The sequence below is a fragment of the Actibacterium lipolyticum genome (assembly GCF_900184935.1).
Lineage (GTDB): Bacteria > Pseudomonadota > Alphaproteobacteria > Rhodobacterales > Rhodobacteraceae > Actibacterium_A > Actibacterium_A lipolyticum.
The window spans coordinates 222,683-280,353 of the sequence record NZ_FXYE01000001.1; the positions used below are offsets into that span (position 1 = coordinate 222,683).

51 protein-coding genes, 1 tRNA gene and 1 pseudogene (2 of these 53 running past the window's edge) are annotated in these 57,671 nt (G+C 57.6%); 19 read left to right on the plus strand and 34 right to left on the minus strand.

The annotated features are described in order from the left end of the window. Positions 1-160: the beginning of a MerR family transcriptional regulator gene (locus COL8621_RS01175; RefSeq protein ID WP_093965500.1), read on the minus strand. The gene continues 257 nt to the left of window position 1, outside the view; 160 of the gene's 417 nt are visible here — the first part of the coding sequence; its start codon is at positions 158-160; its stop codon lies off the left edge, out of view. A gap of 68 nt (positions 161-228) precedes the next feature. Between COL8621_RS01175 and COL8621_RS01180 the strand changes: the two genes are divergently transcribed. The 5 genes and pseudogenes from COL8621_RS01180 to iolB all read left to right on the plus strand — a co-directional run bounded on the left by COL8621_RS01180 (position 229) and on the right by iolB (position 2,581). Beyond that, on the plus strand, positions 229-999 hold the full coding sequence (locus COL8621_RS01180) for a transglutaminase-like domain-containing protein (RefSeq protein WP_093965503.1): 771 nt from the start codon (positions 229-231) through the stop codon (positions 997-999). Next, positions 999-1,268, plus strand: a pseudogene (locus tag COL8621_RS01185) (cation efflux transmembrane domain-containing protein); the annotation flags it as partial. The gene COL8621_RS01180 and the pseudogene COL8621_RS01185, both read left to right, overlap by 1 nt. 83 nt (positions 1,269-1,351) lie before the next feature. Continuing rightward, positions 1,352-1,573, plus strand: a complete 222-nt coding sequence (locus COL8621_RS01190; RefSeq protein ID WP_235823675.1) for an IolE/MocC family protein — start codon at positions 1,352-1,354, stop codon at positions 1,571-1,573. Positions 1,574-1,583: 10 nt separating this feature from the next. Next, on the plus strand, positions 1,584-1,784 hold the full coding sequence (locus COL8621_RS01195) for a hypothetical protein (protein ID WP_093965505.1): 201 nt from the start codon (positions 1,584-1,586) through the stop codon (positions 1,782-1,784). A gap of 2 nt (positions 1,785-1,786) precedes the next feature. Continuing rightward, entirely contained in the window at positions 1,787-2,581 is a 795-nt protein-coding gene (gene iolB, locus COL8621_RS01200) for a 5-deoxy-glucuronate isomerase (protein ID WP_093965507.1), read from the plus strand. Between the two features lie 52 nt (positions 2,582-2,633). On the opposite strand, the gene COL8621_RS01205 is transcribed toward iolB, so the two are convergent. After that, positions 2,634-3,086 carry a MarR family winged helix-turn-helix transcriptional regulator gene (locus COL8621_RS01205; protein WP_093965509.1) on the minus strand — a complete coding sequence of 151 codons (453 nt, stop codon included), beginning with the start codon at positions 3,084-3,086 and terminating at the stop codon, positions 2,634-2,636. 81 nt (positions 3,087-3,167) lie between these two features. Between COL8621_RS01205 and COL8621_RS01210 the strand changes: the two genes are divergently transcribed. From COL8621_RS01210 to COL8621_RS01225, 4 genes are read left to right on the plus strand one after another with little or no spacing between them, the layout of a single operon-like run. Further along, the gene (locus tag COL8621_RS01210; RefSeq protein WP_176438411.1) at positions 3,168-3,680 is read left to right on the plus strand and encodes a TRAP transporter small permease subunit; all 513 of its coding nucleotides are present in this window, start codon (positions 3,168-3,170) and stop codon (positions 3,678-3,680) included. Beyond that, on the plus strand, positions 3,677-4,987 hold the full coding sequence (locus tag COL8621_RS01215) for a TRAP transporter large permease (protein ID WP_235823677.1): 1,311 nt from the start codon (positions 3,677-3,679) through the stop codon (positions 4,985-4,987). Before COL8621_RS01210 ends, COL8621_RS01215 begins: the two co-directional genes overlap by 4 nt. Before the next feature lie 14 nt (positions 4,988-5,001). Further along, positions 5,002-6,021 (plus strand): TRAP transporter substrate-binding protein, encoded by a 1,020-nt coding sequence (locus tag COL8621_RS01220; protein WP_235823679.1) that lies wholly within the window; start codon positions 5,002-5,004, stop codon positions 6,019-6,021. 53 nt (positions 6,022-6,074) lie between these two features. Further along, entirely contained in the window at positions 6,075-6,971 is an 897-nt protein-coding gene (locus COL8621_RS01225) for an alpha/beta hydrolase family protein (protein WP_093965515.1), read from the plus strand. Between the two features lie 35 nt (positions 6,972-7,006). On the opposite strand, the gene COL8621_RS01230 is transcribed toward COL8621_RS01225, so the two are convergent. Both COL8621_RS01230 and COL8621_RS01235 read right to left on the minus strand, forming a co-directional pair. Continuing rightward, positions 7,007-8,344: an MATE family efflux transporter gene (locus COL8621_RS01230; RefSeq protein WP_093965517.1), complete on the minus strand. Its 1,338-nt coding sequence runs from the start codon at positions 8,342-8,344 to the stop codon at positions 7,007-7,009. Between the two features lie 203 nt (positions 8,345-8,547). After that, on the minus strand, positions 8,548-9,243 hold the full coding sequence (locus COL8621_RS01235) for a GntR family transcriptional regulator (RefSeq protein ID WP_093965520.1): 696 nt from the start codon (positions 9,241-9,243) through the stop codon (positions 8,548-8,550). Between the two features lie 223 nt (positions 9,244-9,466). Here COL8621_RS01235 and COL8621_RS01240 point away from each other — a divergent pair, with 223 nt between their 5' ends. The 6 genes from COL8621_RS01240 to COL8621_RS01265 all read left to right on the plus strand — a co-directional run bounded on the left by COL8621_RS01240 (position 9,467) and on the right by COL8621_RS01265 (position 17,231). Further along, positions 9,467-10,567, plus strand: coding sequence for an ABC transporter ATP-binding protein (locus COL8621_RS01240; RefSeq protein ID WP_093965522.1), 1,101 nt, complete (start codon positions 9,467-9,469; stop codon positions 10,565-10,567). A gap of 14 nt (positions 10,568-10,581) precedes the next feature. Continuing rightward, on the plus strand, positions 10,582-11,580 hold the full coding sequence (locus COL8621_RS01245) for an ABC transporter permease (RefSeq protein ID WP_235823680.1): 999 nt from the start codon (positions 10,582-10,584) through the stop codon (positions 11,578-11,580). Positions 11,581-11,590: 10 nt separating this feature from the next. Next, entirely contained in the window at positions 11,591-12,472 is an 882-nt protein-coding gene (locus COL8621_RS01250) for a carbohydrate ABC transporter permease (RefSeq protein WP_093965527.1), read from the plus strand. A 32-nt stretch (positions 12,473-12,504) separates the two neighbouring features. After that, positions 12,505-14,049 carry a type 2 periplasmic-binding domain-containing protein gene (locus COL8621_RS01255; RefSeq protein WP_235823681.1) on the plus strand — a complete coding sequence of 515 codons (1,545 nt, stop codon included), beginning with the start codon at positions 12,505-12,507 and terminating at the stop codon, positions 14,047-14,049. An 81-nt stretch (positions 14,050-14,130) separates the two neighbouring features. Then, a complete protein-coding gene (locus COL8621_RS01260; RefSeq protein ID WP_093965528.1) occupies positions 14,131-16,440 on the plus strand; it encodes a heparinase II/III domain-containing protein in 2,310 nt (769 codons plus the stop codon). A gap of 47 nt (positions 16,441-16,487) precedes the next feature. After that, a complete protein-coding gene (locus tag COL8621_RS01265; RefSeq protein ID WP_093965529.1) occupies positions 16,488-17,231 on the plus strand; it encodes an SDR family NAD(P)-dependent oxidoreductase in 744 nt (247 codons plus the stop codon). A gap of 75 nt (positions 17,232-17,306) precedes the next feature. Here the strand turns inward: COL8621_RS01265 and ilvD are convergent, their stop codons facing one another. Beyond that, a complete protein-coding gene (gene ilvD / locus COL8621_RS01270) occupies positions 17,307-19,139 on the minus strand; it encodes a dihydroxy-acid dehydratase (protein ID WP_093965530.1) in 1,833 nt (610 codons plus the stop codon). Between ilvD and COL8621_RS19345 the strand changes: the two genes are divergently transcribed. After that, positions 19,138-19,272, plus strand: a complete 135-nt coding sequence (locus COL8621_RS19345) for a hypothetical protein (RefSeq protein ID WP_268875504.1) — start codon at positions 19,138-19,140, stop codon at positions 19,270-19,272. The two genes, ilvD and COL8621_RS19345, sit on opposite strands and share 2 nt — an antisense overlap. Before the next feature lie 87 nt (positions 19,273-19,359). Here the strand turns inward: COL8621_RS19345 and COL8621_RS01275 are convergent, their stop codons facing one another. The 6 genes from COL8621_RS01275 to COL8621_RS01300 form a co-directional block, all read right to left on the minus strand. Then, on the minus strand, positions 19,360-19,764 hold the full coding sequence (locus tag COL8621_RS01275) for a RidA family protein (protein ID WP_093965531.1): 405 nt from the start codon (positions 19,762-19,764) through the stop codon (positions 19,360-19,362). Positions 19,765-19,858: 94 nt separating this feature from the next. Continuing rightward, positions 19,859-20,911: a D-TA family PLP-dependent enzyme gene (locus tag COL8621_RS01280; protein ID WP_093965532.1), complete on the minus strand. Its 1,053-nt coding sequence runs from the start codon at positions 20,909-20,911 to the stop codon at positions 19,859-19,861. Continuing rightward, the gene (locus COL8621_RS01285; RefSeq protein ID WP_093965533.1) at positions 20,911-22,377 is read right to left on the minus strand and encodes a M81 family metallopeptidase; all 1,467 of its coding nucleotides are present in this window, start codon (positions 22,375-22,377) and stop codon (positions 20,911-20,913) included. The genes COL8621_RS01280 and COL8621_RS01285 overlap by 1 nt, the downstream gene beginning before the upstream one ends. A gap of 87 nt (positions 22,378-22,464) precedes the next feature. Continuing rightward, positions 22,465-23,505: a TRAP transporter substrate-binding protein gene (locus COL8621_RS01290; RefSeq protein WP_093965534.1), complete on the minus strand. Its 1,041-nt coding sequence runs from the start codon at positions 23,503-23,505 to the stop codon at positions 22,465-22,467. A gap of 36 nt (positions 23,506-23,541) precedes the next feature. Continuing rightward, positions 23,542-24,825 carry a TRAP transporter large permease gene (locus COL8621_RS01295; protein WP_093965535.1) on the minus strand — a complete coding sequence of 428 codons (1,284 nt, stop codon included), beginning with the start codon at positions 24,823-24,825 and terminating at the stop codon, positions 23,542-23,544. Further along, on the minus strand, positions 24,822-25,343 hold the full coding sequence (locus COL8621_RS01300; RefSeq protein WP_093965536.1) for a TRAP transporter small permease: 522 nt from the start codon (positions 25,341-25,343) through the stop codon (positions 24,822-24,824). Before COL8621_RS01300 ends, COL8621_RS01295 begins: the two co-directional genes overlap by 4 nt. Before the next feature lie 184 nt (positions 25,344-25,527). On the opposite strand from COL8621_RS01300, the gene COL8621_RS01305 reads away from it, so the two are divergent. Then, positions 25,528-26,463, plus strand: a complete 936-nt coding sequence (locus COL8621_RS01305; RefSeq protein ID WP_093965537.1) for a MurR/RpiR family transcriptional regulator — start codon at positions 25,528-25,530, stop codon at positions 26,461-26,463. A gap of 200 nt (positions 26,464-26,663) precedes the next feature. Here the strand turns inward: COL8621_RS01305 and COL8621_RS01310 are convergent, their stop codons facing one another. The 22 genes from COL8621_RS01310 to COL8621_RS01415 all read right to left on the minus strand — a co-directional run bounded on the left by COL8621_RS01310 (position 26,664) and on the right by COL8621_RS01415 (position 55,243). Further along, entirely contained in the window at positions 26,664-26,909 is a 246-nt protein-coding gene (locus COL8621_RS01310; protein WP_093965538.1) for an acyl carrier protein, read from the minus strand. Beyond that, positions 26,906-28,078 carry a dihydrolipoamide acetyltransferase family protein gene (locus COL8621_RS01315; RefSeq protein WP_093965539.1) on the minus strand — a complete coding sequence of 391 codons (1,173 nt, stop codon included), beginning with the start codon at positions 28,076-28,078 and terminating at the stop codon, positions 26,906-26,908. Before COL8621_RS01315 ends, COL8621_RS01310 begins: the two co-directional genes overlap by 4 nt. A gap of 4 nt (positions 28,079-28,082) precedes the next feature. Continuing rightward, positions 28,083-30,083, minus strand: coding sequence for a pyruvate dehydrogenase (acetyl-transferring) E1 component subunit alpha (pdhA, locus tag COL8621_RS01320; protein WP_093965540.1), 2,001 nt, complete (start codon positions 30,081-30,083; stop codon positions 28,083-28,085). After that, complete coding sequence (gene acsA, locus COL8621_RS01325; RefSeq protein WP_093965541.1) at positions 30,080-31,822, minus strand: acetate--CoA ligase; 1,743 nt, start codon at positions 31,820-31,822, stop codon at positions 30,080-30,082. The genes pdhA and acsA overlap by 4 nt, the downstream gene beginning before the upstream one ends. A 129-nt stretch (positions 31,823-31,951) precedes the next feature. After that, entirely contained in the window at positions 31,952-32,857 is a 906-nt protein-coding gene (kdgD, locus tag COL8621_RS01330) for a 5-dehydro-4-deoxyglucarate dehydratase (protein ID WP_093965542.1), read from the minus strand. Positions 32,858-32,985: 128 nt separating this feature from the next. Beyond that, on the minus strand, positions 32,986-34,515 hold the full coding sequence (locus tag COL8621_RS01335; RefSeq protein ID WP_093965543.1) for a tripartite tricarboxylate transporter permease: 1,530 nt from the start codon (positions 34,513-34,515) through the stop codon (positions 32,986-32,988). Continuing rightward, on the minus strand, positions 34,515-35,000 hold the full coding sequence (locus COL8621_RS01340) for a tripartite tricarboxylate transporter TctB family protein (RefSeq protein ID WP_176438412.1): 486 nt from the start codon (positions 34,998-35,000) through the stop codon (positions 34,515-34,517). Before COL8621_RS01340 ends, COL8621_RS01335 begins: the two co-directional genes overlap by 1 nt. 53 nt (positions 35,001-35,053) lie before the next feature. Further along, positions 35,054-36,025 (minus strand): Bug family tripartite tricarboxylate transporter substrate binding protein, encoded by a 972-nt coding sequence (locus COL8621_RS01345; RefSeq protein WP_093965545.1) that lies wholly within the window; start codon positions 36,023-36,025, stop codon positions 35,054-35,056. Between the two features lie 222 nt (positions 36,026-36,247). Continuing rightward, positions 36,248-36,970, minus strand: coding sequence for a FadR/GntR family transcriptional regulator (locus tag COL8621_RS01350; protein WP_093965546.1), 723 nt, complete (start codon positions 36,968-36,970; stop codon positions 36,248-36,250). Between the two features lie 251 nt (positions 36,971-37,221). Further along, a complete protein-coding gene (locus COL8621_RS01355) occupies positions 37,222-38,613 on the minus strand; it encodes a phosphohexomutase domain-containing protein (protein WP_093966856.1) in 1,392 nt (463 codons plus the stop codon). A gap of 102 nt (positions 38,614-38,715) precedes the next feature. Next, a complete protein-coding gene (locus COL8621_RS01360; protein ID WP_141137797.1) occupies positions 38,716-39,495 on the minus strand; it encodes a hypothetical protein in 780 nt (259 codons plus the stop codon). A gap of 127 nt (positions 39,496-39,622) precedes the next feature. Then, positions 39,623-41,047, minus strand: coding sequence for a mannose-1-phosphate guanylyltransferase/mannose-6-phosphate isomerase (locus COL8621_RS01365; RefSeq protein ID WP_093965548.1), 1,425 nt, complete (start codon positions 41,045-41,047; stop codon positions 39,623-39,625). Positions 41,048-41,077: 30 nt separating this feature from the next. Further along, a complete protein-coding gene (locus COL8621_RS01370; protein WP_093965549.1) occupies positions 41,078-42,388 on the minus strand; it encodes an MATE family efflux transporter in 1,311 nt (436 codons plus the stop codon). A gap of 5 nt (positions 42,389-42,393) precedes the next feature. Next, on the minus strand, positions 42,394-43,275 hold the full coding sequence (locus COL8621_RS01375; RefSeq protein ID WP_093965550.1) for a glycosyltransferase: 882 nt from the start codon (positions 43,273-43,275) through the stop codon (positions 42,394-42,396). A 168-nt stretch (positions 43,276-43,443) separates the two neighbouring features. After that, positions 43,444-44,655 (minus strand): glycosyltransferase, encoded by a 1,212-nt coding sequence (locus COL8621_RS01380; RefSeq protein ID WP_176438413.1) that lies wholly within the window; start codon positions 44,653-44,655, stop codon positions 43,444-43,446. A gap of 155 nt (positions 44,656-44,810) precedes the next feature. Then, positions 44,811-46,307 (minus strand): glycoside hydrolase 5 family protein, encoded by a 1,497-nt coding sequence (locus COL8621_RS01385; RefSeq protein WP_093965552.1) that lies wholly within the window; start codon positions 46,305-46,307, stop codon positions 44,811-44,813. Then, positions 46,304-47,374, minus strand: coding sequence for a hypothetical protein (locus tag COL8621_RS01390; RefSeq protein ID WP_093965553.1), 1,071 nt, complete (start codon positions 47,372-47,374; stop codon positions 46,304-46,306). The genes COL8621_RS01385 and COL8621_RS01390 overlap by 4 nt, the downstream gene beginning before the upstream one ends. Positions 47,375-47,382: 8 nt before the next feature. After that, positions 47,383-50,487: a putative glycosyltransferase family protein gene (locus COL8621_RS01395; protein ID WP_093965554.1), complete on the minus strand. Its 3,105-nt coding sequence runs from the start codon at positions 50,485-50,487 to the stop codon at positions 47,383-47,385. A gap of 419 nt (positions 50,488-50,906) precedes the next feature. Then, positions 50,907-53,096: an NADP-dependent isocitrate dehydrogenase gene (locus tag COL8621_RS01400; RefSeq protein ID WP_093965555.1), complete on the minus strand. Its 2,190-nt coding sequence runs from the start codon at positions 53,094-53,096 to the stop codon at positions 50,907-50,909. A gap of 141 nt (positions 53,097-53,237) precedes the next feature. Next, entirely contained in the window at positions 53,238-54,488 is a 1,251-nt protein-coding gene (locus tag COL8621_RS01405; RefSeq protein WP_093965556.1) for an Hsp70 family protein, read from the minus strand. Positions 54,489-54,739: 251 nt separating this feature from the next. Beyond that, positions 54,740-54,815 (minus strand) — tRNA-Ala (locus tag COL8621_RS01410). An 89-nt stretch (positions 54,816-54,904) separates the two neighbouring features. Next, positions 54,905-55,243, minus strand: a complete 339-nt coding sequence (locus tag COL8621_RS01415; RefSeq protein WP_093965557.1) for a TIGR02300 family protein — start codon at positions 55,241-55,243, stop codon at positions 54,905-54,907. A 148-nt stretch (positions 55,244-55,391) separates the two neighbouring features. Here COL8621_RS01415 and COL8621_RS01420 point away from each other — a divergent pair, with 148 nt between their 5' ends. Both COL8621_RS01420 and COL8621_RS01425 read left to right on the plus strand, forming a co-directional pair. Next, positions 55,392-56,099, plus strand: coding sequence for a M48 family metallopeptidase (locus COL8621_RS01420; protein ID WP_093965558.1), 708 nt, complete (start codon positions 55,392-55,394; stop codon positions 56,097-56,099). A 30-nt stretch (positions 56,100-56,129) separates the two neighbouring features. Continuing rightward, positions 56,130-56,780: a GntR family transcriptional regulator gene (locus tag COL8621_RS01425; protein WP_093965559.1), complete on the plus strand. Its 651-nt coding sequence runs from the start codon at positions 56,130-56,132 to the stop codon at positions 56,778-56,780. Positions 56,781-56,969: 189 nt separating this feature from the next. On the opposite strand, the gene lpdA is transcribed toward COL8621_RS01425, so the two are convergent. Then, positions 56,970-57,671, minus strand: the 3' portion of a protein-coding gene (gene lpdA, locus COL8621_RS01430) for a dihydrolipoyl dehydrogenase (RefSeq protein WP_093965560.1). The gene runs 687 nt beyond the window's last position; only the last 702 of its 1,389 coding nucleotides appear in the window; its start codon lies off the right edge, out of view; its stop codon occupies positions 56,970-56,972.

Below are 57,671 nucleotides of genomic sequence, written 5' to 3' on the forward strand. Positions count from 1 at the left end.
CATGTCGAATGAAGCTCAAACGCTCCAGACCTGCAGTGTCGTATCGTCGCTGGTTTCCGGCTGTTCGTTCAGCCTCGGGCAACAGCCCCATTTCCTCATAGTAGCGGATCGTCGGGACTTTGACCTTTGTACGCTTTGAAAGCTCGCCGATGGAAAACATAAAAACCTCTTGAACCTCTAGCCACTAGAGATCGTATATCAGTTGGGACGCAGAAAGAAGAGCTCAAAATGTCCCACGATTATTTATCCGCTACGCCTCTCCTTGACTACCAGTCGGCGGGGATTCGGGCGCTTGTTGAACAACGCGGTTGGGCGGGCCTGCCCAGTATGGAACGCATCGGCGCAGCCTATGAATTCGTGCGCAACGAAATACTCTTTGGCTACAACACCGACGATGCGTTGCCTGCGTCGAAGGTGCTGGCCGACGGATACGGCCAATGCAATACCAAGGGCACCCTGCTCATGGCGCTGTTGCGGGCCTTGGACATTCCTTGCCGGTTTCACGGCTTTACCATCGACAAGGGCCTGCAACGGGGCGTCGTCCCCGAACTGGTCTACCCGCTCGCACCTCGTAACATCATCCACTCTTGGGTTGAGGTGCATCACGATGGCAAATGGCTCGACCTTGAAGGGTTCATCTTGGATCAAGAGGTGTTGAGCGCGCTTCAAGCCAAGTTCCCAGAACGCACTTCGCTTTGCGCATATGGGGCGGGAACGGATTGCTTGCAAAAGCCAAATGTCGCTTGGGCCGGTAAAAGCACCTATATCCAAAAGACAGGTATCAACCATGACTTCGGCACCTTTGATAACCCGGATGCGTTCTATGCCCAGCATCGGCAACTCTTAGGCCTGCGCGGATTGGCCTATCGGTTGTTCATTCGGCATTGGATGAACCGGCGGGTTGCCCAAATCCGCACGGGGCGCGTCCCTACTATTCCGGGCGGGGAAAGCAACCTTGTTCCTCCCGTATCCGTTTCGCAAATCAATGAGGTCGTTTGATGGCTGGCTGCTGCGGACATGATGCCAAGTTTGACGGCGTTTCAGATGACTACAAACGGCGGCTTTGGATCGTCATTGCGCTGAATGCGACGATGTTTTTCGTCGAGATGACGGCAGGCCATATGGCGAAGTCACAGGCGTTGCAGGCGGACGCGCTGGATTTTGCGGGTGATGCGCTGACCTATGGCATTTCGCTGGCGGTCATCGGAGCCTCGCTTCGCGCGCGCACAAACGCCGCGCTGTTTAAGGGGATAAGCCTGCTAATGATGACGTGGGCCGCGTGCGCCACTTCCACGCCAAAAACGTCCGCCCCGCTGTGCATGCCCTGATCGAAAGTGAGGGCTGGTCCTTCATGGATGGGGTGCGTGGATCGGTCTTTACGGTGCCGGGGGATCAGGAGGGCGGGGTGGATTTTGCGCCGCTTCTGCAAATCCTTGCCGACAACAGCTATGACGGCTGGATCGTGATCGAGGCCGAACAGGACCCCGATCTACGTAACCCGCTGTTGTATCAGACGTTGGGCCTGCATACGCTAAAGCGCATTGCCCGCGAGGTCGGGCTTATCCCCGGTTAAGGAACAACCCATGTTCAACTTCGATGATCCGTTTTACCGCCCGTTCTGGCTGCGCCTTCTGATCTGTGTGATCTGCTTGTGCTGGGGGATCGTCGAACTTGTCACGGGGTCGCCTGGTTTCGCGATCCTGTTTCTTGCGGTGGGTGGATACGCCGCCTACCGGTTCTTTGTGACATTCGACCCGGACGCGTCCGATACATCGGAGGATTAACTATGCCCGACCTTCTCAAAAGACCCTTCGGCACCCACGGCAAGGTGCATCAGATCACACCTGAAAGCGCGGGCTGGCGATATGTCGGTTTCGATCTGATCAAGCTGCGCCCCGGCGAAAGCTGGGCAGAGGCCACCGGGGCAAATGAGGTGATCCTTGTGATGGTCGAGGGCAAGGCCAAAATCGAGGCTGCCGGTCAGGACTGGGGTGAGTTGGGCCAGCGGATGAACGTGTTCGAAAAGACGCCGCCACATTGTCTGTATGTGCCGAACGACAGCCAATGGTCGTTACAGGCCACGACGGATGCAACGATTGCCGTGTGCAAAGCGCCGGGAAAATCCGGCCACAACGCACGCCGGATCGGGCCTGAGGGTATAGAACTGACGCAGCGCGGAGAGGGGAGCAATACCCGCTTTATCAACAACATCGCGATGGAAAATGAGGACTATTGCGACAGCCTGTTGGTGACCGAAGTGTTCACCCCGGCAGGGCACTGGTCGTCCTACCCCTCCCACCGCCATGACGAAGATGATTTCCCGCGTGTGACCTACCTTGAAGAAACCTATTATCACCGGCTCAACCCGGCCGATGGCTTTGGTATTCAGCGTGTCTATACCGACGATTTGCAATTGAACGAGACGATGGCCGTCTACGACGGTGATGTGGTCTGCGTGCCACGTGGCCACCACCCCTGCGGTGCTCCTCATGGGTTCGAGATGTATTACCTCAACGTCATGGCTGGCCCGCTGCGCAAATGGCGTTTCGTTGCGGCACCTGAAGTCGCGCATTTGATGTAAACGCGCAACCTACGGATTGCTGTCAGGTTCCAGTGCAACGGCCTTCGTGACACTATCGCCAGTCGTCGACGCTGCGTGCTATTTTGTCCAGTAAACCGGTAAGGGTCTCACGCTCTTCCGTGTTCAATGCACCCAACATCTTGGCTTCTGATGCTGCGAAATTGGCCATGATTTTGTCGTGCAAGTCTTGGCCCTTGGGCGTGATGTTAAGAACCTGTCGGCGGGTGTCGACGGTATCCTTTTGCCGCGTAAGGCACCCTTTGTTTTCCAGCGATGATACCGCGCGGCTGACCGTATTGGACGGCTGTTCCGTGACTTCACAAATGTCACGCGCGTAAAGATCGCGCCGAAAGCTTAGGCACATTAGAACGGTCAACTCTGGACGGATCAGGCCAGTGTCCCGCTCCATCTGCCGCAACTGCGGTTCGCGCCAGAAATTCGTCAGGAACGCAATCCGATATCCGATTGGGAAAGGCGTAGCATCAAGGATGTCGATCAGTTTCATGGGTTAAGCGTACCTTCAAAAAACAGATTGCTCCAGATGGAAATATATTGTTCCATGTGGAGCAATATTGGGAGAATGCCGATGAAACTAGGGGAACGCGTAATCGCGGGCTTGGCGCTCGCTTTGCTGGTGTTGATGTCGGCGATTGTGGTGCAGGTGGTCTGCAGCGCATTTGATGTTAACCCGATTGCCAGCTTCGCATCTGATTTGGCAGTGGTCGGTCAGGCGATTACGTTGAATTCCCTTCTGGATTTGCAGTGGCATTTGCTTGTGATCGCGGGGCTTTTGCCCGCGGGTATCGTGTGGTTGCAAGACAGTCATGTGCGGGTCGATTTCATCTATCAAGGCCGCGCTGATGTTACACGTGCGCGGATAAATCTGGCTGGAAACCTAATCTTTGCAGCTCCGTTTCTGGCGCTTGCGCTTCCTGCGTCTTGGGATTTCACGCAGCGTGCGTGGACATCGGATGAGGGATCCCGCCATGGCGGATTGAACGATCTATGGCTGATCAAAGCGGTCTTGCCGCTTGGGCTTGCGTTCTTGGCAGGGGCCATCGCGATAGAGACTTTCCGCCTGTTCAGAGCTGCCCGATGAGTGAGAGCGTCCTTCCCCTTGCAATGGCGGCGCTGACGTTGGCCGGTATTTTGGCGGGCTACCGTGTGGGTATGGTGCTGGCCGGATCGGCGGCCTTGTTCATACTGGTGTCGGACTTGCCGACCGCTTTTTTCAATCTGCTGGTCAGCCGGATTTACGCCAATGTGCTGTCCAACTGGCTGCTGGTCGCAATCCCCATGTTCATTCTGATGGGACTAATCCTAGAGATTTCGGGTGTCGCCGAACGCTCTTTACGGGCCGCGCAACGCGCCCTTGGAGGCAGTGCGGCGGGCATGGGGGTGTCTGTCTTGGTGATCGGTGTTTTGCTGGCCGCGTCTTCCGGGATTGTTGGCGCGTCTGTTGTTTTGCTGGCCCTTCTGGCGCTGCCCCGATTGGAGGAAGCGGGGTATGACAAACCAACCTCGGCCGGGTTGGTTGCGGCATCGGGTACGCTCGCCATTTTGATCCCGCCATCTGTCATGTTGATTGTGCTAGGGGACCAGTTACAGACGCCTGTCCCGGATATGTTCGCGGGCGCAATGGGCCCCGGCCTGATACTGGTCGTGATTTACGCACTATACGTCGCGTGGCGCGCACGTGGTTTGCCCGCGATGCCAAAGGTGGAACGTGCCTCGCCATGGGGGCTGCTGTTCGATCTGGGGCCGCTGCTGGCACTGGTTATCGCGGTGCTGGGTTCGATCATCGCGGGGATTGCGACCCCGACAGAGGCAAGCGGCCTAGGCGCGTTTGGCGCGGTGGCGATCACCGTTCTTTACGGTCGTTTCAGCATAGAGATGCTAATGGACGCGGCAAAGAAAACGGTCGTGACCACGGCAGTTGTGCTGTTTGTCATGATCGGGGCAACCTGCTTTTCGGCCGTTTTCAAAGGCGTTGGCGGCGATGATCTGGTCGAAGCGGGGATCATGGCCTTTGGCTCTGGTCCCTACACCGTGTTGGCCGTCGTTATGGCTGCAATCTTCTTGCTGGGCTTTGTGCTCGATTGGTTGGAAATCACGCTGATCCTGATGCCAATCTTTGCCCCCATTGTTGCAGGTCTGGATTTTGGAAACGGGCTTGCCGGTCATGATTTGCTGATCTGGTTCGGGGTCCTTGTGGCAGTCAATCTGCAAACTTCATTCCTGACGCCGCCATTCGGCTTTTCGTTGTTCTACCTGCGCGGCGCGGCCGGTGACCGGCTAACCACCCCGCAAATTTACCAAGGCGTTGCCCCCTTCATCGCGCTGCAAGTTGGGGTGCTGGTGCTGCTGATCTTATTCCCCTGGCTGATCACCGGGTTCACGTCATGAAAGGGAGGAACTTCATGAAAAAGACACTGATCGCCGCATCTGTCGCGGCCTTTACGGCAACCGGTGCATTGGCCGACAGCTTTACAATGCAAAGCGCCTTTCCCGGGCTGCCAGTGCTTGACCCAACCGCAAAACGTTTTGTGGAAAAGGTTTCCGTCCTAACGGGTGGTGAAGTTGAATTCGACTATCTGCTGGCCGGCGAACTGTCGCCCCCGACCGAGATTTTTGACAACGTCAGTGTCGGGGCGATTGATGCAGCATGGTCCTATGCGGGTCTTTCTGCCGGCAAAGAGCCTGCCGCGGCTTTGTTCGGTTCGGTCCCGTTTGGTGGCGATCCATTGTCCTATGTAAGCTGGCTGCACCACGGCGGGGGGCTTCAGCTTTGGCAGGAAATTTACGAGCCCTACAATTTGGTTCCAATGGCCTGTGGTGTGATCCTGTCCGAAGCGGGCGGCTGGTACACCAAAGAGATTAACACACCCGAAGATTTGCAGGGTCTCAACATTCGGATCGGGGGCTTGGGCGGAACAATCCTTGGCAAGCTTGGTGCGAACGCGACGGGCCTTCCTGTGGGAGAGATTTCGACGTCGCTTGAAACGGGGCGTCTGGACGCCACTGAACTTAGTTTCCCGCTTGTCGATAAGCTTCTGGGTTTCGACAAAGTGGCCAAAAACTACTACTTCCCCGGTTGGCACCAGCCTGCTGGGTTCATTGAGTTCTATATGAACAAAGACAAGTGGGACGCGCTGAGTGACGTACAACGTACCGCGATCGAAGTGTCCTGCTCTGATGCAAACCTTTATGCCATGGGCGTTGCGGCAGGCGCGCAAAGCGCCGTGCTGGATGAATTCCGCGCCAACGGCGTGAACGTTCAACGCTTTCCCGACAGTGTTCTGGATGCCCTGCGTGCGGCAACTGACGAAGTGTATGCAGAGAGCGCGGAAAGTGACCCAATGTTCAAGCGCGTGATCGAAAGCTACCGCGCATATGCCGCGGATTATAACGAGTATCAGGCCCTGTCTGATCTGAACTAAGCGAACGGGCACGCCCCGCAATTCATGGGGCGTGCCGATGCAGGGGCGTATGTATGAGCTATCGCTTAAAAGACTTCGGATCCTACACGGCGGGGGGGCGCATCCACGCGGTGACAAAGGGCACTCCGCAAACTGTGCAATTCACCCGAACGGCAAGCTATGAGGTTGATCCGCGCGGCCACTTCGCGGTGGAGCACGCTTACGTTCAGTATTTTATCCCAGAAAGCCGCAATACTAAGCCACCCGTGGTGCTTGTCCATGGTGGGGGAATGTCGGGGGCGTGTTGGGAAACCACACCCGATGGGCGCCCCGGCTGGCTGCATCTGTTGCTGGCCCGTGGTTACGAGGTTCATGTTATCGACAATGTCGAACGGGGCCGTGCCGGTTTTGCGCCCGGCCTTTGGGGTGGCGACCCGATCTTGCGCAGCATGGAAGAGGCTTGGGTGTTGTTCCGCTTTGGGCCCAAAGACGGCTTCGCCAGCCGCACCCCGTTTGCGGGCCAAAAATTTCCCGTTGCCCATTTCGATGCATTCGTGCGCAGCTTTACCCCACGCTGGCTGAACACCACGTCACTGCACACAGCGGCCCTGTTGGCTGTGCTGCGCAAGACAGGCCCGGCGACGGTAATCTGCCATAGCCAAGGCGGCGAAGTCACTTTTGATGCACAAGCCCAGATGCCCGAACTGTTCGCCAGTATCATCGCGTTGGAGCCTTCGGGCGTTCCGCAAAACATCACGTTGTTGGGCGGTATGAACGTCACCCTCGTTGCCGGGGATTTCTTGGATACGGCACGCCATTGGAAGCAACGTTCCGAAGGGTGGGCATCATTGGCCGCGCAGGCGGCAAACATCACGTTGGTGGACAAAGCCGTGCTGCCAGCGGGCCACAGCCACATGATGATGATGGACCAGAATAACCACACGATCCTTGAAATGCTGATTGGTGACTGATCCGGCGTTCTAAGGTCTGGGCGAGTGTTGTTTCGTTAGTCGGGCAAATCTTTTCGCCAGCGGCCTGAAACCAACCCCCGATGGAACGGCAGGAACTTGACGAATTCCTCTGCCAGAAGGATCGCTAGAACCCAAGAAACGGGTGCCTGAAACCATATCACCAGCACCGCGCTTGCTGGTACTTTGAATGCCCATTGCGACCAGAGGAAAATATGCATGACATACACGGTCCGCCCCGCCGCGCGGAGCGTGTTGCCACAGATCGCGTTAGAGTTCTTTGGCCATGGCAGCAAAATCAGCACCGGCCAAAACGTTGAAAGGGCGGCGCGGGTCTGTGCTTCGAGGCCGGGGTAAAGCCAGTCCGCCCGCAGGATCAGCACGAAATAGAAAACAGAAACGACGAATGCCGTAATCATCGCGCCGCGCCATGCCATTTTTAAGAACCGGTCCAAATCAACCCGCCCACCGCCTTGGCCCAAATGCTGCGCCACCGCGATGCCGGTTGCTTGCGCCCACGCCATGCCGAATGTCCCGACCACCTGTATCCAAGGCATGATCAGTGTCAGCGCGGCGAAGTTATGTACATCATAGGCGGCGTAGATCAAAAGGCAGACACTGTTCGAAGCCTGTGCGCTAAAGAATGTCGCGGCCACGGGTAAGGCAAAGGCCAAATGTTTGCGAAGTGCCCCCCCCAGTGGGCGTTTGGGTGCCGTGCGCCATTCCGCATCGTCAGCATGGATACAGGCCAAAAGGTAGGCCGCGCGCACAGCCGCGCCGACGACACTTCCAACGGCGGCACCCGCCAGCCCCAGTGCGGGCAGCACACCAGCCCCATGGATCAGCGCATAGGACAGCCCGACATTCACCGGAAGTGAGATGACATAGCTATAGAATGGCGCGCGAGTTTGGCCGCAGCCATTGAAGAAGGCCGACAAGCTTTGCCCAACGGCTTCGGCGATCACGACCCCGGCGAAGATGATCAAGTAAAGCCGCGCGTCGGCTTGGACGGCGGCGTCTTGCCCAGAGTTTCGTAATAGGGCGTCCGCGAAGACGGCTGCAATTATCAGGCCGATCGCGCAGACCAAAAGGTTCACGACCATACTGGTGCGATAGGTGCTGCGCAGTGCGGTGGCGTCTTTTGAACCGAAGGCCTGCGCCACAAGAATCTGCGCTGCGTTGGAAAATGCGATCTGTGCGCCCAGCAGCAGGCCGCCGATGGCGCTTGCCAACCCCATTGAGGCCAATGCGGCCTCGCCAAGGCTCGACACGAGCCATGCGTCAATCACCACGATCCCGAACAACATCAGCATCCGCAGGCCCATGGGCCATGCTAGTGAAAACAGTTGCGATGCATCGCGGGCGGCGGGGGTCATAGTGGCGGCAATAGGATGCGGCGCGCCGATTTGCGCATCATTTGAATTCCTTTCTGCCGGGTATCAGGGGCGACACTAGGAACGCAAAGCTACCCCAGCCCCACACTTATCTTAGTATTTTGTCTTGGATACAAGATTGACGTTTGGCGTGATTGGAATGTTGTTGCGGTCACCGGCAGCGCGCCAATTTTAGGGTTGTCTGATCAGCCGTCGTTTTCGTCGAAATACGCGGCGCTGCTGATCCGGATCGCAGCAATGGTTTCGTCAAGTCGCGACAGATGGCGCATCCCCGCAGCGACGGCTGCGTCGCCATCATGCGCTTTAATAGCGTTGGCGATGGCTTCGTGGTCGGCGATCAGCTCTGGCATGCGCTGTTCTTTGGACAGACCAAGCATACACAGCCGATCAACCTTGGCCTTTTCAACCTGGATCACTTCGAACGCGTAAGGCACCCGGCCTATGTCACAGATCGCTTCGTGAAATTCGTAGTCCAGCTTGGCAAAGCCGCGCGCGTCCATTTCCGCCAAGGCCTTGTGTTGCATCGCGATGCAGGCATCAAGTTGGTAACTTCCTGCTTTATCGCAGTATTTTGACGCTTCGCGCAGGGCTGAGGCTTCGACTGCGGCGCGCACGAAACGGCTTTTCTCAATAGCTCTTGCTGAGAATTTCTTTACTTCGGTCGCTTTCTTCGGCCTGACAAGGATCAGATCCATCGTTTCCAAACGGCGGAAAGCATCGCGCACCGGTTGCCGCGATACGCCGAAACGCTCTGCAACATCGGTCTCCGAGATGCGCGTTCCCGGAAGCAGGCGCAGCGATGTGATCTCACGATAGAGATAGTCGACGATATCGCCGACGCTGGTCCGCTTTTGCTTCGGAGGGCTTGCGATCTCGTTCATGCGAACTCCTTGTTCGGTCTCCGTCTTATAGTCGTGGGTGCGAAAAAACTCCAGCGTCACTGCGATCTCTCGCTGGGAGGGTCGGCTTGTTGGTTGGGCTTTCGGTTAGGTTACTTGGATACAAACTTGGATACAAGTATTGACTGGCGCTGAGAATCGCGCCAAGTTTCCCGCTGTGTGAGGAGGGGCCGTTCCGACTGGCCCGCAATTTAGGAGGAACCTGATGTCTGGAGTCCGTCTCGACGGGATCGTCAAGAAATATGGCGCTCTTCAGGTGGTTCACGGTGTCGACTTGGATGTTTCGCCCGGCGAGTTTGTGGTGCTTGTTGGGCCATCGGGCTGCGGCAAATCCACGACATTGCGAATGATTGCGGGCCTAGAGGAAATTTCTGGCGGCGCGGCAACTATCGATGGGCGGGTCGTGAATCGCGTCGCGCCGAAAGACCGTGATGTGGCAATGGTGTTCCAGAATTACGCGCTTTATCCGCACTTGAACGTGGCCGACAACATCGCCTTTGGTTTGCGCATCCGGAAGGAAAGCAAGGAGGCCATCGCCAAGTCTGTCGAGGAAGTGGCAGGTATTCTTGGCCTGACACCTTATCTCGATCGCCGTCCTGCCGACCTGTCTGGCGGCCAGCGCCAGCGCGTCGCCATGGGGCGGGCCATCGTGCGTCGGCCCAAGGTCTTCCTTTTTGACGAACCGCTTTCCAATCTCGACGCCAAGCTGCGGACCCAGATGCGCGCAGAGATCAAGCGCCTGCACAATCGTCTTGGCGCGACGTCCATTTACGTGACCCACGATCAGGTCGAAGCGATGACTTTGGCAGACCGTATCGTCGTCATGTCCGATGGGCGCATCGAACAGATCGGCACGCCAATGGATTTGTTCAACAACCCGGTGAACACCTTTGTCGCGGGCTTCATCGGCTCTCCGCCAATGAACCAGTTCGAGGCCATCGTCGAAAGTGATGGCGATGGTCCCACGGCACGGTTGGGCGAAACGGTCATTCGCCTGCCAAAGCTGAAAGAGCTTGAACAGGCCAACGGGCGCAAGGTTACCGTCGGCATTCGGCCCGAGCATGTGTTGCTGCACCCCGCAGACGGCACGACGCCGGTTCCAGTGGATGTTGACCTTGTAGAAACGCTTGGTTCAGAGGCGCTTTTGCATATGCACGTGGGCGAGATGCCGTTTGTGGTAAAGGCCGAAACCCAAGGCGACGTTTCCCATCTGCACGCGGTCCGCACGCTGCATTTCCAGGATGACCTGATCAAGGTCTTCGATGGCGACACCGGGCGGGCCTACGGCCTTCCAAGCGTGGCTTAGGGGAGAGCGCCGTTATGACCGTTCCGCACGACCCGATAATGACAGCCTCGCCCGAGGAACAGGTAGTCGAAGCGCGAGAGGCATTGCGCGACCGGATGAAACGTCGCGCGGTTTGGGTGGGGGAGCATTTCAGACGCGAATGGCAGTTATACGTGCTTCTGGCACCCACGATCATCTGGTTCATTCTGTTTCTTTATAAGCCGATGTATGGCCTGCAAATCGCGTTCAAGGATTATTCCGTTTTCCGGGGTATTCAGGGCAGTCCGTGGGTTGGTCTGGAGCACTTCCAGACACTTTTCGGAAGCGATCAGTTCCAGCGGGCGCTGTCGAACACGATCAAGCTGAGCGCGCTAAGCCTTTTGGTGGGTTTCCCCGCGCCGATCATCCTTGCGTTGATGTTCAACGAGATCCTGAACCAAACCTACAAGAAAACCGCGCAGACGATCGTTTATCTGCCGCACTTCATCTCGTCGGTCATTATCGCGGGCATCATCATCACGGCATTCTCTCCCTCTGCGGGGATCGTGAATACGGTGCTGGGATGGTTCGGGCTTGAACCGATCTATTTTCTTATCAAACCCGAATGGTTCCGTCCGATCTTCATCGGCTCTGGAATCTGGCAAGAGGCTGGGTTCAGTTCCATCGTCTTCCTTGCCGCGATCGCGGGTGTGAACCCCTCTCTCTATGAAAGTGCGGTCGTTGATGGGGCAAGCCGCTGGCAGATGATGTGGAAAATCACCATCCCATCCATCCTGCCGACGATTATCATCATGTTGATCATTCGCATCGGCAATCTGCTCGAAGTGAGCTTCGAGATGATCATCCTGCTCTATCAGCCCGCGACTTATTCAACGGCGGATGTGGTCAACACCTACATCTATCGCAATGGCCTTCAGGGTGGTCAGTACGACCTTGCCGCGGCGGCCGGGTTCTTCAACGCGGTGATGGCCTTCATCTTGGTGATGACCGCCAACACGATCTCAAAACGCTATTCCAGAACGTCGCTGTGGTGAGGGTCAAGCAATGGCAAACATGAATCTTTATTCCCGCGGCGACAAAACCTTTGTCCGTATCAACATGGTGCTGGTGGGGCTGTTTACGCTCTCGACGCTTTATCCCTTTCTGTACATCCTTGCGATGTCCTTTTCTTCGGGGTTTGCTGCACGGGCGGGGCTGGTGGTTTTATCTCCGGTCGATGCGACGCTGGGTGCCTATAGCCGGATTTTGTCTGAGCCAGCGTTCTGGAACTCTTACAAAAACACCTTCATCTACACGTTTGGTGGAACTTTCGTGAGCCTGCTGATCGTGATCCCCGGGGCGTATGCACTGTCGCGTCCTCAGCTTCTGGGGCGACGGTTTTGGAACCTGATGGTGGCGTTCACCATGTGGTTCAACGCTGGCATGATCCCCTTCTGGCTGAACATGCGCGATCTGGGGCTGCTGGATAGCTATTTCGGTATCATCATCGGTTTCGCCGTCAACGCCTTCAACATCATCCTCTTGCGCAATTTCTTTGAAAGCATCCCCAGCTCTTTTGAAGAAGCCGCGCGGATGGATGGCGCCAATGAATTCCAAGTCCTGTGGAAAGTCTTTGTGCCGCTGTCCAAACCCGCAATCGCCACGATCACGCTGTTTTGCATCGTGGCGCGTTGGAACGGGTTTTTCTGGGCCATGGTTCTGTTGACGGATGAGGGGAAAATCCCGCTTCAGGTCTATCTGCGCCACACCATTACGGCTTTGTCGGACGATGACGAATTCGCCGGTTCACTGCTGACCGCGACTTACTCGGTCGAGACTGTCACGGCCGCGATCATCGTCTGTTCGATCATCCCGGTTCTGCTGATTTACCCCTTCGTCCAGAAGTACTTCAACAAGGGCATCTTGTTGGGCGGGGTGAAGGAATGAAACCTAACGCACCTAAATCCAGGGAGGGAGAAATGCGTAAACTTACGATCGCGGCCTTTGCAATGGCAACAACGGGGCTGACAGCGCCAGCGTTTGCAGAGGGCCACAGCTCCAAGATCTCGGAAAAGCCGCTTGAGCTGACAATCCACCTGCACCACAAACGCTCCATCGGCTATGATGAAAACTGGCCGGTCGAAAAAGCGGCATGCGCGGCGACCAACATCTGCCTGACAGATGCGACCGTCGGTGCGAACTCTACCAATTCCGGCGAGGCAATGAACCTGTTGCTGGCGACTGGCAAAATCCCGGACATCGTGGGTTCTGCGCGCGTCAAGGAAACAACTGACGAGTATGGCCCGCAGGGGGCCTTCATGCCGCTGAACGATCTGATCGAAGAGCACGCGCCGAATATTCGCGCTGCTTTCGAAAAGGTTCCGGGCCTTAAGTCGGCAATCACGTCGGCGGATGGCAACATTTATTACCTGCCTTACACTCCCGACGGCAAATACGGTCGGGCCTTCTGGATCCGCACCGACTGGTTGGACAAGCTGGGTCTAGAAGTGCCGCAAACGGTTGAGGAATACGAAGCCGCCCTGCGCGCTTTCAAGACACAAGATCCCAACGGCAACGGCATGGCGGACGAAGTTCCCTATTTTGCGCGTCAGTGGGAAGAACTGATCCGTCTGGTTACTCTTTGGGGTGGCCGTTCGTCCGGGTCTGACACCTATCACGACTTCTATGTCGAAGACGGTGTGATCAAGCATCCTTATGCCGAAGTTGGCTATCGTGAAGGCATCAAAAACCTTGCGCGCTGGTACGAAGAAGGCCTGATCGACTTGGAAATTTTCACCCGCGGTTCGTCTTCGCGTGAATATCTGCTTTCGGAAAACCTTGGCGGGGCGACCCACGATTGGTTTGCATCAACCGGCGGCTACAACCGCTTGGCCGATACGATCGAAGGCTTTGAATTCAAAGCGATGGCACCACCGGCGAACGTCAACGGCGACCGCATCGAAGAGCATCGCCGCATTCCTGTAAAACCTGACGGTTGGGCCATGGGCGCTGGAAATCAGCATCCCGTCGAAACCATCAAGTATTTCGATTATTGGTTTGGCGGCGAAGGCCGTACGTTGGCCAACTTCGGTGTCGAAGGCGAACAGTACGACCTTGTTGATGGTAAGCCGACTTTCAAGAAAGAGTTCTTGGAGGCGGGGCCTGTTAACGCGCAGCTTTGGGCCATTGGTGGCCAGCTTCAAGCGCGTGGCTATTACATGGACTATGAGTACGAAAAGCAGTGGACTAACGAGTTCGCGCTGGAAGGCATCGCGCTTTATGACGCGGGTGACTACCTGATCGACCAGTTCTTGGGTGTTGCGCTGAACGAAGCCGAACAGAAAGTCATCGACAAGCATTTCGTACAGATGCGTACCTATATGCTTGAACGTCAGCAGGCTTGGATCCTCGGCAATGGCGACGTTGAGGCAGAGTGGGACGACTATATCGCTCAGCTGGAAAAAATGGGCCTGAACGACGTGCTGGAAGTGATGAACGCGGCCTATCAGCGCCAGTACAACTAACCCCTTTTGAAAAAAAACTTGCGGGGCGCGCGAAGGACTGCGCGCCCCCACATTCCTTTCATCCGATCCGAAAGACGCCCTATGACCGGCACCGCCATTCCCACGCTCGACGAGCCCCAAGCGGGTCGCCTGACCATCCAGTACTCGCCCACGGCAGAGCAGGAAATCACAGAGAACCCGCCGCGGTTCACGTGGCTTCCAGTACTGGAAGACGAAGCGCTTTATGCTTTGCGCATCACGCCTGCCGACGGGGGCGAGGAACTGCAATTTGGTCCGATCCGTTGGAACATGTTTACCCCCGACGCACCTTTGCCCGCAGGTGAATATAGCTGGTCTTATGCGGTGTGCGACGACGCGGGGAAACCGCTGACGACATGGTCAACTACCCGTGCTTTCACGATCGCAGAGGGCCTGCCGGAATCGCCACTTCCCCCGCGCGAAGCACGTTTCGCCAAGTCCGTTACAACCCACCCGCGCCTCTGGCTTGACAGTGCGCGGCTGGCTGCGTTCCGTGATGCCGTGGCAAAGGATCCGACCCACTGTGCATGGGACGTATTCTATGAAAAATCTGTACTGCCTTGGGTTAAGCGCGACGTAATGAAAGAGCCTGCTGGCTATCCCAACCATCAGCGCATCGCGTCTGTCTGGCGGCAGACCTACATCGACCTGCAAGAGGTTTGGTACGCGATCCGCCACCTTGCGATCGGTGGTGCCGTAACAGGCAACGAAGAGATGACCGCGCGGGCCAAGGAATGGCTGCTAGAGGTTGCCTCTTGGGATCCGATGGGGGTGACATCCCGTGCCTACACTGACGAATGGGCCTATCGTGTGAACAACGCGCTTGCGTGGGGCTATGACTGGCTGCACGACGATTTGACCGAAGACGAGCGCGCCACCGTCCGCACAGCACTTTTGGCACGTACGCGCGACATCGCGGAACACGCCATCAATAATGCGAAGATCCACCTCTTTCCGTATGACAGTCACGCGGTCCGATCCGTCTCTTTGACGTTGATCCCGGCCTGTATTGCCCTGCTGGGAGAGGACGAGAACGACGAGGCGCGCGACTGGCTGAATTATTGCATCGAATTCCTGTCCACCGTCTATTCGCCTTGGGGCGACGCCGAAGGCGGCTGGGCCGAGGGAACGAATTACTGGATGATGGGGGTGGGCTATCTTATCGATGCCGCCAACCGTCTGAAATCGTTCACCGGGATTGATCTTTATAACCGTCCCTTCCTGCGCAACACCGGGGATTTCCCGCTGTTCTGCAAGGCACCGAATACGCGCCGTGCCACCTTTGGCGATGACAGCACGCAGGGCGATCTGCCTTGCATCAAGACCGGGTTGAACCTTCGCCAACTTGGCGGCGTCACTGGCAACGGTGCTTATCAATGGTATTGCGAAGAAAACCTGCGCCTTAACCCGGGCACGGAAGGGGCATTTTACAACTGGGGTTGGTGGGACACCAATTTTGACGAGATGGCCTTTCGCACCGATTACCCCGAGGTCGCGGCCACAGCGCCCGAAGGCGGCATGCGACATTTCAGAGGGATCGGTTGGGTCGGCGTTCAGCATGAGATGGCCAACCCGGATGAACACATCCAGTTCGTATTTAAGTCCTCACCCTTTGGATCAATCAGCCACAGCCATGGCGATCAGAACGCCTTTTGTCTTGCCGCATATGGTGAAGATCTGGCCATCCAGTCGGGTTATTATGTTGCCTTCAACTCGACCATGCACAGACAATGGCGGCGGCAGACGCGTTCAAAAAACGCGATCCTGATCAACGGCAAAGGACAGTACGCTGAAAAGGATAAGGCCAAGGCGATGGCCGCCACGGGCCGCATCCTTGCCGCGGAGGAGCGCGAAGACCACATCTTTATCCACGGGGATGCCACCGCTGCCTATCAAAGCCTGTCGCCCGAAGTGACGATGGCCGAACGCGAAATCTATTTCGTGCGTAACAGCTATTTCGTGATCGTAGATAAGGTCGACGCTGAAACGCCTGTGACCGTCGACTGGCTGCTTCACGCGAACAACCCCTACGAACTGGGCAAAACCTCTTTCCGTAATACGGGCAAGCGTGCTGGCTTTTACGGGCAGGTAGTTTGGTCTGAGGCTGGCAAGCCGGACATCACGCAAACGACGGATTTCCCCGATGTAGACCCAAGCGATTACGAAGGGTTGCCCGTCAGCACCTTTCTGACCGCGCGCTATCCTGCAGCCACACGCCACCGTATCGCGACACTGCTGGTGCCCTATAAGCTCGACAAGCCCAAGCGGATCTTCAACTTCATGGATGACCAAGGCTACGATGCGGATCTTTATTTTACCGACGCGGACGAGAATACCTTCAAGGTAGTCATGAAAAAGCTCGCAAACACTTGAACCACACCGCCGCGAACCGGTGTCACTATCCATAGGAAGGAAAACTCATGCGTTTCAAAGGACAAACCGCCATCGTCACGGGGGGTGGCCGCGACATTGGTGCTGCCTGCGCGATCAAGCTTGCTTCTGAGGGCGCGAATGTCGCGATCAACTATTTCTCCTCCGCTGCCGGGGCAGAAAAGGTGGTTGCGCATATTAAGGGGCAAGGCGGTAATGCCATCGCCGTTCAGGGCGACCTGAACGACCCTGAACAGGTAACGAACCTAGTTCAGACCACCGTCGACACCTTTGGCGGGCTGCATGTTCTGGTCAACAACTCCGGCGGGCTCGTCGCGCGGAAATCTGTGCGCGAGATGGACCTGGAACATTGGCAAAAGGTGATGGACCTTAACCTTACCAGCGTCTTCTTGATGGTGAAGGCGGCTTTGGCGCATATGGAAACAGGCGCGATCGTCAATCTTGCAAGCCAAGCAGGGCGTGACGGTGGTGGCCCCGGTGCGGCGGCCTATGCCACGTCTAAGGGTGCTGTGATGACGTTCACGCGGGGCTTGGCCAAAGAGCTTGGCCCAGACATTCGCGTGAACGCGCTTTGCCCCGGCATGGTGGACACGGATTTCCACAACATCTTTACGCCTGATCAAGCGCGCCGCGGTTTCGAGGCCGCCGCCCCAGTGAAACGTCAGGGCACGCCAGAGGACATCGCAAACGCGGTCGCCTTCCTTGCCTCTGACGACAGCGGGTTCATGACTGGCGTGAATGTCGACATCAACGGCGGCATGCTTTTCAGCTAAACGCCAGATCCCAACCTTCCGTCAATCGATCTTAGCGGTTGGCGGAAGGTTGGGGCACCAGTCAAGTGTTGGGCATCACAGGATGCGAACAGCCCCTTTGGCGGCACTGCTGGTCATCGACGCATAGGCCTTAAGCGCCGTAGACACGGCCCGCTTGCGCGGCTCTGCCGGTTTCCAGCCTTCGGCGTCCTTTTTAGCACGGCGCGCGGCCAGTGTTTCATCATCTACGGCAAGGTGGATGATACGGTTCGGAATGTCGATTTCGATCAAGTCGCCAGATTCAACAACGCCGATCAAGCCGCCCTCGGCCGCTTCGGGGGAAACGTGCCCGATGGAGAGGCCCGACGAACCGCCGGAAAACCGGCCATCTGTGACCAAGGCGCATGATTTGCCCAGGCCCTTAGATTTCAGATAGCTGGTCGGATACAGCATTTCCTGCATACCTGGCCCACCGCGTGGCCCCTCATAGCGGATCAGCACGATCTCACCGGGGACAACCTTGCCGGTCAGAATGCCGGAAACAGCGTCATCTTGGCTTTCAAAAATCTTGGCAGGGCCAGAGAATTTGAGGATCGATTCATCCACGCCTGCGGTTTTGACGATACAGCCATCTTCGGCCAGATTGCCAAACAGAACAGCCAGACCGCCATCTTGGGAAAACGCATGTTCGGCGTCGCGGATCACACCCTTTTGGCGATCTGCATCTACCTCTTTATAACGACGCGACTGCGAAAACGCGGTTTGCGTTGGTACGCCGCCGGGGGCCGCACGGTAGAAGTTCAGCACATCTTCGTCAGTAGTTTGCGTGATATCCCACTTCTGGATAGCATCGCCCAATGATGCCTCGTGGATCGACCCGCACGATGTGTCGATCAGCCCGGCGCGGGCAAGCTCTCCGAGAATGGCGAAGATGCCACCGGCGCGATGCACGTCTTCCATATGCACGTCGCTTTTGGCGGGGGCCACTTTGCAAAGCACGGGCACGTTGCGTGACAGCCGATCAATATCCGCCATCGTGAAATCAACGCCGCCTTCATGCGCCATTGCCAACAGGTGCAATACCGTGTTGGTCGAACCACCCATAGAAATATCCAGCGTCATCGCATTTTCAAACGCTGCGAAATTGGCGATGGAGCGTGGCAGAACGCTGGCGTCATCGTCTTCGTAATACCGCTTGGCCAAGCCAACGATCCGCTGGCCAGCCTCTAGGAACAAACGTTCACGGTCGGAGTGTGTGGCAAGGGTCGATCCGTTGCCGGGCAGGGACAGGCCCAACGCTTCGGTAAGGCAGTTCATCGAATTGGCGGTGAACATGCCAGAGCATGACCCACACGTTGGACAGGCCGCCTGTTCAATCGCGGTGACCTGCGCTTCGCTTATGGCGTCATCCGCGGCGGCAACCATTGCGTCCACCAGATCAAGCGCTTTGACGGTGCCGTCTTCCAGCGTGACCTTGCCTGCCTCCATCGGGCCGCCGGACACAAAGATCACGGGGATGTTCAACCGCATCGCGGCCATCAACATGCCCGGCGTGATCTTGTCGCAATTCGAGATACACACCATCGCATCCGCGCAATGGGCGTTGACCATGTATTCTACCGAATCCGCGATCAGTTCGCGCGAAGGGAGGGAGTACAGCATCCCGTCGTGGCCCATCGCGATACCGTCATCGACAGCGATCGTGTTGAACTCTTTCGCGATGCCGCCGGACTTTTCAATCTCGCGGGCGACGAGCTGACCCAGATCTTTCAGATGCACGTGGCCGGGCACGAACTGTGTGAATGAATTCACGACAGCAATGATCGGCTTGCCGAAATCTGAATCGGCAACGCCGGTGGCACGCCACAAGCCACGGGCCCCAGCCATATTGCGACCATGTGTGGTTGTTCTTGAACGATAGCGGGGCATGAAATCTCTCTCTCTGGCTGTCTTCTACGAAGCGTCTTTGCGCGATCAGCACTATATGGCGCAAATCCATGCCAAAGGACAAATGGGAATGAGCATTATTTCCAAAGAGGCGGCCCAGTTGCGCCACGTATGAGAGAGAGGCCGCGCCGACTTTTGCTAAGCGTTTGCGCGGATGATGGTTAAGGCCGTCATCCGCGCAACTGTTGGTGGGCTGGCCAGATCAGCTTTGGTCAAGCGGTTTGTAGACAACGGCATCAATCTCGACCTTGGCATCGACCATGATCTGTGACCGCACTGTAGAGCGAGCAGGGCCGCCATTTGGGAAATAGCTCGCGTAGATGCGGTTGAAGGTCCAGAAATCGCGTGGGTCATCAAGCCAGACGCCGACTTTGGCAATGTCGTCTAGCGTGCAATCGGCCAGTGCCAGCGCGTTAATCAGGTTTTCCATCGTCTTACGGGTTTGGCTTTCGATGCCGCCGGCTTCGATTTCGCCGTTTTCCTTCATTGCGACTTGGCCAGAGATGAAGACGAAGTCGCCAGCCCGGACAGCAGGGGCAAACGGAAGGGGTTGCCCACCCGCGCCAGTCCGATCATCGCCGAGACGTTCAATTTTCTTGCTGCTCATATCTAAGCTTCCTTTGATGTTTGGATTGAGGATTTAAAGGGCGCGGATCAACGTCTGGCGGATATGGTCGCCGGTTTAGCCGGGCCTTGGGCTTTCACCAGACCTTGCCACGCGCCGCGACCAGTTGAGGGCCAAGTGCGGAGCCTCCGCGTATCAATTGGACATGGTCCATCATGTTGCTGACCACACAGGCATGGTTGGGAACGATCCGCAGGCGGTCGCCAACTTTCAGGTTGATCGCCGGGGCCGTAAGCACGCCGTGTTCCTCAGACAAGCTGGCGACCTTGATATCGGGTCTGCCCAAAACGTGGCCGTGCCCATCAAGCCCCAGCAGATCTGATGTCAAAACCTTGCTTCCGGCATCGACAACCGCACGAGTGTTGTCGGGAACCGAGACGATAGTGACAAGCACGCTAAGCGCGCAATCGTCCCATGTGCAGACGCCCCGGCTCTGTAAGGAGCGATCATTATAGACATACGTTCCGATGCGGTATTCCGTGGCAACGGGGACGTCTTGCGCCTGCCACATGTCGGGCGAGCCGCCGCTGGAAATGACAGGTACGTCCAGCCCCAATGCCTCTATTCGGGTCTTTGCGTCGGTCAGCCATTTCTGCACTGCGGGTGCCTTCCCGGTCGGCGGATATGTCATTAACCCACCAAACGAGAGCCCCGGCTTTTCAGCGATATATGCTGCGAGTTCGGCGGCCGCCTGTGGTGTCATCACACCGCAGCGTGCCGCGCCGGTATCGCATTCGACCAAAACGGTCAGCGGTCTGTCCGCATCCGCGAAAGCCGACGACAGGCCGTCGATTGTCGCGGTGTTATCTGCAACAACGCTCAGCCGTACTTTGTCGGCTAGGGCGCGTAACCGGCGCAGCTTTTCATCGCCGATTATGTTGAACGTGATCAGAACGTCTTCGACGCCGCCGTCGGCAATCATCGCCTCGGCTTCGCTTATCTTTTGGCACGTAATCCCAATTGCCCCGGCCGCTATCTGGCGTTTTGCCAGCATCGGCAGTTTATGGGTTTTGATATGCGGGCGAAGCTTCAGCATGTGCTGATCGCAATGTGCCTGAAATCGGTCGATGTTCGCCTCGGCGATATCAAGGTCAATCAGCACCGCTGGCGTATCAGTTTCTGGAAACATCAGGTCAGCTCCTTCTGATGAGGATCATCGACAATGGGCCAGATCGCGCGGGCTAGTCGTTTGTATGGCGTCGTTGTCGGGTCATTCGGGTAAGGCCCGTCGACAGCGGCATAGATGATATCGGCCGCCACGCTGGCAAACGCGCCGTGAAAGTGGTTGGTCGACTTCACAACCAAAACCTTCTTGTCGGCAATGTTTATACCCAGATTGGTGAACAGGTCCGGTGAAAAGGCCTGACTGCGATTGGAATTAAGCACCACGTCAATCCCGCCAATCTGAACGACAGAACAATCACCAAGCGGGACAACGGATGTGCCAAAGCTTTGCACAGCATCGCGTTGGTTTCTGATGACTGTGACCTGCGCATCGACAGGGGCGCCCGCATGGGCCGAGGTTTTCCCGCCAAGGCGCAAGTCAAGCGTGGCACCTTCGCCCGCGGCATGGCACAGGCGTACCGCCATTGGATCCCAAATTGTTCCGAAGGCCGCGGATTGCAAGTTCTGCGCCATAGCCTCGCGAAGCATCAAGGTGGAATCGCCGGCAACACCGCCGCCCGGATTGTCCCACACATCGGCAATAACAACAGGCCCCTGCGGTGCTTGGGCTGCCATTTGCAATGCAGCGGATGCTGTCATGAAATCGGGTTTGGTCTGACCACGAAAAGAGAAAAGCTCCATCCCCAACTCGGCTGCTATCCGGTCGCCTTTGGCCGTGTCGTTGTCTGTTACCACAATGATCTTCGCACCCAGATCGGGGGAATCGCCAGCCATGAACCCGTGAATGGTTGAAACGGAAAGAACCTCGCCGGATTGCTCCAACGACTTAAGCTTGTCGACGAAGCCGCGCATAGGGTCGCGGCTGGTGGGCAACACGTCCATCATTCGAACGTCAAACACGGACAGTGTCGGCTTAATCTCGCCCCGGATGGCCCTAAGCGTCAGGTCAACGCAGGCCTCGCCTGCTTCGACAAAGTCCGTGTGCGGGAATTCTTTGAAGACGGTGATGATGTCTGCGTTATCAACGCGCTTTTGGCTAAGATGGCTGTGCGGATCAAAGCTGACCCCGATGATCGCCGTATCGCCAACAATTGCACGCACAGCTTCGATCAGGACGCCTTCGCAATCGACGCATCCTTCGGCAATCATCGCGCCGTGCAGGCCAAGCACAACGCCGTCCAGCGGCATAGCGGCCCGAACTTGGTCCAAGACCTCATCGCGAAGGCGCTGCCAGGTTTTGGCGTTCAGCAATCCGCCGGGTTCGGCCCAAGTTGCCGTTCCTTCGATCAGGTCAAACGCGCCGGTTTTTGCCTGTTTCCTAAGCGCGGGAAACACAGCGCTGCAAAGGGTTGGCGTTTCAGGGTGCGCACCGGGTGCTGCATAAAAGCTCTGCTCGAAGTCGGAAAAATCCATGCGCAGTGGAGAGAACGTATTCGTCTCGGTCGCGAGTGATGCACAAAATATCCGCAAGGGTTTTCCAGTATGTTTGAGGCGTCGGGGGCATCATGACTCCCCCGACCTTTGAAGCCCGCCGAGTTGCCTCGGCGGACGGGAGGATCAGTTCAGGTAGGTGGAGGCGTTTGCCTCAGCCACGGCGGCCTTAAACATGCCAAGTAGTTCGCCCGCGCGTTCGTCCATGTTTTCAGCGACATGTGCTTCAAATGCGGGCTGTGCGGCGCCAGCCATTGCTGAACGCTGTTCGTCCGTCAGGGCGGTGACTTCGATGTCGTCCATCAGCCCGGCCAGCCCACGATCAGAAGCTTCGATGATACGTGACAGGCCCCTGCTGGCGGTGACGCAGTTTTCGGCGGCGGTGCGAATGGTCGCTTGCTCGCTGTCCGACAGACCCTCAAAGAAGGCGCGGTTGATCATCATCGTATAGGGCGAAAACAGGTGATTGGTCAGCGTCATATACTTCTGAACTTCGGCGAAGTTCGCGAACGAGATGATCGGAACCGGGTTCATTTGCCCGTCGATGACACCGGTTTGCAGGCCGGAATACACCTCGCCCCATGCCAGAGGATAGGCTTCTGCGCCAAGCGATTGCATGATTGTCTGGTGCGACGGCAGGGTCATCGTGCGGATGCGAATACCTTCGAAGTCTTTCAGATCTGCAATTTGATGCTTGGAGTTTGTAACGGCGAAGAACCCGCCGGTGTCGGGAAAGCCAAGGACAACAACGTCGCCCAGTTCGGCCTCAATGTCTGCGGCAAGGGCATCACCGAAGTCGCCATCAAAAACCGCGTATGTGGATGCATTGCCGTTGAATGCGAAAGGCAGGTTCAAAACGTCGATGCGCGGGTAATAGCTGGCCAGTGCGCCAGTCGAAGTCAGGGTCGCCTGAATGATGCCGTCACGAACCTGCTGAACGTGTTCCGCCGCAGAGCCAAGCTGGTTTGAGCCGAATACTTCGACGTTGACGCTTCCGTTCGTGCCGGACGTTACGAGGTTTGAAAATACCGCCGTGCAGGCGTGGGCCGGGTTTTCAAACGGATCGGTCTTGTTGTCGTGGCCGAACCGGATGGTGCCACCGTCTGCGAATGCGCTTCCGGCGAATAGGGTCGCAGCGATGGCCGCGCCTGTCAGGGTCGTTTTCATAGGGTTTCTCCTTTTAAGTTGGTTTTGAAAATTTGGTTACTGAGCAAAACCCAGCAATCTGGGGAGCCACAGAGCCGCGTCCTCCCAGAAGGCAAAGGCAAACAGGATGGCAATTTCGGCGATCAAGAACGGAAACAATTTGATTGAGATACGTTCAAGTCGCTCGCCAGTTACGGATGAAAGAACGAAAAGGCAGGCCCCCACCGGCGGTGTCATCAACGAGATGTTCAGCGCCAGAACAAAGATGATGCCAGCATGTATCGGCTCTAGCCCGACCTGTTCGGTCAGCGGCACCAGAACGGGTGCCAGAATTATCAAGATTGCGGTGATATCCATCACCATGCCGACGACCAGCAATAGGCCAATGATGATCGCGATGACGGCATAGCGGTTATCGGAAAGACCAAGGACAGTTTCGGCAATCAGTTGTGGGATGCGTTCAAAGCTCATCCACCAGCCCAGGATGCCAGCAAAGGCGATGATGACAAAAATGACCCCCGTGATCCGGGCGGTGCGCACCAGCATCGCGTAAAAACCTTTGAAGGTCAGCGTGCGATAGACAAAGACCCCAATGAACACCGCATAGGCCACCGCGATTGATGCGGCCTCGGTTGGCGTAACGATGCCGCCCAGAATGCCGCCCAAGATAATCACCGGCATGGCAAGTGCGGTCAGCGAAGATACAAACGTGTCCCAGATTTCACGCGGGGTTGCGCCACGTGCGGCCTTGGGTAGGTTTTCACGCTTGCCGCCGATGGCGATGACCGCCATGCAAACCAAGCAGATAACCAGACCGGGAAGAATGCCAGCGGCAAACAGCCCCGCAATCGACACCCCCATAAGCGAGCCGTAAACAACCATCAGCCCTGATGGCGGAATGGTCGGCCCGATGATGGAGCCAGCGGCCGTGACTGCACAGGCATAGTCGCGCTTGTAACCCTCTTTCACCATTGCCGGGACCAGCGTCCGGCCAAAGGCAGCAGCGTCGGCGGTGGCCGATCCGGTCAATCCGGCGAAGAACACCGAAGCCAGCATATTGGTGTGGGCCAGGCCACCCCGGAAACGACCCACAAGAACCTGCGCCAGCTTCACCAGTCGGCTGGTGATGCCAATGTCGTTCATGATTTCGCCAGCAAGGATAAAGAAGGGCATGGCGAGGAACGGGAAGATGTTCAGGCCATTGAAAATCTTGCTGGGACCGATGGCTAGGAACTGGGTGCCGCCCATGTCGATCAGGCCGATGACGCCCGCAAGCCCGATCGCAAAGCCAATCGGCATGCCAAATAGGATAAGGACAACGAATGCGATGGCGACAATCATGAAATCTTCTCCGCCATGTGGTCGTTAAACGGAGGCTGATCAACATGCCCGCCCATATCCCGAAGTAGGACAAGGACGAGTTGGACAGCGGATAAGGTCGCGGCAACGGGAACGGCGGCGTAGAATGGCGCAAGGCTCGCCCCAAAGATCATGGCTTGGCGCGGTGCGCCGCTTTGCGCAAAGGCGATGCCGAACCAAGCGACATAGATGAAAAGGGCAAGGGCGAGGATATCAATCAGGATCAACACTGCCCGACGCATTTGATACGGCAGGACCATAATAAACGCTGTTAGGCCGATATGATCCCGCCGCGCCACGCCAGAGGACACAGCCAGCAGCGCGGCCCAGATCATCAGATAACGCGCCAGAACCTCGGGCCAGGGTAGTTGCCAGTGAAAATAGTATCGATCTGCGACGCCAAGCCAGACATCAAGCACCAAGGCTGCCATCAACATCGCAACAATGGCTTCCACCGCCGTGTTGATCCGAGCACTTGCCCTTTCCGACCAGTTTCGCATCTTCGACCCCCTTGCGATTCTGTAACTTAGGTACACGATACCCTTGGATTTCCCGGAAACAAGGAAAAAGTGTTACTGAGTTACATATTGTTGGAGAAATTGACGTATTTTGAGCTTTGGGTTGCCGATTATTTCAGCTTCACGTAACTTAGGTACACAAGCGGCGCCAAGTAGGAATAATCCTGTGACCAAGACTGACAGCAACCCGGCTCCTAACCAATTGCCCCCAAATAAGGGGAAACCCGGTGTCACCGATGTGATCTCTGCGTTGTCTCATCATGACGGGCATTTCGCCGCGCAAGAGCAAAAAGTAGCTGACTATGTCAAAGGGCATCTCGAAGAGATTAGTTCAATGACAATCGGCGATCTCGCAAAGAATTGTGGTGTCAGTAAACCCACGGTCATTCGGTTCTGCCGCACGCTGGGCTGCGATGGGTTTCGCGAGTTCAAGCTTCGCCTTGCGCAGAATCTGGCCGTCAGCATCCAATACCTTTCCGCAAATCCTGAACAGTCGGTACTGGGCAGTGACACAGCGTTGGACCAAGTTCTGGGCGCTTTGTTCGCGACTGCCAATGCCATGCGTCAACAGATCGATACCGACGCGCTTGATGAGGCTAAGACTGCAATACTGAATACGCGGCATCTTCTTTTCGCTGGGATTGGCGGCGGATCATCAACTGTCGCCCACGAGGCATCCAACCGGTTCTTTCGGCTTGGCATTCCTTCGTTTGCGGCAAGCGATAGCTATATCCTGCAAATGCGCGCCGCGACCCTAGGGCCCGGAGATGTCCTTTTCCTGATTTCCGCCAGCGGCGAAGCCGATGCAATTGTCGGCGCGGCAGAGATAGCGGCCGGTTATGGCGCGACAACGATCTGCATAACCAAGCCCAACACCCGTTTGGCCAACGTCGCAAAAATCCCGATCGTTGTGGATATCCCGGAAGACAGCGATATCTACAAGCCCACAGCCTCGAGGTACGCGCATCTTACCTTGATCGACGCTTTGGCGATGTCGGTTGCACAGGACATGTCCAAAGAAACCGTAGAGAACCTACGCCGCATTCGCGCATCCTTGACCGCATACCACGGCCGGACGGGGCCACAGCCGTTGGGCGACTAACGCTTCGGGTTTGAATGCAGGTTCAACGGAAGGTGGCGATGCGGATGTTGTTTGTGCTGCCGATATGTCCGAACGGCACGCCCGACAGGACCACGATCATATCGCCCTAAACTGTGCTATCGGTGCTGAGGTCAGACAGTGGCACGCTGGCGATGATTGCGGCAAGCGTCATTGCGCTGGGCGATCCGCGACCATGCACGTCAGCTGATTCGCCCTTTCAAATACACGACCGCAAGCGCCAGAGTCGCGATTTTCGGATACTCGCTTTCTGGAATGTCGACGCCGAGCCGTTGGTGAAGCGCCGTGACAAGGTTCAGGAAATCCATCGAGTCGAGTTCAAGATCGTCTTGCAGGTGATCATCATCGCCGACGTCGTCCGGTTCGATGTCCGGGGCGACTTGGGTCAGTTCTTCCAGAAATGCTTTGCGGATGTCGGCGTCGGTCATAGGGCCTCCGGGGTTTGTAGTGCCGCGTCGAGTGCGGCCAGAAATTTGGCACCGCGGCGGCCATCGCTGACACGGTGATCGGCCGACAGGGTGACGGTGACGGTCATGCGCTGGGCGATCGTGTCACCAATGATCCATGGCCGGGTAACGGGCGCGCCAAAGCCGACAATGGCAACCTGTGGCGGGTAGATCACGGCAGCCATGGCATCCGCGCCGGTGTCGCCCATCGCCGAGACGGTGATGGTGCCATCGGTCATTTCCGAAGAGCGCAGCCGCCCGCTGCGCGCGCGGGCGACCAGATCCCGCATCTGTGTCATAAGGGTATTCAGCGGCAGGGTTTCGGCATCATGCAGCGCGGGTGCCACAAGCCCGCCACCACGCAGCGCAACCGCAACACCGGCATGAACACTTTTGGCTGGGTGAAAGCCTTCGCCGTTGTAGTGGCCATTCATCTGTGGAACTTGCGAAGCAGCCAAAGCCGTGGCCTTGACGAACAGTGCCCCCATCAAAAGGCGCGTATCGGGCGTGCGCGTTGCGTTGGTTGCGGCCAGCCAGTCGGTGGCGGCCTGCAAATCGATGGTTTGGCTTAGATAGTAATGCGGGATTTCGCGTTTTGATCGGGCCATGGCGTTGGCGATGGCAGTGCGCATAGCGGCCATATCAAGCCCGGGCTTGGCGCTGCTTTTTACGGGGGCTTTCTCAAACGGGGCGCTTTCGACATCCGCCAAAAGAACCGCGCCGCCCGGGCCGGTGCCTGTAAGCGCGGCAAGGTCGATGCCCCGTTCTGCGGCAAGAACCCGTGCGGCAGGGGACGCGAGCGGTGTTTCGCCAGCCTGCGGCACAACGGTTGGCGCGGGCGCGGTCGGTACTGGGGCAGGGGCCGTCGGCGGGGGAACGTCCGGTTTGGGTTCTGCTGTGGGTGCAACCTTTTCGCCGGGCGCGCGGATGGTGGCCAAGGGTGCCCCCACTGCAAGTGTGTCCCCGATTTCGGCGTTAAGCGTTTCGACGATCCCTTCCTCAAAACACTCGATCTCAATTGCGCCCTTCTGGGTTTCGACGACCGCGACGACATCGCCGCGGGCGACGGTGTCACCCGGATTAATCATCCACTCAACCAAGGTGCCCGCTTCCATATCAGCACCAAGCGACGGCATGGCAAAAACAGCCATCGGATTACCCCTTGCCCATCGCGGCACGCGCGGCGGCAACGATGGCCGACACCTGCGGGATCGCCGCCTGTTCCAGATGCGCCGCATAGGGGATCGGAACTTCGGCCGAACAGACCCGCCCGATGGGGGCATCCAGCCGCCAGAACGCGCCTTCGATGATCCGGGCCGATACCTCTGCCGCCAGCGATCCGGTGCGCCACCCTTCGTCCACCACCACGGCGCGACGGGTGCGCGCGACCGAGGCAAGTATGGTTTCATCATCAAGCGGGCGAAGGCTGCGCAGATCTATCACCTCTGCCTCAATCCCTTCTTTGGCCAGTTCCTCAGCCGCTTCCATCGTTTTGAACAGCGAACCCCCATAGGTGATCAGGGACACATCCGTGCCCGGCCTTCGGATCGCTGCCTTGTCGATATCGACGGCTCCGGCGTTCGCTGCGATCTTGCCGGCCATGTTGTAAAGCATGACGTTTTCAAAGATCAGAACCGGGTCGGGATCTTCGAGGGCGGTCAGCAGCATGCCGCGCGCATCCTCAAGCGTTGCGGGGGCCAGAACGCGAAGCCCCGGTATATGCGCGTACCACCCTTCGAGCGAATGAGAGTGCTGCGCCGCAAGCTGTTTGCCCGCGCCAGTTGCCATGCGGATCACCACGGGGCAGCCAAATTGACCGCCTGACATGTGGCGGATCGTGGCGGCGGTGTTCAGAATCTGATCCAGCGCGAGCATGGAAAAATTAACTGTCATAAGCTCTACGATGGGCCGCAAACCCGCCGCCGCCGCACCGATGCCTGCACCGGTAAACCCGGATTCCGACAGGGGCGTATCGCGGATGCGGTCTTCGCCAAATTCGGCCATCAAACCTTTGGAAACCGCATAGCATCCACCGTATGCGCCGACGTCCTCGCCCATCAGAAATACGCGGTCGTCTTCTAACATGGCTTCGCGGATCGCCTGTTTGACGGCCTCGCGGTAGGTGGTTTCGATCATCTCACCCGCTGGTTCGGGCGCGACCGGCGTTGTTGCGCGATCCTCGGCCATGACGTGCTTTGTCAGGGTTTCGACCGGCTCCCATTCACCTGCTTCGGCAAAGGCGACGGCTTCGGCTATCTCGGCGTCGATCTGGGCAGTCATTTCGGCGATTTCGGCCTCGTGGATCAGCCCGTTTTCCAGAAGCCATCCCTGAAACCGGACGATCGGCCCTTTTTCGCGCCACTCGGCTATTTCGGCTTTGTCGCGATAAAGCTGTGCGTCAAACATCGAATGCGGACGAAAACGATAGGTGCGCGCCTCAATCAGATAGGGGCGCCCGGTTTCCCTGATCTTTGCCACAGCGCGGCGGGTGGCGGATTCGACAGCGACCACATCCATGCCATCGACCACTTCGCTTTCGATACCATAGGCGGCCGCCTTGGCGTGGATGTCGGTCCGCGATTCCGTGCGGGCCAGCGCGGAGCCCATCGCATAGCCGTTGTTTTCGCAAACCCAAAGCACGGGCAGATCCCAAAGCTCGGCCAGGTTCATTGACTCGTGAAATTCGCCTTCCGCCACAGCGCCTTCGCCGAAGAAACAGGCGGTGACGTTCTTTTCGCCGGTCATCCGATCCGCCAAACCCAGACCAGCAGCCAGCGGCAGGCCGCCACCGACAATCGCATTGCCACCATAGAAATTACTGCCCGCATCAAACAGATGCATGGAGCCGCCGCGCCCGCCGGAACATCCGTTGGCCTTGCCGTACATCTCGGCCATGATCGGGCCCATGGGGATGCCGCGCGCTAAGGCGTGGCCGTGTTCGCGATAGGTGGCGACGACACGGTCATCCGGCCCAAGAACCGGGATTACGCCCATCGCCACGGCCTCTTCGCCATCATAAAGATGCAGAAAGCCGCGGATATTTTCGCGCGTGTAAAGTTCGGCGCACTTATCTTCAAAACGGCGGATACGGATCATGCCGCGCAGCAAATCATGCACGTGGGTCCGGCTTAGGTGGGGTTTGGTGTCGGCTGTCATTTTTCGTCCGCCTCTAGCGTGGAAATATCACCTTCGGGCAGGCCAAGTTCCCGGGCCTTCAGAAGGCGGCGCATGATTTTACCCGAACGGGTTTTGGGGAGCTGCTTGCGAAAGATGATTTCGCGCGGTGCAACGGCTGCGCCAAGCCGTTTGCGTGCCAAGCCCCGGATATCCCGTTCCAGCGCTTCGGACGGTTCGAAACCGGGGTTTAGGGCAACATAGGCTGTCACCACCTCGCCAGCGGTTTCATCCGGAAGGCCGATAACAGCGGCTTCGGCAATCGCGTCATGTTCAATAAGCGCGCTTTCCACCTCGAACGGGCCGATAAGATGGCCCGAGGATTTGATCAGGTCGTCGGCGCGCCCAACGAACCAAAAATACCCGTCCTTGTCCCGCATTGCGAGGTCGCCGGACAGGTACCAGCCGCCGACAAAGCATTTGTCATATCGGGCCTGTTCGTTGAGATAGGCACGCATCATTGAGGGCCATCCGGGGCGCAGCGCGAGTTCGCCGATTTCGCCCGGCTTACATTCGCGCACCGCACCGTTTTCCGTGTTCACGATGCCAGCTTCGATGCCGGGCAATGGCTTTCCCATCGAACCCGGCTGGATGTCCATTTCAGGGGTGTTGGCGATCATGATGCCGCCTGTTTCGGTCTGCCACCAATTGTCGTGGAACGGCTTGCCGAATACGTCCCTGCTCCAGACCACGCCTTCGGGGTTCAGGGGCTCTCCTACGCTGGCAAGAAATCGCAGGTTGCTGAAATCATAGGGCTTTGCAGCGTCCTTGCCCGCCCGCATCAGCATGCGGATGGCGGTGGGTGCCGTGTACCAGACCTGCACGGCTTCGTCTTGCAAGATGCCATACCACCGGTCGAGGTCGAACTCCGCCTCGTCGACGATCATGGTTACCCGGTTCACCAAGGGCGCAATGATGCCATAGGATGTGCCCGTGACCCAGCCGGGATCAGCGGTACACCAGTAGATATCCCCCGGTTTAAGGTCGAGCGCAAAGCGCCCCGTCGCAGCATGCGCCACAACCGCCCCATGGACATGAACCGCGCCCTTTGGCTTGCCCGTCGTGCCCGAGGTGAAGTGGATCAGCGCAATGTCATCGTCCTTCGTCTGTGCTGTTTCGAACCTGTCTTCGGCGGCATCCATGGCTGGGCGCAAGGCAACGCAGTTTTCAGGCATCGGGCCATCGCTTAGGATCAGCACCAGCTTTAACGAGCCAATATCGTTGCGCCACCCCGCGACCTTCTTGCGGTACAGGGACTCTGTGGTGACAAGAACGTTGCCTTCGCCAATTTCCATCCGCGACTTGATCGGTTCGGGGCCGAACGCGGCAAACAGCGGGGTGAAAGTCATGCCTGCCTTCAGCGTACCAAGGGCAGCGGCGTAAAGCTCTGGCACCCGCCCAAGCAACGAATAGACGCGCGCGCCGGGTTTCAGGCCATGTTCGGAAAGCACGTTTGCGAAACGGGCGGCGTCGGCGCAAAGCCCAGCATAGGTGAGGTCCTGCCGATCACCGTCTTTGCTGATCCAGCGGATCGCGACCTGATCGCCATGGCCCGCCGTGACGTGGCGATCAAGTGCTTCGTGCGCGATGTTAAGCCCGCCGTTCGGCAACCCATCCAGCATGTCGCGCGCATCTTCCCAGTTGAACTGAGCGCGGACCGCATCTGTCAGATTGGCTGCGCTGCGTGTTGCGTTGTCCTTGGGTATCGTTGGCCAGGTCATGATTGCTCCCCCTGTGGTTAGGGTATGCATCCATGGCGCAGGCCACTATGACGTAGGTCAAGAATGCCCGGGGCAGGGCGTCACATGACGACTTCCCCCCGACCCGCCGGGGCCGAGGGGCAGTCTTAGTCAGCGTTTGTAGGGCGCGATCAGTTTTTCCATCATTGCCATCTCGGCGTCATTCAGGTCGGTTATGGGGGCGCGTACCGGCCCCGCGTCGAACCCTTGCAGCCGGACACCGGCCTTAATCGCTGATACGGCATACCCCTTCGATCGGTTGCGGATCGTCATGAACGGATAGAAGAAGTCGTTCAGGATGCGTTCACAGGTTGCCGCTTCACCCGCACGCAGTGCCTTATAGAAATCAACAGCAAGCCCGGGGACAAAGTTGAATACGGCGGACGAATAGGTTGTGAACCCGGCACCTAAATATGCTTCTGCGAAAAGCTCGGCTGTGGGCATGCCACCTAGATAGGTCAGCCGATCGCCCATTTTCGCGGTGATCTGACGGACAAGGCCAATGTCGCCCGTGCCGTCTTTGAAACCGATCAAATTCGGGCACGCATCACAAAGACGCGCCAGTGTGTCAGGCTCTAGTACGGCGTTGTCGCGGTTATAGACCATGACACCGATGTCAACGCTGTCGCAGACCTGTTTAACATGCTGAAACAGCCCTTCTTGGGGGGCGTCGATCAGGTAATGGGGCAGCAGCAAAATGCCGTCGGCACCGGCGGCTTGCGCGGCTTTTGCGATGCTGGTGGCCATTTCAGTGCCGTAACCACAACCCGATACAATCGCCGTCTGTCCCGCGCTTTCCTTGGCGCTTTTTACGATCGCCGGGATTTCGTCGGGCGACAGTGAAAAGAACTCTCCGGTGCCGCCAGCGGCGAACAGAACCGGCGCGTCATATCCTGACAGCCATTCCACGTGCGCCATATAGCTGTCCGGCGCGAAACGCCCATCTGCGCCAAAGTGGGTGACCGGAAAAGACAAAAGCCCCGATCCAAGTGTTTGCTTCAAAAGCTGCGGTTTCATTGGTGTCGTCCTTCGTTTTCAACTGATAATCGGCGCGCACTGTCCCAGCCTTTGCCAAAGCGCGGCAGAGGGGCAGCCAGTGCGGTGACGTTATTGGGAAGGCGCCGGCGCGCGGCGCCTTGGTGGTGTTATGTCTGTGCCAAGCTCTTTTTCTTTTTCAGCCACGGCAAAATTCCCATCAGGTAGATAAAGATGCCGCTTAGAATGATGAAAAACAGGCTGTCCATGTTGGTCAGGAATATCGTCGGATCCCCATCGCTAAGCGAAAGGCTTCGCCTTAGGTAAAGCTCAAGGTCCGGCCCTAGAATGAATCCAAGAAGAAGAGAGACAACCGGGTACCCTTGGCGGCGCAGGAAATATGCGAAAAGGCCAAAGATCGCGGCAAGCGCCATTTGGAACACCGAAATCGTCGCGACGTAGCTTCCCATAAGCGCCATGACCGCGATCCCGGCGTAAAGGATGCCACGCGGGATCGACACGATCCGGATAAACAGCGGGCCCAGCAGATAAAGCGTTAGCGGAATCAGGAACATCGCGCTGAACAACAGCGATATGAACATCGGCGCGATCATATCAGCCTGTGTTTCAACCAGCTTTGCGCCCGGCTGAATCCCGTTGATGACCAACACGCCAAGAACGATGGCTGTTGTCGGATCACCAGGAATGCCGAACATCAGCATCGGTACAAACGCGCCGCCGCACATGCCGTTGTTCGCGGCCTCGGATACGGCGACACCGCGCCTGCTGCCTTCGCCCAGAATATCATCGGGGCGTTCGCTGCGCTTTGCGTCGGCATAGGCAACGAAGGCGGCCATTGATCCGCCAACACCGGGCAAAAGGCCAATCCCGTACCCCGTCAGTGACGCCTTTAGGTAACCCCACAGTCCGATCTGGCGGACCTCTGCCAGTTTGGGGACAAGATCGCGCCGTTTCATGCTGCGCGCGGCGCGGCGCATCTCTTCGCCCGAGGGGCCATCGCCGCCGGTTCGCATCTGAACCATCAATTCAGCCAAAGCGAAAACACCGATAATAACGGGCATCATGTCGATGCCCTCAACCAAGGTGCCGGTGCCATAGTGGAACCGCGGAACGGGCTGCATCACGTCGATTCCGATGGTGGCGATCATCATGCCCAAGACGGTTGTTAGAACAGCCTTTGGAACGTCTTCACGCTGCACCAGAACGATGACGATCAGGGCAAACATAACCAGCGCGAATTTCCCGGTGGTGCGGATTAACAGCGTCAATTCGGCCGCCATAGGCATCAGCGCGATAAGCAGCAACGCCCCAATCGTTCCGCCGATCATCGATCCCAAGGCGGCATGTCCAAGTGCATTCGCGCCGTGGCCCTTTCGCATCAATTTGTTCCCATCCAGCGCGGTCATCATCGAAGACGGTGCGCCGGGAATATTGATCGTGACGGCGGTGATCGACCCCGAATACATGCCCGCCATAAAGATGGAGGCGCACATGATCAGCGCCGGCACCACGTCGATTGAATAGGTCATCGGCAAAAGAAGAGCGACGGCCAGAACGGATGTCAGGCCGGGCACCGATCCAAAGAAGGTGCCGATCAGAAACCCGCCAATTAAGAAGGCAAGGTTATAGGGTTCCAGCACCTGAAAGACGCCGACGATAAGGTGGTTTGCAAAGTCCATCAAAATGCCTCCGGCCCAAGTGGAATATGGGCGCCGAATGCTAAGGCGAACAGGGCATAACCAGCCGCTGAAACGGCGACGGCCACTGCTGCCCGAAGGGCGGGTTGGCCGACGCCGAAGCTGAACAGCCAAAGTACGACCCAGGAAAATGCTGTTGTCGATGCCGCGTAGCCAAGTGGTTTGAACGTCGCGATGAAGGCGACGATGGCCACGAAAAGGCCCGCAGTTCTAAGTTGCAGCGCGCGGGTGTCTGCGTCGGCCTGTTGGGCCGGTTCAGATGATGTGTCCAGCTTGCGGATATCGCGAAGGGCAATCACCGCACACATGGCCAATGACAATAAGACCAGAACGGTCGGCAGGAACTGCGGCCCAACTAAGCCTTCGTCGAACTGGGACCGGATGTTTAGGACGCCGAAGGCATAGACAACCGTCAATAATGCGATGGCCAGCGGCAGACCGATGGCCTTCAGTCTTTGAACTTGCACTAGGTATTCCTCCCTGCAAGAAAATGGCCGCAACCGAAGTCGCGGCCAAAAGTTCACTTTGAAATCACGCCATCTTCGACCAGCTTATCCAGATCGCGATAAATCGCTTCGGCGGTCGCGTTGGTCCAATCGGTCACTTCAGCCGTGCCAAGCCAGTTTGGAGTCACCCCAATCTTAGACACCCAGCTTTGAAACTCGTCGCTTTCCAGCGCCGTTTGGAACGCGCCTTCGACTTTCTGAGCAACGTCTTCGGGAACACCGGCAGGGGCGGCAACAACGATAAAGCTGCCCATACGCAGATCCAGCCCCTTGGCAGCAGCCGTTGGAACAGACGTGTAGGTCAGGTTCTGTGCGTCGGTGAATTCAACCACGCCCATCGCCTTGTCGTCGTCCAGCAGCGAAGAGAAATCACCAAGGCTGGTCGAAACGATTTGGACTTCGCCGTTTAGCATCGCTTCTTTTTGCGCAGCGGCACCGCCAGGATAGGCGATCAGTTTGAATTCGGTCCCAGTTTCTTCTTGAAGCTGAAGGGCCGCAAGGTGAAGCCGAGAGCCGATGTTCTGAATGCCGATGATGACTTTGCCGGGGCGTTCCTTGGCGTCGGCAAGCACATCTTCGATGGTTTTGTAATCCGAGTCCGTGGAAACGATCAAAGCGTCAGGTTCGCTGGTTACCCGCGCGATCAGGTTCAGCCGATCAAGGCTGTAGTCGGGCACCAGATTTTGCCACGGCACAGTGACGACGCTGTCGTATGTCAGTACGCCAATCGTGTACCCGTCGGGTTCAGCGCCCATCAGTTGTGAAACACCGGTTGCGGAAATGCCGCCTTCGATATTTTCAACATACATCGACGCGCCGATTTCCTGCTCTGCGATGGTCGCAAGTTTGCGCACGATCCCATCGGTGCCGCCACCGGCGCCCCAAGGCACGATAATGCGGATGTCTTTTTCAGGGTATTCGGCATAGGCCGCCGTCGCGCCCAGCGTCAGGCCAATTCCCAGCGCAACTGTTTTGAAAATAGTCATAGCTCCTCCTGTCGATCACATTGCCAGGCCCAAGAACCGCGCCGCCCTGCGGTGGCGAAGCAGATGACTAACCTTGGACTGGCCTCTCGTTCAGCGACACGCGTTGATGCGCGCCGCGGGGCCGCAAGCATGGCCCGAGCAGGGGAGTGTTCGCCCCGAATCCCGGCCAATGGCGCCGTGACGAAGCTAGTATGACGATTTCAGTAATCGGTCAATGTTGTATTACAACTTGTGTTTAATTTGTCGTGCAAGTTCGCGATACCGCGCAAGTGACCCGCGCAGGTGGGTGCCCATGGCGTCGGCTGCGCCTTCGACGTCGCGCGCCTCTATCGCTTCGGCAATGGCGCGATGCTCCAGCTTAAGTTGTGACATATATTGCTGGTATTGTTCGGTGCGATGCGTGGGGCTTAGGTTCGCGCGCGGAATTGTGCGCCGCCCAAGGTGCCGCATGAATTCAACGAAAGAGCTGTTGTTCGTGGCCTGCGCGATGGCTTCGTGAAATGCTTGGTCTTCTGCATCAAGGGGTTCTTCATCGCTTAGCTTTTCTTCGAACTCTCGCTGGCGCATGTGAATTGTCAGGATTTGCGCCTGTGATGCGCGCTGGGCTGCAAGGCGTGCGGCCTCTATTTCAACGGCGGCGCGCAGTTCCAGCGCATCAATAACTTCGGGAACCTTGCCCGAAGGGACGTCCACAAATATGCCATCCGCTTTTCCTGAAAACGCGCCCTCTGGCGCAACAAAGACCCCACTCCCGCGCCGTGAATTTACGATCCCCGACGCACGTAGGCCTGCAATCGCCTCTCGGACGACTGTTCGGCTGACGCCATATTGTGTGCCAAGCGCGCTTTCTGTCGGAAGCTTAGCGCCGGGGCTGTATGTCCCATCGGCGATTGCCTCGCGCAGGTCGCGTTCAATTTCTTCTGCAAGATACCCGTATTTTGTCACGTCGCTTTACCCTGTCGCCACCTTAGCTGCGTACTTGTGGATTAGGCTAACATGACCCGGTTGAGGAATTGAACTTATTAAATTTCAGAAGTTGTATTATAAGTCTGGCTGCGGCGGCTATCCGGACCGATTTTTGCCGCCCAGAAGATGGAGAGGCCGCGTTTATCTTCGGAATTCGGGCTTCGGCCGCAGAAAAAACGACCGCATCGGGGTAACGATGCGGTCGAAATGTTTCTCATTAGCACTGTCAGTTACCCGAAATCCAAAAGCATTTTGGATATCTGGTCGGTCTTAGCCTTAAGTAGCTGGGCATCGCCGCGAACCTCTACGTTAAGGCGGACAACCGGTTCCGTCGCAGAGGAACGGAGGTTGAAACGCCAGTCGGGGAACGACATGCTGAGCCCGTCCAAGGTTTCGGTCTTCGATGCACAATCTTCGTATTTTGCCCTGATTTTGGCGATGGCGCCTTGCGGGTCAGTGATGCGGAAATTCTGCTCTCCGGAGGAGGGGAACCGGGCGATCATGCTGGCGACCATGTCGGCCAACGATTGGCCCGAACGGCCCATCAGTTCCAGCAGCTTTAGCCATGGGATCATGCCACTGTCACAGCACATGAAGTCGCGGAAATAGTGATGCGCGGACATCTCACCGCCATAGATCGCGCCGCTGTCTCGCATCGCCTGTTTGATATGTGCGTGGCCCGTGCGGGCGACGACGGGGGTGCCGCCGTTGCGGGTGACCTGATCGATGGTGTTCCAAACAACGCGGGGGTCATGGACAATGGACTCGCCGGGGGAAACGGCCAGAAAAGCGTTGGCAAGCAGGCCGACAAGGTATTCCCCGTCAACGAAAGCGCCCGTGTGATCAAAGAAGAAACAGCGGTCAAAGTCGCCGTCCCAAGCGATGCCAAGGTCGGCCCCTTCGCGGCGCACGATGTCTCCGGTCGCGGGGCGGTTTTCCGGCAATAGGGGGTTTGGAATGCCATTGGGAAAGCTTCCATCCGCTGTGTGATTGACGCGGACGATATCCAAAACGGCCCCTTCTTCTGTCAGGCGTTCCAGAATGGCATCAAGGGCAGGCCCGGCGACGCCGTTTCCGGCATTCGCCACGATCTTTAGTCGAGGAAGGTTCGCCGGATCGACCATATCGACCAAGTGCCCCGCATAAGCGGGCCGTGCATCGACCTGCTTATAGGTGCCGCGCTCTGGGGCGGGCTCGCGCATATCGTTGCGCGATGCCTCGCCGATTTGTTTGAATTCATCGGCCGTTAACGGACGGCTGCCGCGACCGACGAATTTCATCCCGTTGTAGTCGATGGGATTGTGCGAGGCGGTTATTTCGATGCCGCCATCCGCATTAAGATGGGTCGTGGCAAAGTAGACTTCTTCTGTACCCGCTTGGCCGATGTCGAAAACATCAACACCCTGTTCCAGCAAACCCCGCGCCACGGCGGCATGAAACGCGGGGCTGCTTTCGCGACAGTCATGCCCCACAACAACCCGTTTGGCACCCAGAACTTCGGCAAAGGATGCGCCAATCCGATAGGCGATTTCTTCATCGATATCGACACCGATACGGCCCCGAACGTCATAGGCTTTGAAACACGCCGGGCTGGTTGCTGTAACCGCGATTTTCTTAAACATTGTCATCGTTTTCCTCACAGGGGTAAGCCCCATTTCAAGCCCAAGGTATTGAAAAAACTACCAAACAGTTTTGGGCGACGATTGAGAGAGTTTGGGCAAAGATCAGAAGCCTTTGTACCAGCCAATATGAATCCCGGGTTTCACGTCGGTGGTGCCGGCCTTCCATCGGTAATCCGCCTGAGCACGCAGGCTTACAAAGATTTCGCCCTTTTCGATTGGACGACGGATCTTTGCACCCACGCCGGGGATGATCTTGTTGTTGTAGTTGTTGCCGTCACGATCCCACGCGAAGTCGACGTCGATGAATGGGCTCAGCAGCCATTTGCTTTCGCCAAGTTGCAGGTCGGTTGAGTATTCACCGCCAAGGGTCAGAACCAGGTTGTCGTCGTTCTCTTCCAAAGAGCCGGGGTAGGCAAGTGTGCCGTAGCTTTTGAAAATCCAAGCGTTGCGGGACAGGCCGAACATCTTGTCGTCGGGTTCTGCGGCCCAATAACGGTAATAGTAGTACGTCATTTCGTACTTCATTGCAGAGCGGCGGACATCCGTCGTGCGTTCCTGAAACCAGTCATGTCTGGCGCTGAAGCTGATGTTGAGTGCATCGCTGACCTGATAGGAATAGCTAAGCCCAACACCCAGTTTCGCGGTGTTGTTATAGGCAAAGGGTTTTGTGTCAGCGACGACATTGCCCAGCGTGTAAAACGACAAGTTTCCTTTTTCTGTTTTAGCAACGGAGTAGGCGAGCTTTAGCCACGCTTCGCCAAACAGGTTGTTTTCGTCTTCAGGCTGGTTTGAGTTTGGGAAGCGAAGAATGCCCCCCGTTGCACCGTGGAAGCGAGTGTCCTCGGCAGCGACTGCCGAGAAACTCATGAGCATTAGGGTCATCGCAGACAGCACCCCACGTGCGGCATTTGAAGCCAATGAACCAAACGATGGCCCGTTAGAAATAAACGACATACTTGTGTACCTTCACTGATATTTTGGCGCGGAAAGCGCGACTATGACTTGGGGGTTAGGTGCGGGCGTAGATATCTTCGTAGCGAACGATGTCGTCCTCTCCGAGATAGGCACCTGTCTGAACTTCGATCAATTGAAGTGGGACCTTACCGTCGTTCGCAAGGCGGTGAACTTCGCCAAGCGGGATATAGACCGACTGGTTTTCACTAACGAGCTTTTCTTCCTTGCCGATGGTCACGGTTGCGGTGCCTTCGACGACAACCCAGTGTTCGGCGCGGTGCACGTGGCTTTGCAGGGAAAGCTGACCGCCGGGTTTAACGACGATGGACTTAACCTGAAAACGTGGACCCAGTGCCAGTGTTTCGTAATGGCCCCATGGGCGTGCGTGGCGCAGGAATTCTTCGGCCTGACGAACCTTGTCCGCCTTCAGCTTCACAACCACATCCGACACCGCCTGAGAGTCGTCTAGATCGGTGATCAAAACTGCGTCGCGCGTTGCGATAGCCGCAATATTGCGCAGGCCAACGCCGACGACTTCCACATTTTCGTCGTCCGAGAACAGCAACACATCCTTACAGTTCGTGGCATGGGCCGCCCCGCGTGTCGCAACGCCATCAGCATCGCGCGCAGTTTCGGACCAAACGCTGCGCCAAGAACCCAGATCGCTCCAGTCGCTGGCCAATGGCACGACCCATCCGGCGGTGTTTTCCATCACGGCGTAGTCAAAGGCGATTTCGGGCGCGTCAGAGAATGCTGCACTTAGGCGAACGAAACCCAGATCGATTTCTGCGTCCTGAACCGACCGGCTTACAGTGGTCTGAAGGTCCGGAACATGCTGGCCAAATGCTTCGCGGGCGGTTGCGACGCTCATCAGGAACATACCGGAGTTCCACAGGAAACGACCGTCTTCGACCATCTGGGTTGCTTTATCTAGATCTGGCTTCTCGACGAACTTCACGAAGGGTTGCGCGGTATCCAATGCGGCACTTTCGGCGGCCAGTTCGATGTAACCATACCCTGTTTCAGGGCGATCGGGGCGCACGCCGAAGGTGACGATCTTGCCATTGCGGGCGGCAATAGCGGCCTGTGCAACGGCTTGTGCAAATTCCAATGTGTCCTCAAGGCAGTGGTCCGATGGGGCCACCAGCATCAAAGCGTTCGGGTCATCCTGGTGCAGAACCTCGGCAGCTGCGCAAATGGCTGCAGCAGTGTTGCGCCCTTCTGGCTCTAGGATGATCTTGTGGCCCGTTACGCCGATTTCTTCGGCCTGACCCGCCACGATAAAGCGGTAGTCTTCGCCGGTGACGAAGATTGGCTCGTTACACCCGGCATCTTCCAAGCGGCCAATCGTATCTTGAAGCATGGTCTTGTCACCGCTCAACCGCGCGAACTGCTTCGGCATAGAGCGGCGGCTGATGGGCCAAAGCCGTTTACCGTTACCACCGCACAAGATTACTGGTCGAATGTATTGCTGTTTCATGGATTAATTTCCTTTAGAGAAGTCGTAAGATCAGGGTTTGCACCCAGTTAGGTGACGTCGCACACGAACGACGGAGTAAAGCAGCAGACATAGGCAAAGGGCGCCTTGGCAGACGGCCTTCAGTTGAACGAGATCAACGAAGCTGGCACCGGGCTTCGCAGCGAATTGGGCGATCAAAGCCAGCTGAAGAACGGCAACACCCGCCGTGGTCCAGATGCCGCGATAATCGCCTAGGGCGGCCAAAAACGTCGCTAGTAGAAAGCTCATGGTGAAAGCGACGGCGGCCAAGGCAGCCGGGCGAAGCCCAGATGCTGCGTCTTGGAATTCAGAACCAACCAAGACGTCGATCAGGGTGTTGGGCCACAGCTCAACACCGATGAGGAAAGGGAACGCGACCGCCAGATACAGGATCGCAACCGGTGCGGCGGCTTGCAGGATCGATCCACCGGTACGCGTCGCGGCAACGACGCTTGGAAGCAGGATCGACGCCAGCGCAAAGCAGGCAAAGAACTGGATACGCTGGAACAGCGACAGGGCGGCGACGAAACCAGCCTGTTCAGATGGCAAGAGAGAGCTGACAAGGAAGATGTCCCCATCAAGCGCCAGCACCTGCGCTAACTGCAGTACCGCAAATGGGAAAGCGGAAATCGCGACAATCTTGGCGATTGGGCGCTGGCCAGCCGACCGGGTTTTCGGTGTAGGCAACACACCCAAAAGCGCGGCCCACCCAGCAACAATCGAAAGACAGATGGCCAAGACAACGCCTTCGATGCCCAAACCGGCCTGCCAAGCCACGGCCGCACCAAGAAGACGCACACCCATTTCAAGATTGGCGGAAAGAACGATGCGCCCCGTGTTCTGAAGCCCGAACACCGCACCGCGCAAGATGCTAAGCGGCGCCGCAAACGGCATAGAAACCAGCAAGATCAGAAGAAGGTAAGGCGACCCAAGGCCGATGCTTGCGGAAAACTCTGTCTTCCACAGCAAGGTAGCGAAGATGGGCAGCAGCAGCCAAAGCGCAACGAACAACCGTCTGCTAAGCTGTGCAAGTGCCTGATGCGTTTGGTCAGAGTCTGAACCTGTCGCCCCGGCCACAACTTGGCTAACTGCCATTTGCACCGCGCCAATCACGCCAAGCAACGCCAGTTTGATCGTCAGAACAAGTGCCAGATCGCCGAACAGTTCGGGACCCATCCAGCGGCTGAAGATCATGTTGAAGGCAAGGTTGCCTACGTTGACGATGTTCGACGAGATGAACACCACGACAGCAGGGGCTGTCGCGATGGCCATCACGTCGATCAGACGCAACGAAGAAAGGCGAAGGGACAGGGAATTAGCCACGTTGCTTAGTTCACCCAGCCAAAGGTTGGGGTCTTTGGCGCATCCACAACACGTGCGACTGGCACGGCTTGCATTTCGTTCTGAAGTGCTGGCAGGCCAAAGCGCGTTTCGGCGATCAGGCGCAGCATCCGCATGCCACTTTTCACGATGGCGCTGCCGGAAACCTTAGAACCGGGGATTTCGTCCCATTCACACAGTGGCTGCTCATAGAATGCGCAGCGGCCCTTTGGCATCCGTGCCGACAGGCGAGCAAACAATTCTACGTCGAACAACCAACCTGCGGTGAAAGGTGATTTCAGGGCATCGCGCAGGTCGCCGGTGTTGCGCAGCAGCTTTGCGCCACACTGTGTGTCACCCAGCGGCAAACGAACAGCCTGACGGGCCAGCACTGCGCACAAGCGCGATACCATGCGGCGCTTCAGCGTGCGTTCAATCCGGTGGCCCAGCAGGGCGCGGCGGGATCCAAAGACAACCGAAACGTCCTGGAACTTGTTGGCGACGCGGACGAAGTCGTCGATCGCGTCCAGAGGTGTCGCAAGATCTGCATCCCAGTAACCAACCAGCTGCGCACCAGCGTTCGTGGCGAAGATCAGGCCCTGACGAACAGCTTCGGCTTTGCCCGAATTCTGGCTGAGCGAAAGAACTGTAATGCGGTGGGGGCGAGTGGCCTGAAGCGTAGAGAGGCACTCAAGCGTGTCATCGCGGCTGCCATCGTCAACGAACAGGAACGACACGTCATTACGTGTGTCGATGTAAGTTTGAAAAGCGGCTGCGTCCAAACGCGATGCTTCATTATAGCATGGCACGACGATCGTGATCGGGGCAGGCGTGTTACACGCCACAGGGAACATTGGGTCGGCGTCGAAGTTGGACGAAACGATTGTCATGGCAGCACCTCATTGAACTGTCTCAAAGGTGTCATGACCGGTGTGTTGTGTCGCGCGTACGTCAGAATAGAAGCTGAATTCAAACGCTTACAAAGTTATCGAAAGATCATCGCTGGATGCTAAAAAAGAGAAGGCCGGCTATCCTATCGGGTAGCCGGCCTATGCCGATCAGGCGTTTACGGTCTTGGTTTCGGGTATTTTCAGGGGCTTTTGCGTCAGGCGTTCAACGTGAAAACGCACAACCTCTGAGAACGGCATGTCTTGCGAAGCGAGTCGGTTGTTGTCTGCAATGGCCTGTGCTTCGTCGTGATCGCTTAGCATCCGTGTCATCGCCTCGGCCATCTCGGCAGCGTTCATCACGCCGTAATGCGCGCCTGAAAGACCTTCGTCGCGACAGACATCAACGAAGTCACCGATCCGCGGAAACACCGGGACGGCTCCATAGCTGGCGGTCTGGTGCAAAACGCCCGAACTGCCGGTGGTCGCGTTATAGTCGAAAACGCTTAGCCGGGCGTTCTCGAAGAAATCGGGGATTTCTTCTTCGGCGATGTAGCCGTGGAAGATAACGGCCTTATCGTTGGCGCGTTCTTTGGCCAGATCGGCAAGGTATCCCGGTGTGCTTGGGTGGTCTTGGCCACCAATCACCAACTCGAAGTCAGCGAAGTCCGGGTTTTCGCGCAGCGTGTCAAACGCCGTAAGCAGGGTTTCCAGCCGCTTGTAGGTGCCGAACTTGCCCATGGTCACAATCCGGCGGGGCCGTTCGGACAGGGGGCGTGATGGGCGAACTTCGGTGTCAAAGGTTCCATGCGGCACCAAATGCACGTTTGCTTTGGGATAGCTTTGGGACAGTTGTTCAAGATACCCGCGCAACGTCACGGTCATATAACTGGCCGACAGCATCGCGCGCGTTACAACCGCGCCACCGGCCCGCACCAGCGTTTGGCGAATGCGTTGACCTTTAAGCTGCGTGTTCTCAAGGTCGATGCCCGAGATCAGGTTATGCGCGATAATACCGGATGACAGTCCTAAGACGCGCGCGGCTGCCGGGGCCAGCAGGCCCAGTGCCGCCGGAAGCTCTTTGTCACCGAACGTGGCTGTCTGAAGGTTCCAAAGAACGCCGTCAGGGGCCGCACGACGCAGGGCACGCAAAATTCGCAGGGCGGAAGATACACGGTTAAAACGCCAAACCCGCTCTACCCGGATTTTTGGACCCAGGTCCAGCTCGGGTAGGTCGGCGTCAAGTTGGTCGGCAATTATCACAACTTCTGAAACGTCGGTACGATCTGCAAGGCCCTTGGCCAAATGCAAACCGTATTCGTTCAGGCTGTTCTGTCCGGGTGGGAATGCGGTGACAAGGGCAATGCGAAACGATTTGGTCATCGGAACTTTCCTTAGATATGCCGGGCAAAAGTCCCCGGCGTAGACTAACAACGCGCGCGCGTACTTCTGTAAGTAAGGCCTTCGTCGCCAAAGTTCGCGGATGCATAAGCACAGCATCACGCGCAAAAGCAGAGAGGGCCGTGCAAACGGATAGGTTACGGTTCAGACGCAAAAGACCTGCGCACGGCTTCGGCTGCGGGCTTTTCGGTGCCGTCGTAGGTGAACAGGCCAAATTCTGCCTGCAGGCGCTGCACCCATGGTGACCCGCCGACGACAGAACCGTCGACATTGGGAAAATCATAAAGCGCCCACACGAACACCCCATCAGCCTTTTCCAGCGCAGTTAGTCTTGTCGACAAGGCCTCGGCCTGCGCTTGGGGCGAGCCTGGCAAGCTTGCTGAAATCTCGAACGAACTTGCGCCAATCTCGGTTATCAGAACGTCCCGCCCGGCAACTGCGCGGCGCACGTCGGCAAGCCGCTCTTGCGTTCCTTCAAGGGGGGCATAGTCGTGATACGTCACCACATCGAGAGTGTCTGCGGCGATGGTTGCGGCCTCGGCCGCTGACCAGCCTACTGTAAGTGCAAGATCAGGCGCAAAGGTTCGCGACACATCGGTCATCGTGCGAATCCAAGCTTCGACCTTTCCCCTGCCGTGAGTTTCAAAATCAAGATCAGGTTCGTTCTTTAGATCGACGAATTCGACCGCGCTGGAGGCTGCCAGAACGGGCAGAACTCGAGCCAGATAATCAGTATCCGCCGCCCAAAGCCCCGGACCGTAATCGTGGCGCAAATCGAACAGGGTCGGAACGACGCGCAATCCGGCTTCTTCGGCTAACGACAGCAGGGTCGCCAAATTCGCAAGCGCGTCGCGCGACTCGGCCGGGTTGATGAAATCCTCTCGCGTCAGGAAAACCCGAACAGAGTTCGCTTCAAGTGATCGGACCCGATCAAAGTCAATCGCGATTTGCTTGGCGTCGAACGTTGGCCAGAAGTCCCGCCAAGGGGACTCTGCCGGGTAATAGTTCACACCGTTTAGAACCTGCGTCTGCCAACCGGCGCCGGACGGCGCAATCGGTTCTGCCGCGCGGCGTTCGTATGAAAAGACACGCCAGCCCGTGGTTTCGTTCATAAGCGTTACCACGCCGGTGTCGCGCGAAACTTCGTGGTGGATCAGCCCGTTTTCATCGCTGGCATAGCGCGCGACAAGCATTTCGACCTCTGCCTGAAATACCGATCCGTCGAGATGGTAAAAAACGGGCCGCGCCGTTTGCGAAAGGACGGCCATGCGTCCGCCGTGGGCCTGCGCGTCTTCGACAGACAAAAGGGCCCTTTCCAACGCGACGCCGGAAAAGGCGTCGGTCAGGATGTCGGTTCTGCCCGACGATTGCGCAACCGAAAGTGCCTGCCACGCATCCATCATCGCCTGCCCGATACGGTCGCCATCGCCTGAGGTATAGGCGCGAACCAAGGGGACCGTCGGTGTCAGCCATTGAACGGCGTTATATTTCGTCGCCACGGGCGAAAGAGCGTCCGAAATATAGCGATAGGTGACCTGCCGTTCGGCGGCACTGGCAAGGGCTTGGGCTGAAACCCACACCAGCACCGTAAGGATGGGGGCGAACCCGATCACAAGTAATAGGATCCGCTTCATTCTGCACCTTCCAGCGCCATGCCACCGGGGGCTGCGCGCAAACTCTGACGTTTGTGATAGGTGCCCAGTGGCGTGCTGAACTCTACTTCGAACGGGCCATCTTTCGGATCCAGCGTCAGGAAAGTCTGGAACGTGCCATCCAACAGCCAACCATCCGCCGTTGCGGACGCGCCGCTTGCGCCTTGCACGGTGACTTTGACACTGGCGCCGTCATTCAGCAGGTGCCCTGCGTCGGTCAGGATTGGGCCAGCGCGGAACGCCACGGCCTCAATCTCGGGAATGGCCCACAGCCGAAGTTCGGCCGGGACCAAGTCGCCAAGCGGTTGAACCGGAAGGTCTGTCGCGGCGGATGCCACCAGACCAAGGGTTGTTGTCATGGCCCCACCGTCGGGGATGTCACGGGTCAGCAGCTTGGACTGGGCGCTGCCGTCTGACACCACAGGCGTCAGCACCGTAAAGGCGCCGTCGCCGTGGGTGATCGTCATCTTCGCGCTTACGCCGTCATTGGCGACATTCCCGAACTTGTCAGTCAGGGGCGCGGTGGAAAGCGTTGCAAATGTTTCGAAAGACAGTTGCCCTTCGACGGGCTGGTTTTGCAACTTGATACTTTCCAGATCAGCGGTCACCCGATAGGTCGCGCGCGCGCTTTGGCGTTCTTGTATCGTTGCTCCGGTCAGGAAAACGCCTGCGCTTGGGTCTGGGCGAAACAGCACGTCGCCAATGCCATAGCGGGTTTCTGGGTCGGTCACGCGCTGAGGCCCAAGGCGAAAATCGACGGGCAAATCGTCGGCGACAAAGTTGCCATGCCGATCAAAGTTCAAAGTGACCGCATGGCCATCGTCCACACCCGCCACAAGGCTTTTCGGGCCGACAAAGATCAGCACCGTTTCGGCGTCTTCAGGGGGCTGCTGGATTTCCCCGTCTGGCCTGACAATCAAACCCGCCCATGCCGCGCGTTGTTCAGAAATTGCCGTTGCCGGCACAAGACCAAACCCATCGGATACGAAGTCACCCGCATGCGCATTGTTGGCCAGCAAGACAAGAGCGATAGGAGAAAGGAGCTTCATTCCGTACCTCAAAACAACGGGTCATAGGTGAAAGTGGACACATGCAGACGCATCGTGCTGTAGCCATCGACACCATTCATCGGCAGGGTGCCGTCACGGGCGGTGGGCAAGCCAAGGTCAGCCTGCATCGTACTGCCGTTCACCATAAGACGTTCTTGCGACAGATCGGCGATCACAGTGATTTCGTCCCGTGCTGGCAGCGCAAATTGAAACGGTGCGCTTTGCCCGGGATAGATATTGGTTTCAACGAAACCCGCCTCGGCCCAGACGGGCAGCCCTTCATCGTCATACAGAAGGGCGATGATGCGGATGATCGTGGCTGTTTCTGTGCCAGTATTCACCGCAAGGCCGGAAACGACCGGCGTACCATCCTTGTCGGCAATGCGAACGCCGTTCAGCGCGACACCACGGTAAAGATCGCGCCCGGCGACCACAGCGCGCGCTTCGATCGATGCCGTGTCTGGTGGGGCGGAAAGCTCTGGCGGGATGAAAAGGGTTGGGTCGAAATTGCCCAGTGCTTCTTCATCTTCAAGCGAAAGAACACCTTCGAAATCGATCCGGAAGCCCGACGTTTCCGCCGGAAGCATACGCTGTGAACTTACCTCGCCTGTGGATTGGCGCAGCATTTGCTCGTCCTTGGCAATCAAGGACGAGAATACGCTGACAAATGCCGGGTCGGCATCGGCGTTGGTAAGCGCGCCCAAAACGCTGTAACGACCGTTGCGCTGAACAAGCCGCGCGTCGGAAACGGCGATACGAGGGCGGTCAAGCCGGTCACGGTGCAAGTCAGTTTCGGGCCTTGGTTGACGGCGTCCAACGACATTCCATGCAACCGTGCCTTCGCGTTGCAAACGGACCGGCGTTTGCACCTGACGCAGGTTGGTGGGGGCAAGGAACCAATGCTCGCCGCGGCGGACTGTGCGAACCTCAAGTATTTCGGTGCGTGTGTTGATTGACGTCAGCAGGTCAAGTTCGACGGTCCAATCGATTAGATTGTCGGTCTTGTTATGGGCGACCATTCGCATGTCTGACAGCTTTCCGTAGGATGCCAAAAGCCCGCCCCGCCAACGCCAGTTGAACATGACTTCTTCAAAATCGGGCCGTGTTTCGGGATCAAGCCGGTCATACGCAGGTTGGAACCGACGGAAGTCGAGATCGTCAAAATACGCCTCGATCACGGTTTCGGGCGGCGCGGGCTTTTGGGATTCGATCCAGACCCATCTGGCCAACGTTCCCGCGCCAATGACCGCCAACCCGCCAAGGACAAGCACCACCGTACGCACAAGCCGGACATTGGAAAAGTCCTTGGGGCGCGCCACAAGTGGGCGCATCTCGGGGGAGTGCCCGCCGAAGCCGCGCCGCAATAGGGTCATGAAGAATATGGTGGCGGCCATAAACAACGCGGTCGGGGGCAGGACGCTCCACATGATGGCGTGAACGGGGGAAATTTCGCGCCGTGGCAAAAAAACAGGCAGCGGAGTTACGTCTTGCCGCTCCCAGACGATCACACCGTTGGCCAACCGGTTCAGGCGGGTCCAACCCGTGAAATGTAGGATCGGGTCATAGAATTCGTCGTTCGAAAAGACATAACGCAGGTTATAGCTGTCAGCGTTGACCAGAAACTGTCGTAACGAACCAAGGCCCGGAACACCAAGGTATTTCGCGTTTTCCAGACGTTCGACCGAAAAGCGGGTCATATCTGGCAAACGGCGCGCGGAATGGTAATTGCCATCGACCGACATCGCCTCTGTCTGGGCGGATAGATAGGCGAACTGGTCCCCAAACCCCAGCGTCAGATAGCGCCAGCGATCATGTTCATCTTCTTCCAGAAACTTGGCAATCGGCACTGGGTCGATGAACCGGGGCTGGGTTGGCTGTATGGTCGGCAAGATGGCGGCAAAGGCCGCGATAAGCGTCATCGACAGGAAAATTCCGCCAACGATCATACGGTGCACGCCACGGCCAAGGGCCGCGCGGATGACTTCGCCCGAACGGCCTAGCAACAGGCCATCAATCATGTAACCGGTAAATGGTAGGATCAGGATCGTGGCCCAGAAGGTAAACCTGTCCAGCGTCAGGATATCGAACGCACCGTGCAGGATCGCACGGCTGATAGGCGTTGTGCCACCGGTCCCAAGGACGAAGCAAAGAAGAACGGAAAGCCCAAGCGGCAACAGCCGGGTCGTGAAGGTCTTATAGATGACATACGGCAAAAACAGGATCGCGATGCCCCATGGCAGCACGAAAAAGACGAACCCAAGATCCTTACGTTCGATAAAGCTTTCGCGGCTGCCGTGTGGAATTGGAACCTGCGTGATCGGGTCGTTGATGGACCACGACCAGTAAGGAAAAACGGTCAGAACCATCGCGCCGACCATCAGCACGGCCAGCAAAATCCCCCGGCCAAACGGGCGCGCAAATCGCAGGACGCTTGCCAGACGGCTTTTGGGGGAGGGGTTCAGTTCCGCCACGGCGCGCAGGGCTTGTACGGCGAGTGGGATGATAAACAGCACCCCACCGAAAAGCGTGGTCACATGGTGCGCCGCCGTTGTCGCAGACGCAAAAGTGACAGAGGCCGCAAGGTTGGGAAGACCGCCAATGACGATCCAGCGGTAAACATACGGCAACCCGTTCAGAAAGACCCCCAGCGAAAAGATCGTTGGAAGCTGCCCAAACAAATGCACTGTTTCAGAGATGGAGGACGACAGAACCAGCGCCAGCGCGGCGAAACCAGCAGGGCGCGCGGTGACCCACAGTCTGGAAAAGCGAAAAACGCCAACGGTTAGCAGCAAAAGCCCAACCAATTGAACAACCACAAATGCCGCCCTTAGGGGCATCAGGTGCATCAGCCCGGCAATCGCCATATGCGTGCCCGGCGGATAAGAGGTGGTGGCGAAACCTGTGTACCAGCGCGGCTCCCACGGGTCGAACCAGCTGCGGTGATAACTGTCGCCGAAGAACATGTGGATGAAGGCGTCGTAAGTGTTGCCATGCGTGAATGGCAGCAGCCCACCATGAAACAGTACCACCCCCGCCAACGCGACCAGCAGCAAGCGAAGGCCTGCACTTTCTTCCGAGGTCTGCTGCGCGGTCTGAAGTCCGTGAGGGGGCATCGGGGTCTTTCGATGGGGTGCGCCGGTTCAGATGCGACGCTAATTCATTGGGCTCAAATTTTGTGGTGGTCGTCTGGCAACTTTGCCAAGCGGTCAGGACCCTGCCGCGCTTTCAGTCGTGAAAGCATAGCCGGCGTGGCAAATCTGACGGGGCGTGTTCATATATTGCATCATAAAGGTATCCGATTGCGCGACTCTGCGGCTAATTGGTGAACACCTTAACGCCCGAAGGCATGCAAGTCGTGCTTCTACGCGTATAGGTTGCGCGCAATTAGGATGGGGTGACTATACTTTTGGAACACTCATCGGCGCGGCTTGGATGGCGACTAGCGGCGGATGTTTGCGTGAAGGCGGGCAAAAAAACAGGGCCGCGCACTCTTGAAAGAGGCGCGGCCCTGAAGCGTTTTATATCTGGTCGGTTAGCCGATGATCGCGTTCAGCGTCGCGGATGGGCGCATCACAGCAGCGGTTTTCGCCGCATCAGTGTGGAAATAACCACCCAGATCAGCAGCAGAACCTTGGGCTGCGGCCAGTTCCGAAACGATCTTTTCTTCGTTTGTGGCCAGTGCTTCGGCGATTGGGGCGAAATGCGCGGCAAGCTCTGCATCGCTTGTTTGTGCTGCCAGTGCTTCGGCCCAGTAACGCGCGAACCAGTAGTGGCTATCGCGGTTGTCAGGCTCGCCCACTTTGCGGGATGGCGAATTGCCATTGTCCAGAATGCCTTGGGTCGCGGCGTCGACGGCTTGGCCCAGAACGCGGGCTTTGTCGTTGCCTTTGGCATCCGCAAGGAACGTCAGGCTTTCACCCAGCGCGCAGAACTCGCCCAGGCTGTCCCAACGCAGGTGGTTTTCTTCAACCAGCTGCTGAACGTGTTTGGGGGCAGAACCGCCGGCGCCAGTTTCAAACAAGCCACCACCGTTCATCAGCTTCACGATGGACAACATCTTGGCCGAGGTCGCCAGTTCCAGAATCGGGAACAGATCGGTCAGATAGTCGCGCAGCACGTTGCCGGTGATCGCGATGGTGTTTTCACCCTTCGTGATCGTTTCAAGTGAGGCGCGGGTGGCTTCACGGGGTGCCATGATCTCAAACTTATCCGCGACGCCTTTGGCCTCAAGGATTGGTTTGACATAGGCGATCAGCTCGGCGTCGTGGGCGCGGGTTGCGTCCAGCCAGAAAATCGCACGGCAGCCTTCGGCCTTTTGACGATCGATGGCAAGGTTCACCCAATCCTCGATCGGCGCTTTGCGCGCAGAGGCCGAACGCCAGATGTCGCCCACCTGTACGTCGTGGCTGTGCAACACGGTGCCATCGTCAAGGATCATCTTGACGGTGCCCGCAGCAGGGATTTCGAACGTGGTTGGGTGGGATCCGTATTCCTCGGCCTTTTGCGCCATCAGGCCGATGTTTTGAACGGTGCCTGCGGTGGCAGGGTTCAGTTTGCCGTTTTCTTTAAAGAACTTGACCGACTCGTCATAGACGGGTGCATAAGAATCGTCAGGGATGACGCAGTTGGCGTCGGCTTCCTTGCCGTCAGGGCCCCAGCCTTTACCGCCTGCACGGATCAGCGCGGGCATAGAGGCGTCGATGATAACATCGGACGGGACATGCAGGTTGGTGATGCCTTTGTCGCTGTCGACCATATACATCGGCGGGCGCTGCGCGCTGACCTCTTCGATCGCGGCCATAATCTCGGGCTCGCCTTTGACCTTGTCCAAAAGGGTCCCCAGACCAGCGTTGCCCGTGACACCCAGTTGGTCCAGCTTGTCGCCATATTTTTCAAAGACCGGTGCCAGCCATGCTTTGACCGCGTGGCCAAAGATGATCGGGTCAGAGACCTTCATCATGGTTGCTTTCATGTGCAGCGAGAAAAGCGTGCCTTCGGCTTTGGTCTTTTCGATCTCGTCAGCCAGGAACGCGTCCAGTGCTGCGGCGCTCATGAATGTGGCGTCGACAACGGTGCCTGCGGGATAGGTAACACCGTCTTTCAGAACGGTTTCGCCGTCGGCAGTTTCCAGCACGATCTTGGCAGTCGCTTCTTTGGCCAGCGTCGCGGAAACCTCGTTCGAGCGGAAGTCGCCACCGGACATCGAAGAAACGCGTGTTTTGCTATCTGCTGTCCACTCGCCCATGCGGTGGGGGTTGTTCTGTGCAAAGCTTTTCACGGCCTTGGCAGCGCGACGGTCAGAGTTGCCTTCGCGCAGAACCGGGTTCACAGCAGAACCCTTGATCGCGTCGTACTTGGCACGAACGGCTTTTTCTTCGTCGGTTGCGGGTGCTTCTGGATAGTCGGGAAGCGCGAAGCCCTGCGACTGAAGCTCTTTCACAGCGGCAACCAGCTGAGGAACAGAGGCGGAAATGTTCGGCAGCTTGATAACGTTTGCTTCGGGGGTTTTCACCAAACGGCCCAGTTCGGCCAAGTCGTCAGACTGGCGCTGGTCTTCGCTTAGGTATTCCGGGAAGGTCGCAAGAATACGACCAGCCAAGCTGATGTCTTTTGTCCCGACAGACACGCCCGCGGCGGCCGCGAATTTTTGGATGATTGGCAAGAAGGATGCGGAAGCCAGCTCGGGCGCTTCGTCCACTTTGGTGTAGATGATATCTGACATAGGAAACCTCTTGAAAGTGAGTTGCCCGTTCCATATCGGATGCATCTTAATACGTCCACAGTATACCGTTGTATGCCGCCTCAAATATTAGGGTTGGGGCGAAATGTCTCGGCTAGTCGCGACAATCCTGATCGCCGGTCGTCAACGTCGGGCAGAGGCAAGCGCCAAGCCGTTGGTGACGGCGGTGAACACTTCGGTAAACGAATGCTGGGCGTCAGGAAACTGCACTTTCATGGTGTCCGAAACGATAGACATCAGGCTGGACCCACCAACATAGATAACCCGATTAACCTGTGCGATCTCCAGACCGGCGCGCGCAAGCGTTTCTTGGGCCCCAATGCGCAGCGCTTGGGCATGAGCGTCAAGAATCGGGGCGAGGGCCGCAGTTGGCAACGGGGCCGCAAGGTCCCGTTCGATCTGTTCCAGCACAATGCGGGACTGTTCGTCGCCGGAATTCGCGGCAATCTTGCCGCGTTCAACTGCAAATGCCAGTTCGTGGCCCAGTTCGTCTTCCAGTACGCTGACAAGACGGTTCAGTTTTTCGGGCTCATAGGCAAGCCGTGCCAACTCCTCGACCGCGCGGCGATTGCGGGCGGTGTAAAGGAACGGAATCTTTTCCCAGGTGGCAAGGTCATTGAAAATGGCGTTGGGCATCGGCGTTTCGCCGGGGCCAAGCACTTTGCGCAACTGCGTGCCTTTGCCCAGCAGGGGCATGACCCGGTCAATGTTGATTGTGCGGTCGAAGTCTGTCCCGCCGATGCGCACACCATGGTTGGCCAGAATCTCGATGCCGTCGGCGCCCGACCGAAACAGCGAAAAGTCCGACGTACCCCCGCCGATATCAACGATCAAACCGATCTCGCCCATCTGTTCCAGCGTGCCGCTGGCAATGGCGGCCGCTTCGGGTTCGGGGACAAATTCGACCTCTTTGAAACCAGCCGCAAGATAGCAGGCTTTTAGATCAGCCTCGGCCTGTTCTTCACGCGGATCGTCGACGCCATGGAAAACCACGGGGCGGCCCGAAACGGCGCGGTCAAATGTTAGGCCAGCGTCAGCTTCGGCACGGGTTTTGATTTGGGCCAAGAAGCGTGCGATGATTTCGACGCAGGTGACACGCTGATTCAGAACTTGACGCTTTTCGTGCATCAACGTGGTGCCCAACACGCGCTTGAGCGCCCGCATGAACCGGCCGTCTTCCCCGTTAAGCAACGCCTGATTGGCAGGTTCGCCCATCAAGGTCTGTCGCGTTTCGTAATCAAAGAAGAACGTCGTCGGTAATGTGGTCTGGCCCGGTGCCATTTCGACAAGTCGCGGCATACCATCGCGCAAGTAGGCCGCTGCCGAGTTGGAAGTGCCGAAATCGATTCCCAGTGCGTGAGAATGCGTGACCATCTAAGTGTCCTTGCCGTAGCCTACGAAAGGCGCGTCTCTATGCAGCTAGGGAATGGTCGTCAAGCTGCCCAATCAGCAGGGGGCGTGATGGCTGCGTAGAACGGAGCGCTGAATTTGTCCGGCCTCGTTAACCCGCCGAAAAGCGACAAAAACGATCGGGCGAATGGCCCCACAGACGTCGTTTTAAAAGAGTCCAACAATGCCGCTTGGCCAAGGGCTGCGACACATTGCTTGCAACGATTTCCGGGAAATGGTGGAGCCTAGGGGAGTCGAACCCCTGACCTCTTGCATGCCATGCAAGCGCTCTCCCAACTGAGCTAAGGCCCCGGTATTGCGGTAGGCGTTACCGCCTGCCCGCGTGTATCTATGTAAGCACTCAGCGGAGATCAAGTGGAAAAATCCACTCCGCGGATAGCTTAGTTGTCGTCGTCGTCCGAAGCGACATCTGCGATTTCGTCCAGCGACACATCATCGTCTTCGTCGTCTTCCAGAACGTCGTCACCCAGATCAACATCTGTGTCGTCGTCGTCGTCCAGAACAACATCATCTGTTGTTTCTACTTCTTCTTCGACAGCAGACTTGTTCTTGGCGTCCGACTTGTGCGCGACAAGCGTCCGGCCTTTGCCGCTATTAAGGCTCTCCAACGAAACGCTGTGCTCGCAGGACGGGCACGTCATCGGATCACGCTGAAGATCGTAAAAACGGGTCTGGCAGCTTGGGCAGATGCGCTTTACGCCCCATTCTTCCTTGGGCATGGTTATCCCCTTCAATCGTCAATGTCAGTTCAGAGTCGCAGCCAACTGCCACAAGTCCCATGGGGTGTCAAAGCCCTTTTAGGTGCAATCGCATAATGCAGCACTTTTCCGGCTGTACCAAACACAATGCATTGCTAGTGTGGCAGCAATGAAACGTGCAGACATAACTTCGGCAGAATTGCCCGGCGACCCGCCGTTGGATGTGGCGTTGCGCAGGTCGGCGCAAGCGCGTCGATATTCGTTGCGGGTGTCACAGCTTGACGGCCGCGTTACCCTTACGATGCCCAAACGTGCGTCGTTGGACGAAGGGCTGGCATTCTTGCGAGAGAAAGAGGGCTGGATCCGCGGCCATCTTTCTGGACGGCCGGATCCTCAACGCGTTCACATCGGTGGGGTCGTTCCTTTCCTAGGCCAGCCGCTTGAAGTTGTCGGGGCGCAAATACGTGGTCCGCGGATCGAAGAGGGGCGGCTTCTGGTTCCCGATGATCCGGCGCGTGTCGCTGCGCGGGTTCAGGCGTTTTTGAAACATGCTGCGCGGGACAAGCTGGCGGCGGCGTCCGACAAATATTCCGATCAGCTGGGGCGCAAATATGGGCGGCTGACGTTACGCGATACACGGTCTAGGTGGGGGTCGTGTACGTCGGCGGGCGACCTGATGTATTCATGGCGTCTGATCATGGCTCCGGCGGCGGTTCTGGACTATGTCGCGGCCCACGAAGTGGCGCATCTGCAAGAGATGAACCATTCGGCGGCCTTCTGGTCCTTGGTGGCAGGGCTTTGCCCGGCTTATCAAACCCACCGCACATGGCTGCATCAAAACGGCTCATCGCTTCATCAGGTTCGTTTCGGCGATTGACGCTGCGCGCGTTTGTGATCACATTGGCGTATGCTACTTCAGAACCGACCAGGTGAGGCGGGCAGTGCAGCACATGACCGGCTGTACCGGACCTTACGCACACGTATCATGCACGGTGAATTGACGCCGGGTGCCGCGCTTACGCTGCGTGGCGTCGGGAAACAGTTTGGCGTGTCGATGACCCCCGTCCGCGAGGCGATGCGCCGGCTGGCGGCCGAAGGGGCGCTTACCATGTCCAGTTCGGGGCGGGTTTCCACACCAGAGCTAAGTAACGAGCGTATCGAAGAGCTGGCAGCCCTGCGTGCGCTTTTGGAACCTGAACTGGCCGCGCGGGCGCTTCCGCGTGCGCATATGGCCCTTATCGAACGGTTGCAGACGATCAATTCCTCGATCGCAGAGGCCGTAAGCCGCCAAGATGCCGTGGCCTATATCCGAACCAATCTAGAGTTTCACCGGACGCTGTATTTGCGCGCTCAGGCGCCTGCGATGCTGGCGATGGCCGAAACCGTATGGTTGCAGCTTGGCCCCACCATGCGGTCGTTGTACGGGCGGCTGGGCCGTGCTGAATCCCCCCAGCACCACCGGATGATCCTTGCGGCGTTAAGCGCAGGCGACGAACCGGGTTTGCGGCTGGCCGTGCGAACGGACGTGACGCAGGGGCTGAGGCTTTTGGTCAGCTAAGCAGCCCCAATTAGCCCGCCTTAAAGATTTTCAGATTTTTTCGGATACCGGCGACGGATATCTTTTATCGCTGCGTATTAAGATTGTGAGGCGGGGGATTCCCTTGCCCTGCTCCTCACGGAATACGATGTCGGCAGCCTGACGTCGTAGGGTCGGAGGGGTTTCATCCCACCCCTCCGGCCCTTTTTATTAGGCGTGGATTGCGCCGTCACCACAGGCCAAGGCAGCTTCGCGTACTGCTTCGGAATAGGTGGGGTGTGCGTGGCATGTCAGCGCCAGATCCTGCGCGGATGCGCCAAATTCCATCGCAACGCAAACCTCGTGGATCAGATCACCCGCCGCTGGGCCGATGATATGTGCGCCCAAGATGCGGTCGGTGTCTTTGTCGGCCAGAATTTTGACAAAGCCTTCGCCCATGAACACAGCCTTCGCGCGCCCGTTCCCCATGAACGAGAATTTGCCAACCTTATAGGCGCGACCGGCTTCTTTCAGCTGCTCTTCGGTTTGGCCAACGCTGGCAACCTCGGGGCTGGTATAGATCACGCCGGGGATCACGCCATAGTTCACGTGACCAGACTTGCCCGCGATAACCTCGGCTACGGCCATGCCTTCGTCTTCGGCTTTGTGGGCCAGCATTGGGCCTTCGATCGCGTCGCCGATGGCGTAGACGCCTTTGACGTTGGTCGCCCAGTGACCGTCAGTTTTGATCTGACCGCGCGGCAGAACCTCTACACCCAGCGCTTCCAGGCCAAGGCCATCGGTGAATGGCTTACGACCTGTCGCAACCAGTACGGTGTCGGCATCAATTGTCGCCTCGCTGTCGTCTTTGCGCAGCTTGTAGGTGACTTTCGCTTTGGTCTTTGTCGCGTCAACGCCTTGAACCGCAGCACC

Excerpts from the sequence above, each read along its gene's own strand:
- COL8621_RS01180 (WP_093965503.1), top strand. The coding sequence starts at position 229 with ATGTCCCACGATTATTTATCCGCTACGCCTCTCCTTGACTACCAGTCG.
- COL8621_RS01190 (WP_235823675.1), top strand. The coding sequence starts at position 1,352 with ATGGATGGGGTGCGTGGATCGGTCTTTACGGTGCCGGGGGATCAGGAG.
- COL8621_RS01195 (WP_093965505.1), top strand. The coding sequence starts at position 1,584 with ATGTTCAACTTCGATGATCCGTTTTACCGCCCGTTCTGGCTGCGCCTT.
- iolB (WP_093965507.1), top strand. The coding sequence starts at position 1,787 with ATGCCCGACCTTCTCAAAAGACCCTTCGGCACCCACGGCAAGGTGCAT.
- COL8621_RS01205 (WP_093965509.1), bottom strand. The coding sequence starts at position 3,086 with ATGAAACTGATCGACATCCTTGATGCTACGCCTTTCCCAATCGGATAT.
- COL8621_RS01210 (WP_176438411.1), top strand. The coding sequence starts at position 3,168 with ATGAAACTAGGGGAACGCGTAATCGCGGGCTTGGCGCTCGCTTTGCTG.
- COL8621_RS01215 (WP_235823677.1), top strand. The coding sequence starts at position 3,677 with ATGAGTGAGAGCGTCCTTCCCCTTGCAATGGCGGCGCTGACGTTGGCC.
- COL8621_RS01220 (WP_235823679.1), top strand. The coding sequence starts at position 5,002 with ATGAAAAAGACACTGATCGCCGCATCTGTCGCGGCCTTTACGGCAACC.
- COL8621_RS01225 (WP_093965515.1), top strand. The coding sequence starts at position 6,075 with ATGAGCTATCGCTTAAAAGACTTCGGATCCTACACGGCGGGGGGGCGC.
- COL8621_RS01230 (WP_093965517.1), bottom strand. The coding sequence starts at position 8,344 with ATGACCCCCGCCGCCCGCGATGCATCGCAACTGTTTTCACTAGCATGG.
- COL8621_RS01235 (WP_093965520.1), bottom strand. The coding sequence starts at position 9,243 with ATGAACGAGATCGCAAGCCCTCCGAAGCAAAAGCGGACCAGCGTCGGC.
- COL8621_RS01240 (WP_093965522.1), top strand. The coding sequence starts at position 9,467 with ATGTCTGGAGTCCGTCTCGACGGGATCGTCAAGAAATATGGCGCTCTT.
- COL8621_RS01245 (WP_235823680.1), top strand. The coding sequence starts at position 10,582 with ATGACCGTTCCGCACGACCCGATAATGACAGCCTCGCCCGAGGAACAG.
- COL8621_RS01250 (WP_093965527.1), top strand. The coding sequence starts at position 11,591 with ATGGCAAACATGAATCTTTATTCCCGCGGCGACAAAACCTTTGTCCGT.
- COL8621_RS01255 (WP_235823681.1), top strand. The coding sequence starts at position 12,505 with ATGCGTAAACTTACGATCGCGGCCTTTGCAATGGCAACAACGGGGCTG.
- COL8621_RS01260 (WP_093965528.1), top strand. The coding sequence starts at position 14,131 with ATGACCGGCACCGCCATTCCCACGCTCGACGAGCCCCAAGCGGGTCGC.
- COL8621_RS01265 (WP_093965529.1), top strand. The coding sequence starts at position 16,488 with ATGCGTTTCAAAGGACAAACCGCCATCGTCACGGGGGGTGGCCGCGAC.
- COL8621_RS19345 (WP_268875504.1), top strand. The coding sequence starts at position 19,138 with ATGAAATCTCTCTCTCTGGCTGTCTTCTACGAAGCGTCTTTGCGCGAT.
- ilvD (WP_093965530.1), bottom strand. The coding sequence starts at position 19,139 with ATGCCCCGCTATCGTTCAAGAACAACCACACATGGTCGCAATATGGCT.
- COL8621_RS01275 (WP_093965531.1), bottom strand. The coding sequence starts at position 19,764 with ATGAGCAGCAAGAAAATTGAACGTCTCGGCGATGATCGGACTGGCGCG.
- COL8621_RS01280 (WP_093965532.1), bottom strand. The coding sequence starts at position 20,911 with ATGTTTCCAGAAACTGATACGCCAGCGGTGCTGATTGACCTTGATATC.
- COL8621_RS01290 (WP_093965534.1), bottom strand. The coding sequence starts at position 23,505 with ATGAAAACGACCCTGACAGGCGCGGCCATCGCTGCGACCCTATTCGCC.
- COL8621_RS01295 (WP_093965535.1), bottom strand. The coding sequence starts at position 24,825 with ATGATTGTCGCCATCGCATTCGTTGTCCTTATCCTATTTGGCATGCCG.
- COL8621_RS01300 (WP_093965536.1), bottom strand. The coding sequence starts at position 25,343 with ATGCGAAACTGGTCGGAAAGGGCAAGTGCTCGGATCAACACGGCGGTG.
- COL8621_RS01310 (WP_093965538.1), bottom strand. The coding sequence starts at position 26,909 with ATGACCGACGCCGACATCCGCAAAGCATTTCTGGAAGAACTGACCCAA.
- COL8621_RS01315 (WP_093965539.1), bottom strand. The coding sequence starts at position 28,078 with ATGGCTGTTTTTGCCATGCCGTCGCTTGGTGCTGATATGGAAGCGGGC.
- pdhA (WP_093965540.1), bottom strand. The coding sequence starts at position 30,083 with ATGACAGCCGACACCAAACCCCACCTAAGCCGGACCCACGTGCATGAT.
- acsA (WP_093965541.1), bottom strand. The coding sequence starts at position 31,822 with ATGACCTGGCCAACGATACCCAAGGACAACGCAACACGCAGCGCAGCC.
- kdgD (WP_093965542.1), bottom strand. The coding sequence starts at position 32,857 with ATGAAACCGCAGCTTTTGAAGCAAACACTTGGATCGGGGCTTTTGTCT.
- COL8621_RS01335 (WP_093965543.1), bottom strand. The coding sequence starts at position 34,515 with ATGGACTTTGCAAACCACCTTATCGTCGGCGTCTTTCAGGTGCTGGAA.
- COL8621_RS01345 (WP_093965545.1), bottom strand. The coding sequence starts at position 36,025 with ATGACTATTTTCAAAACAGTTGCGCTGGGAATTGGCCTGACGCTGGGC.
- COL8621_RS01355 (WP_093966856.1), bottom strand. The coding sequence starts at position 38,613 with ATGTTTAAGAAAATCGCGGTTACAGCAACCAGCCCGGCGTGTTTCAAA.
- COL8621_RS01360 (WP_141137797.1), bottom strand. The coding sequence starts at position 39,495 with ATGACCCTAATGCTCATGAGTTTCTCGGCAGTCGCTGCCGAGGACACT.
- COL8621_RS01365 (WP_093965548.1), bottom strand. The coding sequence starts at position 41,047 with ATGAAACAGCAATACATTCGACCAGTAATCTTGTGCGGTGGTAACGGT.
- COL8621_RS01375 (WP_093965550.1), bottom strand. The coding sequence starts at position 43,275 with ATGACAATCGTTTCGTCCAACTTCGACGCCGACCCAATGTTCCCTGTG.
- COL8621_RS01380 (WP_176438413.1), bottom strand. The coding sequence starts at position 44,655 with ATGACCAAATCGTTTCGCATTGCCCTTGTCACCGCATTCCCACCCGGA.
- COL8621_RS01385 (WP_093965552.1), bottom strand. The coding sequence starts at position 46,307 with ATGAAGCGGATCCTATTACTTGTGATCGGGTTCGCCCCCATCCTTACG.
- COL8621_RS01390 (WP_093965553.1), bottom strand. The coding sequence starts at position 47,374 with ATGAAGCTCCTTTCTCCTATCGCTCTTGTCTTGCTGGCCAACAATGCG.
- COL8621_RS01395 (WP_093965554.1), bottom strand. The coding sequence starts at position 50,487 with ATGCCCCCTCACGGACTTCAGACCGCGCAGCAGACCTCGGAAGAAAGT.
- COL8621_RS01400 (WP_093965555.1), bottom strand. The coding sequence starts at position 53,096 with ATGTCAGATATCATCTACACCAAAGTGGACGAAGCGCCCGAGCTGGCT.
- COL8621_RS01405 (WP_093965556.1), bottom strand. The coding sequence starts at position 54,488 with ATGGTCACGCATTCTCACGCACTGGGAATCGATTTCGGCACTTCCAAC.
- COL8621_RS01415 (WP_093965557.1), bottom strand. The coding sequence starts at position 55,243 with ATGCCCAAGGAAGAATGGGGCGTAAAGCGCATCTGCCCAAGCTGCCAG.
- COL8621_RS01420 (WP_093965558.1), top strand. The coding sequence starts at position 55,392 with ATGAAACGTGCAGACATAACTTCGGCAGAATTGCCCGGCGACCCGCCG.
- COL8621_RS01425 (WP_093965559.1), top strand. The coding sequence starts at position 56,130 with ATGCTACTTCAGAACCGACCAGGTGAGGCGGGCAGTGCAGCACATGAC.